Origin of the sequence: Posidoniimonas polymericola (genome assembly GCF_007859935.1) — a bacterium.
Classification (GTDB): Bacteria; Planctomycetota; Planctomycetia; order Pirellulales; family Lacipirellulaceae; genus Posidoniimonas; species Posidoniimonas polymericola.
This window is the reverse complement of record NZ_SJPO01000002.1, coordinates 576,716-634,386: the sequence shown is the minus strand read 5'-3', so window position 1 is coordinate 634,386 and position 57,671 is coordinate 576,716. Positions and strand designations below refer to the sequence as shown.

At 66.5% G+C, this 57,671-nt stretch carries 43 protein-coding genes (2 of these 43 running past the window's edge); 22 read left to right on the top strand and 21 right to left on the bottom strand.

All coding sequences use genetic code 11. The features are described from left to right. The 6 genes from Pla123a_RS06360 to Pla123a_RS06335 form a co-directional block, all read left to right on the top strand. On the top strand, positions 1–450 hold the 3' portion of the coding sequence (locus Pla123a_RS06360; RefSeq protein WP_146584996.1) for a hypothetical protein. The gene continues 405 nt to the left of window position 1, outside the view; 450 of the gene's 855 nt are visible here — the last part of the coding sequence; its start codon lies off the left edge, out of view; its stop codon occupies positions 448–450. Positions 451–543: 93 nt separating this feature from the next. Then, positions 544–2,460: a hypothetical protein gene (locus Pla123a_RS06355; RefSeq protein WP_146584994.1), complete on the top strand. Its 1,917-nt coding sequence runs from the start codon at positions 544–546 to the stop codon at positions 2,458–2,460. Positions 2,461–2,477: 17 nt separating this feature from the next. Further along, positions 2,478–3,503 carry a DUF1559 family PulG-like putative transporter gene (locus Pla123a_RS06350; protein ID WP_146584992.1) on the top strand — a complete coding sequence of 342 codons (1,026 nt, stop codon included), beginning with the start codon at positions 2,478–2,480 and terminating at the stop codon, positions 3,501–3,503. A 79-nt stretch (positions 3,504–3,582) separates the two neighbouring features. After that, complete coding sequence (locus tag Pla123a_RS06345; protein WP_197527734.1) at positions 3,583–4,137, top strand: sigma-70 family RNA polymerase sigma factor; 555 nt, start codon at positions 3,583–3,585, stop codon at positions 4,135–4,137. A 65-nt stretch (positions 4,138–4,202) separates the two neighbouring features. Further along, positions 4,203–6,608, top strand: coding sequence for a FecR family protein (locus Pla123a_RS06340; RefSeq protein WP_146584988.1), 2,406 nt, complete (start codon positions 4,203–4,205; stop codon positions 6,606–6,608). Then, positions 6,605–8,497, top strand: a complete 1,893-nt coding sequence (locus Pla123a_RS06335) for a glycoside hydrolase family 30 beta sandwich domain-containing protein (protein WP_197527733.1) — start codon at positions 6,605–6,607, stop codon at positions 8,495–8,497. Before Pla123a_RS06340 ends, Pla123a_RS06335 begins: the two co-directional genes overlap by 4 nt. 410 nt (positions 8,498–8,907) lie before the next feature. Here the strand turns inward: Pla123a_RS06335 and lhgO are convergent, their stop codons facing one another. From lhgO to Pla123a_RS06320, 3 genes are all read right to left on the bottom strand, one after another. Further along, positions 8,908–10,104: an L-2-hydroxyglutarate oxidase gene (gene lhgO / locus Pla123a_RS06330; RefSeq protein WP_146584986.1), complete on the bottom strand. Its 1,197-nt coding sequence runs from the start codon at positions 10,102–10,104 to the stop codon at positions 8,908–8,910. 48 nt (positions 10,105–10,152) lie between these two features. After that, positions 10,153–11,145: a transglutaminase-like domain-containing protein gene (locus tag Pla123a_RS06325; protein WP_231956342.1), complete on the bottom strand. Its 993-nt coding sequence runs from the start codon at positions 11,143–11,145 to the stop codon at positions 10,153–10,155. A 290-nt stretch (positions 11,146–11,435) separates the two neighbouring features. Beyond that, positions 11,436–11,909 (bottom strand): hypothetical protein, encoded by a 474-nt coding sequence (locus Pla123a_RS06320; protein WP_146584982.1) that lies wholly within the window; start codon positions 11,907–11,909, stop codon positions 11,436–11,438. A gap of 304 nt (positions 11,910–12,213) precedes the next feature. Between Pla123a_RS06320 and Pla123a_RS06315 the strand changes: the two genes are divergently transcribed. Beyond that, positions 12,214–13,281, top strand: a complete 1,068-nt coding sequence (locus tag Pla123a_RS06315) for a hypothetical protein (RefSeq protein WP_146584980.1) — start codon at positions 12,214–12,216, stop codon at positions 13,279–13,281. Here Pla123a_RS06315 and Pla123a_RS06310 read toward each other — a convergent pair. The 4 genes from Pla123a_RS06310 to Pla123a_RS06295 form a co-directional block, all read right to left on the bottom strand. After that, positions 13,251–13,628 (bottom strand): hypothetical protein, encoded by a 378-nt coding sequence (locus Pla123a_RS06310; protein ID WP_146584978.1) that lies wholly within the window; start codon positions 13,626–13,628, stop codon positions 13,251–13,253. The genes Pla123a_RS06315 and Pla123a_RS06310 overlap by 31 nt on opposite strands. An 11-nt stretch (positions 13,629–13,639) precedes the next feature. Continuing rightward, positions 13,640–14,059 carry a hypothetical protein gene (locus Pla123a_RS06305; RefSeq protein WP_146584976.1) on the bottom strand — a complete coding sequence of 140 codons (420 nt, stop codon included), beginning with the start codon at positions 14,057–14,059 and terminating at the stop codon, positions 13,640–13,642. Between the two features lie 457 nt (positions 14,060–14,516). Next, positions 14,517–15,413, bottom strand: a complete 897-nt coding sequence (locus Pla123a_RS06300) for a hypothetical protein (RefSeq protein WP_146584974.1) — start codon at positions 15,411–15,413, stop codon at positions 14,517–14,519. Positions 15,414–15,660: 247 nt separating this feature from the next. Then, the gene (locus Pla123a_RS06295; protein ID WP_146584972.1) at positions 15,661–16,707 is read right to left on the bottom strand and encodes an ROK family protein; all 1,047 of its coding nucleotides are present in this window, start codon (positions 16,705–16,707) and stop codon (positions 15,661–15,663) included. A 249-nt stretch (positions 16,708–16,956) separates the two neighbouring features. On the opposite strand from Pla123a_RS06295, the gene Pla123a_RS06290 reads away from it, so the two are divergent. From Pla123a_RS06290 to Pla123a_RS06280, 3 genes are all read left to right on the top strand, one after another. Beyond that, on the top strand, positions 16,957–17,286 hold the full coding sequence (locus Pla123a_RS06290; RefSeq protein ID WP_146584970.1) for an ArsR/SmtB family transcription factor: 330 nt from the start codon (positions 16,957–16,959) through the stop codon (positions 17,284–17,286). Between the two features lie 69 nt (positions 17,287–17,355). Further along, on the top strand, positions 17,356–17,883 hold the full coding sequence (locus Pla123a_RS06285; protein ID WP_146584968.1) for a rhodanese-like domain-containing protein: 528 nt from the start codon (positions 17,356–17,358) through the stop codon (positions 17,881–17,883). A 396-nt stretch (positions 17,884–18,279) separates the two neighbouring features. After that, positions 18,280–19,959, top strand: a complete 1,680-nt coding sequence (locus Pla123a_RS06280; RefSeq protein WP_146584966.1) for an FAD-dependent oxidoreductase — start codon at positions 18,280–18,282, stop codon at positions 19,957–19,959. Positions 19,960–20,273: 314 nt separating this feature from the next. Here Pla123a_RS06280 and Pla123a_RS06275 read toward each other — a convergent pair whose 3' ends face one another. Beyond that, positions 20,274–21,419 carry a hypothetical protein gene (locus Pla123a_RS06275; protein ID WP_146584964.1) on the bottom strand — a complete coding sequence of 382 codons (1,146 nt, stop codon included), beginning with the start codon at positions 21,417–21,419 and terminating at the stop codon, positions 20,274–20,276. A 223-nt stretch (positions 21,420–21,642) separates the two neighbouring features. Here Pla123a_RS06275 and Pla123a_RS06270 point away from each other — a divergent pair, with 223 nt between their 5' ends. Beyond that, positions 21,643–22,749, top strand: a complete 1,107-nt coding sequence (locus Pla123a_RS06270; protein WP_197527731.1) for a GNAT family N-acetyltransferase — start codon at positions 21,643–21,645, stop codon at positions 22,747–22,749. A gap of 2 nt (positions 22,750–22,751) precedes the next feature. Here the strand turns inward: Pla123a_RS06270 and Pla123a_RS06265 are convergent, their stop codons facing one another. Next, entirely contained in the window at positions 22,752–23,177 is a 426-nt protein-coding gene (locus Pla123a_RS06265; RefSeq protein ID WP_146584960.1) for a ferritin-like domain-containing protein, read from the bottom strand. Positions 23,178–23,309: 132 nt separating this feature from the next. Then, positions 23,310–24,440 carry an N-acetyltransferase gene (locus tag Pla123a_RS06260; RefSeq protein WP_146584958.1) on the bottom strand — a complete coding sequence of 377 codons (1,131 nt, stop codon included), beginning with the start codon at positions 24,438–24,440 and terminating at the stop codon, positions 23,310–23,312. A 123-nt stretch (positions 24,441–24,563) separates the two neighbouring features. Between Pla123a_RS06260 and Pla123a_RS06255 the strand changes: the two genes are divergently transcribed. The 4 genes from Pla123a_RS06255 to Pla123a_RS06240 all read left to right on the top strand — a co-directional run bounded on the left by Pla123a_RS06255 (position 24,564) and on the right by Pla123a_RS06240 (position 28,337). Further along, the gene (locus Pla123a_RS06255; protein ID WP_146584956.1) at positions 24,564–25,571 is read left to right on the top strand and encodes an NAD-dependent epimerase/dehydratase family protein; all 1,008 of its coding nucleotides are present in this window, start codon (positions 24,564–24,566) and stop codon (positions 25,569–25,571) included. Positions 25,572–25,744: 173 nt separating this feature from the next. After that, positions 25,745–26,353 (top strand): DUF4254 domain-containing protein, encoded by a 609-nt coding sequence (locus Pla123a_RS06250; RefSeq protein WP_146584954.1) that lies wholly within the window; start codon positions 25,745–25,747, stop codon positions 26,351–26,353. Between the two features lie 740 nt (positions 26,354–27,093). Continuing rightward, entirely contained in the window at positions 27,094–27,666 is a 573-nt protein-coding gene (locus Pla123a_RS06245) for a hypothetical protein (protein WP_146584952.1), read from the top strand. Beyond that, positions 27,639–28,337: a GNAT family N-acetyltransferase gene (locus tag Pla123a_RS06240; protein WP_146584950.1), complete on the top strand. Its 699-nt coding sequence runs from the start codon at positions 27,639–27,641 to the stop codon at positions 28,335–28,337. The genes Pla123a_RS06245 and Pla123a_RS06240 overlap by 28 nt, the downstream gene beginning before the upstream one ends. 105 nt (positions 28,338–28,442) lie before the next feature. Here Pla123a_RS06240 and Pla123a_RS06235 read toward each other — a convergent pair whose 3' ends face one another. Beyond that, positions 28,443–29,543 (bottom strand): hypothetical protein, encoded by a 1,101-nt coding sequence (locus tag Pla123a_RS06235; RefSeq protein ID WP_231956341.1) that lies wholly within the window; start codon positions 29,541–29,543, stop codon positions 28,443–28,445. A gap of 271 nt (positions 29,544–29,814) precedes the next feature. Continuing rightward, the gene (locus Pla123a_RS06225) at positions 29,815–32,220 is read right to left on the bottom strand and encodes a glycoside hydrolase family 3 N-terminal domain-containing protein (protein ID WP_197527730.1); all 2,406 of its coding nucleotides are present in this window, start codon (positions 32,218–32,220) and stop codon (positions 29,815–29,817) included. A gap of 671 nt (positions 32,221–32,891) precedes the next feature. Here Pla123a_RS06225 and Pla123a_RS06220 point away from each other — a divergent pair. Both Pla123a_RS06220 and Pla123a_RS06215 read left to right on the top strand, forming a co-directional pair. Next, positions 32,892–34,358, top strand: coding sequence for a hypothetical protein (locus tag Pla123a_RS06220; protein WP_146584948.1), 1,467 nt, complete (start codon positions 32,892–32,894; stop codon positions 34,356–34,358). A gap of 81 nt (positions 34,359–34,439) precedes the next feature. Next, the gene (locus Pla123a_RS06215) at positions 34,440–35,963 is read left to right on the top strand and encodes a glucoamylase family protein (protein WP_146584946.1); all 1,524 of its coding nucleotides are present in this window, start codon (positions 34,440–34,442) and stop codon (positions 35,961–35,963) included. Positions 35,964–35,988: 25 nt separating this feature from the next. Here Pla123a_RS06215 and Pla123a_RS06210 read toward each other — a convergent pair whose 3' ends face one another. The 3 genes from Pla123a_RS06210 to mfd all read right to left on the bottom strand — a co-directional run bounded on the left by Pla123a_RS06210 (position 35,989) and on the right by mfd (position 41,702). Next, a complete protein-coding gene (locus Pla123a_RS06210; protein WP_146584944.1) occupies positions 35,989–37,032 on the bottom strand; it encodes a LacI family DNA-binding transcriptional regulator in 1,044 nt (347 codons plus the stop codon). A 128-nt stretch (positions 37,033–37,160) separates the two neighbouring features. Next, positions 37,161–38,309 (bottom strand): peptidylprolyl isomerase, encoded by a 1,149-nt coding sequence (locus Pla123a_RS06205; protein WP_146584941.1) that lies wholly within the window; start codon positions 38,307–38,309, stop codon positions 37,161–37,163. A 105-nt stretch (positions 38,310–38,414) separates the two neighbouring features. Continuing rightward, positions 38,415–41,702: a transcription-repair coupling factor gene (mfd, locus tag Pla123a_RS06200; protein ID WP_146584939.1), complete on the bottom strand. Its 3,288-nt coding sequence runs from the start codon at positions 41,700–41,702 to the stop codon at positions 38,415–38,417. Between the two features lie 137 nt (positions 41,703–41,839). Between mfd and Pla123a_RS06195 the strand changes: the two genes are divergently transcribed. Then, on the top strand, positions 41,840–43,579 hold the full coding sequence (locus tag Pla123a_RS06195) for an alpha-L-fucosidase (protein ID WP_146584937.1): 1,740 nt from the start codon (positions 41,840–41,842) through the stop codon (positions 43,577–43,579). Between the two features lie 153 nt (positions 43,580–43,732). Further along, positions 43,733–45,400 (top strand): alkaline phosphatase, encoded by a 1,668-nt coding sequence (locus tag Pla123a_RS06190; RefSeq protein ID WP_146584935.1) that lies wholly within the window; start codon positions 43,733–43,735, stop codon positions 45,398–45,400. A 21-nt stretch (positions 45,401–45,421) separates the two neighbouring features. Here the strand turns inward: Pla123a_RS06190 and Pla123a_RS06185 are convergent, their stop codons facing one another. Next, positions 45,422–45,667 (bottom strand): hypothetical protein, encoded by a 246-nt coding sequence (locus tag Pla123a_RS06185; protein WP_146584933.1) that lies wholly within the window; start codon positions 45,665–45,667, stop codon positions 45,422–45,424. A gap of 286 nt (positions 45,668–45,953) precedes the next feature. On the opposite strand from Pla123a_RS06185, the gene Pla123a_RS06180 reads away from it, so the two are divergent. The 3 genes from Pla123a_RS06180 (at position 45,954) to Pla123a_RS06170 (ending at position 51,765) form a co-directional block, all read left to right on the top strand. Beyond that, positions 45,954–47,807, top strand: a complete 1,854-nt coding sequence (locus tag Pla123a_RS06180) for a cation:proton antiporter (RefSeq protein ID WP_146584931.1) — start codon at positions 45,954–45,956, stop codon at positions 47,805–47,807. An 84-nt stretch (positions 47,808–47,891) separates the two neighbouring features. Further along, the gene (locus tag Pla123a_RS06175) at positions 47,892–49,502 is read left to right on the top strand and encodes a rhamnogalacturonan acetylesterase (RefSeq protein ID WP_146584929.1); all 1,611 of its coding nucleotides are present in this window, start codon (positions 47,892–47,894) and stop codon (positions 49,500–49,502) included. A 148-nt stretch (positions 49,503–49,650) separates the two neighbouring features. After that, complete coding sequence (locus Pla123a_RS06170) at positions 49,651–51,765, top strand: glycoside hydrolase family 25 protein (RefSeq protein ID WP_146584927.1); 2,115 nt, start codon at positions 49,651–49,653, stop codon at positions 51,763–51,765. 45 nt (positions 51,766–51,810) lie between these two features. Here the strand turns inward: Pla123a_RS06170 and Pla123a_RS06165 are convergent, their stop codons facing one another. The 5 genes from Pla123a_RS06165 to fba form a co-directional block, all read right to left on the bottom strand. Then, complete coding sequence (locus Pla123a_RS06165) at positions 51,811–53,100, bottom strand: peptide-N-glycosidase F-related protein (protein WP_146584925.1); 1,290 nt, start codon at positions 53,098–53,100, stop codon at positions 51,811–51,813. A gap of 189 nt (positions 53,101–53,289) precedes the next feature. Next, positions 53,290–54,105, bottom strand: a complete 816-nt coding sequence (locus Pla123a_RS06160; RefSeq protein ID WP_146584923.1) for a DUF3891 family protein — start codon at positions 54,103–54,105, stop codon at positions 53,290–53,292. Beyond that, positions 54,102–55,022 (bottom strand): sulfurtransferase, encoded by a 921-nt coding sequence (locus Pla123a_RS06155; protein ID WP_197527729.1) that lies wholly within the window; start codon positions 55,020–55,022, stop codon positions 54,102–54,104. The genes Pla123a_RS06160 and Pla123a_RS06155 overlap by 4 nt, the downstream gene beginning before the upstream one ends. Positions 55,023–55,590: 568 nt before the next feature. Then, the gene (locus Pla123a_RS06150; RefSeq protein ID WP_146584919.1) at positions 55,591–56,889 is read right to left on the bottom strand and encodes an alpha-amylase family glycosyl hydrolase; all 1,299 of its coding nucleotides are present in this window, start codon (positions 56,887–56,889) and stop codon (positions 55,591–55,593) included. 323 nt (positions 56,890–57,212) lie between these two features. Beyond that, positions 57,213–57,671 carry the 3' end of a class II fructose-bisphosphate aldolase gene (gene fba / locus Pla123a_RS06145; protein WP_146584917.1) on the bottom strand. Its footprint extends 579 nt past the window's final position, so 459 of the gene's 1,038 nt are visible here — the last part of the coding sequence; the start codon falls outside the window, past its right edge; it ends in the stop codon at positions 57,213–57,215.

Here is a 57,671-nt window from a genome sequence, read left to right as displayed (position 1 = left end):
GGCGCGGGCGACTACGTGTTCCTCCGGCTGAGCTACGGCGCCGATGACTTCGCCACCGTGTACGACGCGTACAAGATCACGATGCGTGAGGCCGGGCAGCAGGGCGAGTGGCCAGTGCTCACACTTGGGACGGTCGCGATCCCGGGCGACACCGACGGCAACGGCTTAGTGGAGTACCCGCAGGACTTCGATCCGATCCTCGACAACTGGCGCGAGACCAACGACACATTCGGCACGACGCTCGCGAGAACGGACGGTGACCTCAATGTTGATGGGGTAGTCAACATCAGCGACTTCCGCGAGTGGAAGGACGCCTATTTGGGCTTGGGTGGCAGCCCTGAACTGGTGCTCCAAGCGTTCTTTTCGCTCGGAGTCCCGGAGCCGACGGCAGCGCTGCTGGGAGCGATGGGATTAGCAGGCATGATCGGCGCTGGCCGGCGACGTAACTGATCTTGGCATTAGGCTACGTCTTCTCATTCTTCGTGGCCGGGGTTCCCGGCTCCGGCGCCTCATCACCAAGGCAGTACTACTATGAAGGCCAGTTTGCGAACAGCCTCCCTCGTTGCGGCGCTCGTCGTGGCTCCGCTGGCGGGCGCGTCGATGGCGCAAGAAAACGTGTGGATCGGCTCGGAGGGCGGCTTCGGCGGCGATGGCGTTTCATTCTCTGATGGCAACAACTGGAGTTTCCTAGTTGCGCCCGACGGGACCTTCAGCCGAGCGGTAATCGGCGCGGACCCTGGCTTTGAGGTCGGATCCAATCCAGTGGTCGATGTCGATGGCGACCGGTCCGGGTTGCCCACGCCACAGCTGGTGCTAGGCCGCGGCGGCGCCTATAGCGGCACACTCAACATCGGCACAGGAGATAATCTTGTTGTGGGGCCGGGCACCGAATCCTCGGTGGGCGACGTCCCCGCCAACCTCGTGGTTGGGCTCGATGGTGGCCTGGGAACACTGAACGCTTCGGGTGGTGTGCTGTCAATCGGCAACGAGCTCGCCACGCCGACCAACGCCAATGCGGCTAGTTCGATCAACCTGTCTGGTTCAGCATCTGTAACAGCGGCGGTGGCGTTCCTGGACCGCAACCTCACGATTTCCGGTGACGGCGTATCGCTGTCGATCTTGGGCAATGTCATCCTCGGCCAGGCGGGCACCCACACATGGAGTTTCGGAGCCGCCGGCCCCTCGCCAATATCCGTCGGCGGTCAGCTCGACTTAGGCGGGACGCTCAAGATTGACACGCAGGGCATTACGCCGTCGGTTGGCGACTCCTACTTGCTCGCCGACTCGGGTTCATTGATAAACGGGTTTGCCAGCATTGATACGTCTGATGTACCCGAGCTGGGCGTCGGGGTCACACTGCGACCGGTCTCGGCTCCGGGAGGCGCGAACGGGATCCAGACCAGCCTAGTTGTGGAGCAGCAGCCGGTTCTCGTTGTGAACCGCCGGTCGGGCGAGGTGTCGATACAAAACCCGGGCGCGTCAGCCGCAATTCCCATCGACTCCTACGACGTGCTGTCCGCAGCTGGCGCATTGGATCAAGCGAATTGGACGAGCATCGCGAGCACGATCGGCGGCAGCGAATGGCGGGAAGCCAACCCAGCGGCGACCGGGCTATCAGAACTCAACCCACTCTCGTCGCAAGCATTCTCGCCGGGCACAACTATCTCGCTTGGCGCCATCTTTCAGCCAGCCAATAAGGCATTCGGTGAGGACACCGACGATATCGCGTTCGAATTCACGCCCGCTGGCGAGGGAACGGTCAGCGGAATCGTGGTCTACGAAGGGGTCGCGACCGACACCCTAACGCTGAACGTCGACCGCACGACCGGCGCCGCGCAGATTATAAATGGCTTCAGGGAAGCGGTCGCGATCGACACCTACACGATTACGTCCGAGTCTCTGTCGCTCGCGCCTATGGGTCAGGGCTGGTCGCCGATTGGCGGCGTTTGGCGCGTCGCAGATGACGAGGCTGGCGCCGTTTCGGAACTAAACCCGCTTGGCGCTCTTAGTCTAGCCAGCGGGGGCGCCCAGAGCCTCGGCAACCTGTACGACTTTGATGCGGCCGGCGCCCGTGAGGACTTGGTGTTCGAGTTCTCGCTGCCAAGCGAAGACTTTACCCGCTTCGGAAAAGTCGTCTTCGACGACGAGTTGACGGTGCTCCCCCAGGGGCTTCCTGGCGACTTTAATAACGATGGCTCGGTTGACGCCGCGGACTACTCAGTCTGGCGGGACAACCTGGGTCAGAGCGATGAAGCTCTAAACGGTAATGGCTCAGGAGGCGGCACAGTCGTGCAGGCGGACTACGCGCTTTGGCGGTCCCAGTATGGGGCCACCACCGGTGCTGCCGCTGGCCCAGCAGCCGTCGGCGTTCCAGAGCCTGCGGCGCCCTGTATAGCGTTGCTGCTCTCGACTCTCGCTGGTCTACGGCGACGGGGTTCGCAGCGGCGGTGCCGCGTCTGAAAGGAAAGAGTTATCCGATGCAGAACCGATGCAAGAATAGTCGCACGGCATTTACGCTGGTAGAGCTCTTGGTGGTGATCGCCATCATCGGCGTGCTCATCGCTTTGCTGCTGCCCGCTGTTCAGGCCGCTCGTGAGGCGGCCCGCCGGACGCAGTGCAAGAACAACCTGAAGCAGCTGTCGCTGGGGTGCCTGAACCACGAGAGCACGCACGGCTTCCTGCCCACCTCCGGCTTCGGCTGGAGGTGGCAGCCGGACCCCGACAAGGGCTACGGCAAGGACCAGCGCGGCGGCTGGCCCTACGGCCTGCTGGCCTACGTCGAGGAGCAGGGCCTCCGCGACGTCGCCTCGGGCATCAGCGGCGCCGCCGACAAAGAGTCCCAGATGCTGCGTCTGGTGCAGACGCCCATCGAGATGTTCGTCTGCCCTTCGCGACGCGAGGCACAGCTGTATCCGATTCTGCGGAACAACTTTCTGGCGTTCAACCTCCGCAACTGCCGCGTGGGGGACTGCTTCGTCGCCCGGTCCGACTACGCGGGCAACGCCGGCAACATCAACCCCACCGGTCAGGGCGGACCGGAGAATCCCGCCGCGGTGAACTCCTTCGCCGGCTGGATCACCAAGACTCAGAACGGCGCTATGTACCAACGCAGCACCGTGCGGCTCGCCAAGATCACCGACGGCACCAGCAAGACCGCCCTCATTGGCGAGAAGTACATGGACCCCGCCCAGTACCTCGACGGGTCCGACCCGGCGGACGACCAGAACATCTTCGTCGGCCACGACCAGGACAACCTCCGCTATACCGGCTGGAAGCCGACCAGCAGCAACGCCTCAGTGGCGTGGACGCCCTCCCAGGACGGCAGCGGGTTCAACACTGAGAACGGCAACGACATCCCGCCCTTCGGCGCGCCCCACGCCGGCACCATGAACATGGCTTTCTGTGATGGATCGATCCGCAGCGTGGAGTACGGCGTCGATGAAGAGGTCTTCTACAAATTCGGCGGACGTGATGACGACACCGATCTGTACCCCGGACCCTAGGAGCCTGGTGCGGCAGGGTTCGATCGTCTTATTCTGCGGGAACGACGACACCCAAGCCCCGCGTCCCTGGAACTCGACAATGGAATCGCCGAAAGACGGCTCACAGGAGCCGCCACTAAAGCAGGATAGAACGGCGGAGTTTGTGGCTCTCTATTCGGAGAACTACCAGCGGCTGCAATACTTCCTGCTCGCTCTCCTGCCAACTTCGAACGACGCATCGGACGTGCTGCAGGAAACCAGCCTCGTCCTGTGGGACAAGTTCGAAACATTCCAAAGCGGCACTAACTTCTTCGCGTGGGCCTGCAAAATCGCCAGGCTGCAAAGCCTGAAGCACCATGAACGGAATAGGCGCGGCGTAAGCCTCTTTGACGACGAGACGCTCGAGAAGCTCGCGCATGATGCAGAGGAGTACGCTAGCGGACCCGAACCCCGGATGGAGGTCCTGGAGTCTTGCCTGAAGGACCTGCCGGAGTCTGACCGGACGCTGATCCGACGTCGCTACGAAACGGGCGCCTCGGTCAACAAGATCGCCGAGGAGATCGGAGTCACGGCGAACCGCCTGTCCAAATCGCTGGGGCGGATACGCCGTGCGCTAATGGCTTGCCTGGAGCGTAAGCTTGCCAACGACTTCTAGAGAGGCCGTATGGCGACCAACCGTTCCACGGCCCTAGCAAAACCACACTCGACGAAAACGTTGCGATGTCACACCCCGCCGACAATCCAACTCCAGACAGCCTTTCCGCGGTCGAAGCACGCGAAGTACTGACGCTGTGCACACGGCTGCAAGATGGCCTGCTGACTGAAGACGAGGCGGCGCAGTTAGACGTCTGGTTAAGTCGAAGCCGTGCCGCCAGACGGCTTTATCTGCGTTGCGTCGCCCTGCACCACGGGCTCCTCACCAGCTCAGGGAAACTTCAGTTTAGCGAGGCCGCGCTGCTACGGGACCGCGTGAATGGGGACGCAACGCAACACAACGACTGCCAGGGCGCCGCTTCGCTGCTGGCGACGCTGGGCAACGATGAGCAGGACATCCGGTCGGCCCGCTGGCGCGTACCCGGACTTTGGCAGCTGGCCGCGTCGCTGCTGCTGGCCGCCTCGCTCGCATTCTTCTGGGCGAATTGGCCGTCGGTCGAGAGAGTAGCGTCGCCGTCCCAGGATGCGACGACCGATGACTTACGCGGTGTGACTTTGAGCCACGTCTCCCCGGGGGCGGAATGGCGGATCACAGACGGATCCCCGCCAAGAGGCGCTAGAATCGAAGCCGGCCGCTCCATCAAACTCGCCGATGGTGAGGTCGAATTGACCTACTGCTGCGGCACCAAGCTGATGCTTGTCGGCCCGGCCGAGTTCCTCGTCGAACCAGCAGGGGGCAAGCTGGTTCGCGGGGGACTGGTTGCATCCGTCACCGAGGCGGGCCACGGCTTCACGATCGAGACGCCCAATGGCAGGGTTGTCGACCTCGGCACCGAATTTGGCGTCGCGGTCGACGACTTTGGGGTGTCCGAGGTGAACGTGTTTAAAGGGAAGGTCGAAGCCTTCCCCGACGGAGGTCCACGGCGGGGGGAAAAGATCGAACTCAACAAGGGAGACGGCCTGCAGTGGAGTGAGGACAACTTTGTCCAGTCGAGCGCCGACCTGCACCGATTTATCAGCGCCGTGCTGGGTCGCGACCTGGACGCCAGCAGCGTGCCCGATGGCCGCTCGCTTGTCGACCGGTTCCGCGATACCCAACTCGACACCCAGAAGTGGCGCACTTTGGGAGCTGCGGAGCCCACCACGGCCGGTCTTCGGCTTGGTGGCGGTGCTGATTGTGCCGGCCGTTCCTACCTCGTTTCCAACAACGAGTTCGACCCTGCTCTCGGTGCGATCACCGTCACGTGCGATGTCGAGTTCGACGAGTTGGCGTCGGTCGGGGCGTCGTCTTTTGCCCTGCTGACCCGCAGCGCCAACGCTCGGGGCGTCGCGGCGTCGCCGTGGGACGATGTGCTCGCATCGTGTGCGCGCTGCAGTGTTGAGTCCGATCCGGACACTAGGGCGGGCATGCTGCGCACCGGCGTCAAGCTGGAAAGTAACCGCGAGCTGAACAGCATCTCATGGAGCGGTTTCTCCCCCCCCATTCCCGGCGTTCCCTATCGACTAGTTGTTCGGGATGACGGAGTGAATGTCTCATTCACTGTCTCGTTGCGTGACAACCCGTCCGAGGGCAAGACGGTAACTGTCCGCTCGCTTTTCCGCGGCAAGCGGAACCACATCGCTTTGGAAGGGCCTGCGGTGGGCGCCGTGCTGGTGGATCGGGTCGAGATCACTCAAGATCCGACGCTCGTCCCGATCGCCACCTACGGCGACCTCAGTTCCCTTGTGGCCAGCGACACAAAGAAACACGGCCACGAGATCCTGCTGCTCGACCGCCTCGTTCCTCAGGACGCTGAGTTAGTCCTTCACGACAGCTTTGACGGCGAGCAGATCGACCGGACCAAATGGGCCACGCTGGAAGAAGTGCTGCTAGACAACGGTGGCCTACAGCTTGGGCGAGCCAATAATGCTGGTCACATCGACACCTGGAAGCGACGGCCGTACCTGCTGACCCGCCTCCCGCTGAACCCGCAAGAAGGCACCCTGACAATCCTTGGTCGCGTCCGATTTGCAGAGAACTTCTTGTCGGGTTATGGCGCCTCATTCGCTGTGATGACGCGGGCGGATCGCCAGCGGGGGCAGGGCCCCGGCTGGGAGAACTCGGTGCTGCAGCGTGGCGTCCGGGTCAACTTCTGGCCCGCGGCGGTGGACCTGAAGCACACGCTCGAAGTCCACGAGAAGCCGGCCGCCAACTCGATATCGCTGCTGGCAACGCAAGGGGTCGAGGTGGATCCGGGCGCGCGGTCGTACCTGTTCCGTGTGGTGGACGATGGGCATGCCGTGTCGCTCACAGTTATCGATCCCCAGCGGGCCGAGGAGCCGATGACCGTGGCCGCGCCCGCGGCGTACTCCGCGGAGCGAGGGGCGGTTGCGTTTGAGAGCTGCTGGGGGTCGCCGATCCTCGTCGATGACGTCCGCATCTACCAAGCACGGCCCCGGCCGCCGACGCCTCCAACACCGAGCGACCGATGACCGGCATTTGTTCCCGCAGGAATACCCGCCCAGCGGCGTGGTTGCTGGGGGCCTTTGCTCCTCTCGTATGGTTGTCCCTTGCCTCTGCAGAAAGTCGCACGGGGGATGCTCGAGACGACGCGGAAGTCACGATCGTTCTCAGCGGCTACACCGCGGAGCTTGCCGGTCCGCCAATCCGCCACGAGCGCGAAAGGCTGACACACTGGCACAGTGCGGAGAGCGTCGCGGCCTGGACCGTCTGGGTGGACCGGCCTTGCAAGCTGGAGGTGCAGGTCGAGATGGCGGCGCAGGCGCCCTTCGCGGGCAGCCCGTACGTGGTCTCGGTGGGGGACGCGTCGTTCAACGGCGCCATGCAGGACACGGGCGCCTGGGACAGATTCAGTGTGATCTCCTTAGGCAGTGCGGAGGTGCCCGCCGGCGAGCACGTCGTGCGGTTGCAGCCGTCCGAGCTTGCGAATGGCGTGTTCGGCAACATTCGATCGGTGCGCTTAACCGGCAAAGGACTGCGGCCGGGACACAACGTCAAGCCCGACACCTCGGGACCGATTAAGGTAATCACCACAGCGCAGCTGCGCGGCAGCCGTTTAAGAGAATGCGACAGCCTGAGTCCGCTGACAGAGGCCGCGCCAAACTCGACTACTATCGCCGTCAACACGTCAGAGTCCTTTCAGACGATCGAGGGCTTTGGGGGCGCCTTTACGGAATCGGCCGGCATCGTCTTCGCCCAGCTCTCCCCCGCCAGGCAGGAGGAGCTGCTGCGGGCCTACTTCGATGGCGAGACGGGACACGGCTACACACTCTGCCGAACCCACATCAATAGCTGTGACTTTTCTGTGGGCAACTACTCCTACGATGAGGTGGAGGGTGACGTCGATCTTGAGCACTTCAGCATCGACCATGATCGTGAGCGCCTCATACCGCTGATCAAGGCCGCCCAGCGTGCGTCTCGGGGCCGAGGTTTTAAGCTGCTGGCGTCGCCCTGGAGCCCGCCTGCGTGGATGAAAACCAACGGGGAAATGACAGGCGGAGGGAAGCTCAAGCCCGAGTATCGCGACGCCTGGGCGAGGTACTACTGCCGTTACATCGAAGAGTACGCTAGGGAAGGCATTGAAATCTGGGGCCTCACCGTTCAGAACGAGCCGGCGGCGGTGCAGCGTTGGGAGTCTTGCATCTACACCGCAGAAGAAGAACGTGACTTTGTCCGCGACTTCTTGGGGCCGGCGCTCCACAGCGCGGACCTCGCCAACATCCGCCTGATCGTGTGGGACCACAATCGCGATCTGCTCTTCGACCGCGCCAAAACCGTGTACGACGACCCGGAGGCGGCGCAATACGTGTGGGGGGCCGGGTTTCACTGGTACGTTTCTGATGAACACCACCACGCCCAGATGCTGACGGACTTCTACCCGGACAAGAAGCTGCTATTTACCGAGGGTTGCTTCGAGGGCACGGAGGACGTAGGAGATTGGACGGCGGGCGAGCGCTACGCACGGTCGGTCATCAATGATCTCAACAGCGGCGCCAGCGGGTGGATCGACTGGAACCTCCTGCTGAACATGGGCGGCGGCCCCAACCACGTGGGCAACTACTGCAGCGCCCCCATCATGGCCGACGTCGAGAGCGACCGTCTGCTCTACAACAGTTCGTACTACTACCTGGGTCACTTCAGCCGATTCATCCGCCCCGGCGCCCGACGTGTCCTGTCAGCAAACACCGGCAGAGAGCTCCTCTCAACCGCATTTCGCAACGAAGACGGCTCGGTGGTGGTCGTAGTTCTTAACGAACAGGAGTTCCCCGTTCGCTACACCCTGGCTATGGACGGCCTGCTTACCCAAACTCTGAGCCCTGAACGTTCAATCACTACGTTGGTGATCCCTGCAGGCGGCTGAGGAGGTCTCGATATGCGTCTACTGATGGGCGGCTGATCGGCGACGCTGTCAGACCTTGCGCGCTGAACCGGACTGCAGCTTGCAGTTTCCGCTTGGCATCTCGCTATCGCGTACCGCCTTTATCGACAGCGGTTGCATCGCCCGCGGCGCCGGAGAGGGACGGCAAACTCGCTGAGGTTGTCACAACCGCGATCAGATTCAAGACCATTGAACCTGCACACGCTTCATGGAATTCGGCAGATTCGGTCGAGAGATGAGCTGCTGAGGTGTCGTCCATCTCCGTAGGCGGCGACGGTGGCCGGCGTGCTCCAAACTAGGGGCTAACTCCCGTTGGCTGGTAGTACGGCTCCGCTGCACGGCGTTGGCCTACCGAGCCTGTCCCTGCTTTCGACGCATGGCTCCTACGCGTCCTAGAACCGCTCCGCCAGGCGGTCAACAATCAGCCCGCCGATGTTGAGCGAGGCGGTCGCCGCCGGGCTGGGCGCGTTCAGCACGTTGACCGCCGCGCCGTGCTCCTCGATCAGGAAGTCGTCGACCAGCGAGCCGTCGCGCAGCACGGCCTGGGCACGCACGCCGGCCGGAGCCGGCTCGAGGTGCTCGGCGCGGATCTCGGGGCAGAGCCGCTGCAGCGCCTTGACGAAGGCCTGCTTGGAGAAGCTCCGCCACATCTCGCCCGCGCCGGTCTTCCAGTACTTGAGGGCCAGTTTCACGAAGCCGGGGTAGGTCAGGCTGCCCGCCAGCTCACCGAGGTTCACGTCGGTCTTGAAGTAGCCCTCTTTGGCGAACGCCAGCACCGCGTTGGGTCCGCACTCTACGGCGCCGTCGATCATCCGCGTGAAGTGCACGCCCAGGAACGGGAACGAGGGGTCGGGCACCGGGTAGATCAGGTCCCGCACCAGGTGCTTGGCGTCGTCCTTGAGCTTGAAGTACTCGCCGCGGAACGGGATGATCCGCGCGCCGGGCTGCGCGCCCGACAGCTCCGCGACGCGGTCGCTGTACAGGCCGCAGCAGTTTACTAGGCAGCCCGCGGAGAATTCTTCCTGAACGGTCTTCGCGACAATCTGATCGCCGCCCTGATCGATCCCGACCACCTCGGCCGAGAGCCGAACGTCGCCGCCGGCCGCGCGGATCTTGTCGGCCAAACGGCGGCTCACCTCGCCGTAGTCAACGATGCCGGTCGAGGGGACCTTCAGCGCGCGGACGCCGCTCACGTGGGGCTCGATCTCGAGCAGCTCGTCGCGTTCGATCACGCTGCACGCGACGCCGTTCTGCTCCCCGCGCTGGCGGATGGCGTCCAGCGCAGGGAGCTCGGTCGGGTCGACCGCGACGATTACCTTGCCACAGACATCAAACGGGATCCCCTCGTCACGGCAGAACTGCTCCATGGCGAGCTTGCCGTCGCGGCAGTTGATCGCCTTGAGCGAGCCCGGCTTGTAGTAGATGCCCGAGTGCAGCACGCCCGAGTTGCGGCCGGTCTGGTGCAGCGCGACCGCGTCCTCCTTCTCGAGCAGCGTGACCCGCTTGCCGGGGAACCGCTGGGTGAAGCGGTAGGCGGTCGCCAGCCCCACGATGCCGCCGCCGATAACTAACAGGTCGCTGTTCTGCATGGGGGACTCGGGCCCGGCCTCCGGCAAACCAGTGTCGGGGCGGGGCGGTTAGAGCTGCTCTCGGATGTACTTGGCCTTGGGCTGCCCCGATCCGGGCATGGGGGTCCCGATCATGAAGTCCGTGGCGTACCGAAGCTTGTCGCGGCGGCGTTCGGGCACCGTGAAGCTGTCGCCCTTCTGCAGGATGACCCGCGCCAGCGGCATCTCGCCGAAGGCTCGGCTGCCCGCACTCTCGGCGGGGAACCAGCGTCCCTCGCCTGCTTCATCTTCCAGATAAAACTCGGCGTAGCAATGGTTGTTGACCCAGACGACCCGCGCCGGCACGCCGGCCGAACGGCACAACGCAATGAAGACCGCGCTGCGGCCGTGGCAGTCCGCGTTGCCGTCCCGCAGGGTCTGCAGGGCCGACTTGTCGTCCCCCTCGATGTACTCGATGGTTTCCAGCATCTTGTCGTACAGCAGCTCGACCCGCTGCCAGTCCGACAGGTCCTCGTCGGCCTCGGCGAGCGCCTCGCGATGCAGCTTGCGGACCGTGCCGTGGCGAGACTCGATGTACGGGCTGGCCGTGAGGTACCGCCGCAGCCGGCGGTCGGGCTTCTCCGGGATCTTGTACGCGGCGGCCTGGTCGTCCTCGGGAGGCAGCACCGGCCGGGTCGTGACGTCGTAGGTCACGACCGCGCGGGCCGTGGCGCCGGCGGCCAAGAACGGGATGTTGATCACCATCTGCCGGGCGCCGTCGCCGTTGAGCATGCGGTACTCGACTGAATCGACCTCGCTGCTGAATTCTTCCTCGGCGATCCGCACCTCCTGCTCGGCGCACTCAAGCGGGACGGCCACCATCGCGCGGATGTTCTTCACCGCGCCGCGTGAGGCAGTAATCTCGGCTCCGACCTTGAACCTGCCGACCGCCGGTTCGCCGAACACGACGCCCTCGGTCTCCGGCTCGGCTTCCTTCAGCTGCGCGAGCGCGGCGCGGGGCAGGGCGGCTGTCAGCAACGCCGCGAGCAGCGCGGCGGCGGCGGTGAGATAAGTCGAACGCAATCGCGGCGAGCAGGACATACGCAGAGGGAACTCCAGAGGGGGTTCGTCGGGGCGGGTCCCTCTATTGTACTCCGCACCGCCGACGCGGTGCACACGCCGCACTACAACCGTCAAAACAAGAGCGACCCCGTCTGGCCCGCTTCAGGATGGGAAGACCAGACGGGGTCGCATTAGGTCCGCGGCCGACCACATCATGCGGTCGCCACGGGGGCCAAACTAATCGCCGCCTAGGAGGGGAGGGCGGTGCGGCGGCGAAGGAGTCCGGCCCGGACTATCGGTTGTTTCGGTGGCTAGGCTCCTCGGTCGCCGGAGCCGACCGGCGCCGGGTCGTTAAACCCCCCGCCCGCAGGGACGGGCGCCGAGCTGGAGTCGTAGTCGCTGCCGCCACTGCAGCCGCACGAACCGGACCAGCCGGAATCGTACATACCGTTCATTGGGTAGCCGGCGCCGTAGTAGCCGCCCCCGCACGGGTCGCAGGGGATGCAGCACGGGTCGCACGGCACGCAGTTGGTCATCATGGGCTGCGGGGCCATCATCATCATCGGCGCGGGCGCCATCACCGGCTGCTGGACGGGCTGCTGGTAGGGCGTCTGGGCCGGCGCCGCGTACATGCCGGGCGAGGCGATCGCGGCCGGGGCCACCGCGGCGGCGGGCCCACAGTAGGAGCCGCGGCACAGCCGGTCTCGCAGTCGGCGTACACAGCCGCAGCCGACAGTGCTGGACACCAGCATCAGCGCTGCGAGCAATAACGTGAATCGTTTCATGGCAGGTCCTCCCTGGGGGGAAGGCGCAGCGCGTGAGGGTCGCACTGGTAAGGCGGGGCGGAACCTCAACATCAACAAGGTCCGCGGCGTGGAGCCACGCAACTCTAGCCCACCCTGCGTGATGTGCAAACTCAACCGTTGATTTTTTTCAACATTGCTCCGGCGCGGGCGTTTATCGCGTGCTACGTTTCTACGAAGCGATTGATGTGTCGGCTGTGGCTTGCCCCCGACGTCCCGCCCCCTGCTTCCCCGCCCCTTGATGATGCCGCTGGCCGAGCCCCCACGCCGACGAACCGTCAACGACGTGCGCCCCCTCCCCGTTGCCTGGGGATGGTCGCTCGCCGCGCTGGCGTTGCTGCTTGCGCCCCAGGCGTGCGCCGCGACCAACTGCCCGGGCGAGGGTTGCGTCCGTGTGCGGCCCCAGGACCAGGTCGTGCTGATCAGCTCGCGGCCAATCGGCTGCAGCACCGACCACGCCCGAATCGAAGCAGGGCTGCACGCCGAGCAGCTCGCCGACCTCGACGCCGACGGACGCCGCGAGTGGAAAACCACACCGTGGCGCTCGGTGGTCGCCGCGGCCGACGCGACCATGCCGACCATCGTCTTCACCCACGGCAACAAGATCTCCTGGGGCGAGACCCGCGCCCGCGGCCTGTACGTCTACGGCCGACTCGTCCGCTCTGCCTGCGACGACCGCCCCATCCGCTTCCTCATCTGGTCGTGGTGCGCCGATGAGATCAAGGGCCCGCTGCGTGACTTCCGCGAGAAGGCCGCCCGCACCGGCCCGGTCGGCAAGCAGCTGGGCTACGTGCTCAGCACGCTGCCCGCCGAGTCCCGGTTCGGGCTGCTCGGCTACAGCTACGGCGCCCGCGTCAGCAGCGGCGCGCTGCAGGAGCTCGGCTCCGGCGAGCTCTCTGGCCCCCCCCGCTCGGCCCGTGCGTTCTACCTGGCGGCCGCGTTTGACGCCGACTGGCTCGGCCGCGGACGCCGCCACGGCGACGCGATGGACGCCACCGACAAGCTGATCATGACCATCAACAACCGCGACCCGGCGATGAAGTACTTCGAACTGCTCGGCCGCAACTACGACCCCCAGGCGATGGGCTACGCCGGCCCAACCTGCCTCGACCGCGAACGCGCCCAACGGGTCCGGCTGATCAACGTCACCAGCTCGGTCGGGCGGAGCCACGACCTGTGCGACTACGTCTCGGCCCCCGGCGTGATGCGCAAGGCGTGGTCGCTGCTGACCTACGCCGACCAGGACGCCGCCGAGGTAGAGGTCGCCGACTCCGGCGCCAACGAACAGCGCCAACGAACGGCGATAGCGGCGTCGGGCGGGCGCTACTCGAGATTCGCCGGCGGCGGACGGTAGGGAGTCGACTGCGGCAATTCGTCCCGCGGGTGAAACACCGCCAACGCGGCCACGGCCGCGATTACCAGGATCACCGCCAGCCACCAGCCGTTGCTCACACGGTACTGCAGCGGGTGCTGCCTGGCGGCGATCCGGCTCGCGGCGGCCGCCATCGTCCGATGGTCCATGGCCGACTGGCGGCGCTGCGGGGGACGCCGGCTAGCCGGCTTGATGACCCGCTGAAGAGGGATTTCGAAGTGGCCGCCACAGCGGGCGCACTGGGCCCGCCGCACCTCGGTCGCGGGCCGTACATGGTAGACCCGCCCACAACCGCCGCACTCGACGGCTTGTTCAGAATCGGCGTCCATTTTGAGGGCCCTCACGCGAATCGCAGGTCAAGAGCGGCGGCGGGAGCCGCGTCCCGGCGTGGTGATAAAGAGGCAAATCGCTGCTCTCCGCGGGGTTTCGACAGCCGCGCCACCCTGCTACGCGGCATCGCCTCGCTCGGCGCCGCCTGCTGATCCTCCACCCGCAGCGAGCGCATGCCGAGCACACCCCCACCCGCGGCCACTAGCGGCAAAACCGCCAGGGCGTCGGCGGCCCGCCCTTCTTCCGACGGACGCCGGACAGGGCGCCCGCCCCCCGGACGCGCCGCGGCGGTGGCCGGGATGACAAACACCGTGCCACACCGGCGGCACTGCGCCCGCAGGTCCGCCTGCGGCGGCATCACCTGGTACACCTGGCCGCAGTTGCTGCAATCAACGGCGATACGGTTGTCGCGGCTCATGGCGGCGTTCACACCTCAGAGTCTCGCTTGCCGATGCGGCGCTCACGGCCGCTGCTCGGTCCAATTGTAACAAGTGCGCTATCCCGCGGCGCGACGCCGGACCGCCGAATGGGTACAATTTCTCGGCGGGCTGTTCCGGAACGGGAGTTTATTGGCGACTGCCAATGCCCGCGTCCGGCCGCCGCCGCCAGCTCAGCTGGCTTACCGCCATTAGGGAGAACGACTGTGGGCGACAAAGGGAGTAAGGACAAGGGCAAACGCGAAGCCCAGAAGAAGGCCGTGCTGACCCCCAAGGAGAAGCGGGCCGCCAAGCAGGCCAAGAAGAACAAGTAGCGGCGAGCGTTCAGCGCAAGAAACAAGCCCAGCCGGCGCATGCCGTCTGGGCTTGTTGCGTAGCTGGGACGCCGACAGCGGATCCTGATCCAGAGACAAAAGATTGAGCCTGCCACTGGAATGAGCGGCGGATCGACTAGCCGTCCACCGGACTGGAATGGTAGCCTAGCTCGTTCGCTCGCGCTCTGAATCGATCGATATTGCCAACGCCCCATTGATTGCTTACCGCGACCACCGCGTCGTCTAAAGCGACAAGATCCTTCGCGTCCACGAAGTGCCGCTTCCTACCTCCACGTACATAGATCTGATTGGCTTCCTCAGCAGTCACAAAGACGCCGCTCGATCCCTGACAATCCTTCGGAAACGCTTTCTCAAGGTCGGCGAACGTGGCCTCCGGGTTGCGCTGGACGTAGTGCTTTACTACGGCAAGAACCAAACGCCCCTTCCCCCAGTGATTGCCATCAAATCCATAGAGCGTGGTGTCTTTGCTGTTCGGATGTTTGAAGTAGCTGTCGGTCGTCACCAACACGCTGCCGTCAGAACCGCGGAATCGCTGCACTGCGAGCGCCGCGATTGGAATCCCTTCACTTGTTACGTAGCCTTGTGCTATTCGCTGCGCAAGGTCGGATTGCACAGACGCTCCGATCAGCACTCCGATCCATTTCGTAGCGGCGCCGGGTTCGGCTGCTAGGATCTCCGGATTGCGTTGAAGCACCTGCTCTCGTTGCAACAAGTAGTCCTCCAACTGCTCAAGATGTTCCGTCCCCAGCTCTCCTAGCTTGAGTTCAATTACGGCCACGTATTCTTGAGAGTAGGTGGCGAGGATGTCTATCCGCCCATCCGTGTCTTTTCCTTTTCGTCCCTCCTTGAGAGGCATCTCGGCATCAACGATCTCAACGTTCGTGAATATTTCATCATCGAGTGCTAGAACACTTTCGTTCTCGATAAGGTAGGCCTCCATCGAGAGCTCCCGCTTGAATGGGAACGGCTCGAGCCGCACATCGTTTGCTGTGAGGTGACGAAGTATTCGCATCGCTTGCTCTCCAAAGACTAGACAGGACCACGCGCACCAATGCCTGGACGCTATAATTTCCCACCCGCGGTCCTCAACGCAAGCTATTCAGCTTGCCCGCAAATCGACCTCAAACGCAAGCGAATGCGACCCAGAAAAACACCAGATGATCACGTGGCGATAAGGTCGCATGGTTGGCGCCGATGAGAGTGCCTATTGCCGTTTGTTTGACGATCCGCGGGCGATTGACCTCCTAGCCCTGCCCGAACTACCCCGCCTGGCGGTCGTCCCGCCGCGCGAGGCCCGCGGCGCCGGTGAAGCCGGCGTCGCCGCCCAAGAGGGCGAAGTCGATGTGCAGCTTGTCGCGGAGCGTCGGGATCAGGCGGCAGCGGGTCTGCGCGCGGACTTCTTCGATGAACTTGTCGCCCAGCGGCGTGCCGGCGCCGCCGAAGTTCAGGCCGCCGCCGATCACCACGCTGTTCGGGTCGACCATGTGGGCGCAGGTCACGACGCCGATCGCCAGCAGCTTGGCGGTGTTCATCACGATGCTGAGCGCCGCGGCGTCGCCGGCGTCGGCCTCGATGGCGACGACCTTCGGCGTCAGGTCGCCGGCGGCCGCCTTGGCCCGCAGCGAGGTCTCGACACTCTTGTCCTCCAGCAGCCGCTCGGCCTGACCGACCACGCCGTAGGCGCCGCAGTAGCCCTCCAGCGAGCCGCGGATCCCCAGGCTGTTGATCGGCGCATCATCCGACGCGTCGATGATGATGTGGCCGATCTCGGCGCCGCAGCTGTGCTGCCCCTCGACCAGCTGCTCGTTGAGCACGATGCCGCCGCCGACGCCGGTCCCCAGCGTCAGCATCACCATGCTGGCGTACTCGGCGCCGGCGCCGCGCCAGTACTCGCCCCACGCCGCCGCGTTGGCGTCGTTGGCGTAGGTAACCGGCACGCCGGTCGCCTTGGAGAACAAGTCGCGGATCGGTGTGTTGTGCCAAGCCGGCAGGTTGCCCGGGCAGATCAGCATGCCGGACTGCAGGTCCATCGGGCCCGGCGTGGCGAGCCCGACGCGGCGGATCTCCGAGATGCGGGCCTCGGACGCCATCTCGCTGATCGCCTTGGCCGACCGCTCGGCAGCCGCGGCGGGGCCGCCCTCCTGCTGGGTCGGGATCGAGCGGTACGCGATCCGATTGCCGAGGTCGTCGAGGATGCCGAGCTTGATGTTGGTGCCGCCAATATCGATCCCCGCGTAGTAGCGGGTGCGGGTGGCGGTGCTGGGCGGGATGTTGGAGAGGTCGCTGTCGGAGGCCATCGTGCTCATGCGGGCGGGCGGTTTGCAAACAGAGGCCCGCAATATACCCGAGTCGGCCCATAACTAAACTGGTGAGAGCCGCCTTTTTCCAGCCGGTTTGGGCCCCGGGGAGTTCTGCCGCTGGCGTGCCTGAGCCATGGCAGGGCCCCCTAGCGGGCCGGCGATCCGCTCCGCCCGCGGAATCTTCGCAGAAACGTTGGATTGACATATCGCCACATTGCGATATATTTAAGTAGCAGCACCAACCGAACCCGACCCATGACCAACTCCAACACCCGCAGCCGCACCAAGAAGGTCCGCCTGACCGACCTCGAAGCCCTCGGCAACGCCGCCGAGTGCCTGCGGACGCTGGCGCACCCGCACCGCCTGCGGATCGTGCAGATGCTGCTGCAGAGGGATTTTACGGTCGGCGAGCTGGCCGAGGCGTGCGACATACAGAGCCACATGGCGAGCGAGCACTTGCGGCTGATGCAGCGGTGCGGCCTGCTCTCCAGCCGCAAGGAGGGCCGACGCGTCTTCTACCAAGTCGCCGAGGACCACCTGGCCAGTATTATGCAGTGCATCGAGACCCGCTTCGGCGTGCAATAGATCGCGGCGGCTGTCTTATTTACCCACAATTGTCGTTACGTTGCGACATTTCGACCCAAGGAGCAGACCATGCCCGAAACCATCCAGCCCGGTGAACTGAAGTCCAAGCTCGCCAGCGGCGAGTCGGTCAAGCTGATCGACGTCCGCACGCCGGCCGAGTTCCAGGAGGTGCACGTCGACGGCGCCCAGAACGTGCCGCTCGACCGCATCGACCCCGCCAACCACGCGGACGACCAGACGATCTACTTCGTGTGCCGCAGCGGCAGCCGCGGACAGACCGCCTGCAAGAAGTTCGAGGCCGCCGGCATGACCAACGTGGTGAACGTGGCGGGCGGCACCGAGGCCTGCGTGCAGGCCGGCCTGCCGGTGAATCGCGGCCAGAAGGTGATGTCGCTCGAGCGTCAGGTCCGGATCGCGGCCGGCGCCCTCGTCGTCGCCGGCACGGCGCTCGGCTTTTTCGTCCACCCGTACTGGCTGGCGCTGCCGGCGTTTGTCGGGTCGGGCCTGGTGTTTGCCGGCGTCACCGACACCTGCGGCATGGGGATGATGCTGGCGAAGATGCCGTGGAACCAGGGATGTGGTTCCTGCAGCACTTAGCCGGGCAACGGGCCTGGTCCCGCTCCCTAGCACGCCCCCCAAACCGATCAACTTCGTCGTAGAAAAGAGCCACCTTCAGCGGGATACTAGGGGGTGGCCGTCGTTGCCCGCGGGCAGCGGCGGCCGCCTCCTACTCGCCGCGACTTCTGTCCCTGCGACGCGCACAAGCGGACAAAAGTCGCCCCCCTGAGAGAACACTGCATTGAGAACAGACTGCTATCGCAGGCTCGAAACGTCACCGAGGGCGAGTGAACGGCCCGACTCTTGTCCCTATAAATCGATGGGCTAATTAGGGACAAAAGTACGGCGACACTTCCACCCGCCCTGGTCGACCAACCTGCCGCAAACAGCAACACAACCGTTCGACTCATCCACTGCCACTGAGGGAGGAACCCCATGTCTGCATCGAGCACCGACCCGGTCAAAAAAATTGTCATCGTGGGGGGGGTCGCTGGCGGCGCCAGTGCTGCGGCGCGGGCGCGGCGGCTCAGCGAGGCCTCCGAGATTGTGGTGCTGGAGCGCGGCAATGACCCCTCATTCGCCAACTGTGGCATGCCCTACTACGTCGGCGGCCAGATCGCTACCCGCGACAAGCTGCTGGTCAGCCCGATCGAGCGGCTGCAGCAGCGGTACCGCCTAGACGTGCGGGTGCGGCAGTCGGTCGAGAAGATCGACCGTGAGAAGAAGCAGGTCGAGGTCCGCGACCTGACCACGGGCAAGGTCTACACCGAGTCGTACGACAAGCTGATCCTGGCGCCGGGCGCCGCGCCGCTCCGCCCGCCGCTGCCCGGCATCGACCTGCCCGGCATCTACACGCTCCGCAACCTGGACGACGCCGACCGGCTGCTGGCCGCCGCTCACGGCGCCAAGCAGGCGGTGATCATCGGGGGCGGCTTCATCGGCCTGGAGATGGCCGAGAACCTGGTGCACCGCGGCATCAAGACCACCGTCGTCGAACGCAACACGCAGATCCTCACCCCGTGGGACGCCGAGATGGCCGCGCCCGTGGCCGAGCACCTCAAGTCGAAGGGCGTCGAGCTCATCCTGGGCGACTCGGCCGAATCGTTTGCGGAGTCGGGCGGCGGGCTGGTGGTGCGCCTCGGCTCCGGCGCGGACCTGCCGGCCGACATGGTGGTGCTGAGCATTGGCGTGAAGCCCGAGAACCAGCTGGCTGTCGACGCCGGCCTCGAAGTTGGCCCCCGCGGCGGCATCAAGGTCGCGCCGACCATGCAGACCACGGACCCCGACATCTACGCCGTCGGCGACGCGGTCGAGACCACCGACGCGATCACCGGCGAGCCGACCCAAATCCCGCTGGCCGGCCCGGCCAACCGCCAGGGCCGCATCGCCGCCGACCACATCTTTGGCCGCGACTCGACCTACCGCGGCACCCAGGGCACGGCGGTGGTCGGCGTGTTCGACATGACCGCCGCGATGACCGGCCTGAGCGAGAAGGCGTGCGAGCGGTTGGCGATCCCCTGCGAGAAGGTCTACATCCACCCGGCCCACCACGCCGGCTACTACCCCGGCGCCCAGGGCATGACGCTCAAGCTGCTGTTCTCGCCGCGGGACGGCCGCGTGCTCGGCGCCCAGGCAATCGGCGGCGACGGCGTCGACAAGCGGATCGACGTCATCGCCATGGCGATCCAGGGCAAGATGACCGTCTACGACCTGGAGGAGGCCGAGCTCTGCTACGCGCCGCAGTACGGGTCGGCCAAGGACCCGGTCAACATGGCGGGCTTTGCCGCCGCCGGCGTGCTGCGGGGCGACCAGCCGGTCCTCCACTGCCACGCGGCCGACAACTGCCTAGTGCTTGACGTCCGCACGCCGGGCGAACACGCGGCCGGCGCGATCGATGGCGCGGTCAACATCCCGCTCGAGGAGCTGCGTGAGCGGCACGGCGAGCTGCCCAAAGACCAGAAGATCCTGGCCTACTGCAAGGTCGGCCAACGCGGCTACATGGCGACCCGCCTGCTCAACCAGCTCGGCTACGAGACCGCCAACCTCAGCGGCGGCATGACGACCCACGAGCACCGCCAGCAGGCAGTCGGTAGCCTGCCCGTGTCGGCGCCGTAGCCACGCCACCGGTCACCAGAAGAAAACCAGCCCACCCCGCCAGGGGTGGGACTGTTGGAGTGTGCGGTCCCACCCCTGGCGGGGTGGGCTGGGAGAGCGGCTGCGCGGATTGAATTGTTCAGCCGCTGCGAAGGAGCCGGCTGCTGCTAGCGAACCTCGTCTGACAAAACCCTTCCGGGGACTTCCCTGTTAGGCAGATCCAACCTGTTATAGAAGCGTCTACCGCTGCCTAGGACGAACTGCGGCCGGGGTTTTGTCCCCTCCGCTCGATTATTCGGACAAAACAACAGGGGGGACAAAACCAAGACCGGGGGCTACTCGTCGGCTTCGGCCTCGCGGAGCTCGGTCGACGAGAGGTCCACGCGGAATTTGTTCTCGGGCACACCCGTGCAGAGGTCGGTCAACGCCTGCGGCAGTCCGAGGTCGTCCAGCGCAATGAACTCGCCGTCGAACGCCCGGCCGAACACCAGGAAGCGGCAGCCGGCGTCGGCGATGTGGTCGATCGCCTCGTCGCGGAGGGCCTCGCTCTCGTCGTAGTAGTCCTCGTCCGCGATACGGATGAGGGTGTCGATGCCAACGACAAACGTACAGCCAGGCAGCAGGGTGGCCTTCTCGACGAAGGTCGGCGCAAGGGTGATGAGGTAGGGCCGCTCGCCGAACCGCTCGACGCGGCGGGCGACCTCGACAAAGTCGAGCGGCGGCTTGTCGACGTTTTCCATGGAGAGTTCGAACACGACCGGTTGGCCGAGCAACTCCTCGGCCGCGGCGGCCATCGCCAGGTGGCCGTCGTGCAGCGGGTTGAATGCGCCGGGGAACACAATCGGCGGGGCGGGCGTGGCGGCCTCGCCGTCGCGGCCCATGCCGTGCCGCCAGGCGACATCGGTCCCGAGCCGCGGCCACTCCGGCGGGGCCTGCTGCACGACGCGGCAGACCTCCTCGCCGGGCCTCAGCAGCGGCGTAGTGAGGGCGTGGGGGATGCCGGCGGCCTCGGCCATCGCGTCGAGGACCAGCGCGGCGGCGACCAACTCCTCGTCCGGGCGCGAGCGGGCGCCCTTGTCGAGCTGGAGTGAGTAGCAGGCGGTGCGGTCGGCGGCCTGCACCGCGACGTGCACACGGTGGGGACCCCGCTTCGCGCGGTCCGAGGCGAGGCTCGCCGTGCAGCCAACACCGTGCACACGCTGATCGGGGTCCACCAGGCCGGACGCCAGGTCGAAGGCCTCGACCGCCATCCGCCGGGCGGTTTGCTCGGTGCAGGCGGCGGGCTCGTCCCAGTCGCGGAGGTAGTCCTGCAGGGCCTCGACCGAGTACGGAACGCTAGCCGACAACAGCGTCCGCGAGGCGCCGGGCACGGCGAGCAGGCGGCTGATGGCCGCGCTGCCGCCGCCGGTAACCGCCAACACGAACTGGTCGTCCGCGGCGTGGAGCTGCTCGATGAGCTTGGTAGTGAGGTCGGTTTCCATCAGACAGCCGAAGCCCGATCACGAGGTGACTTTGCGAAACATGGTGCAGAAGAGCGACACCCCATTGTGGGCACTGAGGCCGCCTTGCAACAGCCACCGCGGCAAAACAGCCGCGCAACCGCTGCAGACGGTCGAGGATGCCCGCAACCGGCCGGATTGGCACACCGGCTGCAAAGCATCGGGTATCGCACCCCACGGCAGGCACTCAACCCGACGGCGTTCCATGGCAGAAGTGATCGAGATCAACGACCTCCAATCCCTCGGCGCCTACCGCATGGCCTGGAACGCCCTCTTCGCCGAGACGCCCAGGGCCACCTTCTTCCAGACCTACGATTGGCTCTGCATCTACTGGCAGCACTTCGGCGAGGACAAGAAGCTACGCGTGCTGGTGGTGCGGGCCGGCGGGCAGGTCATCGGGATTGTCCCGCTCTGCGTGCAGCGTCAGCGGCACACGGTCGGAACGGTTCGGACCCTCTGCTACCCGCTCGACAACTGGGGGAGCGTCTTCGGGCCGATCGGCGCCAACCCGGCGGCCACGCTGGCGATGGCGATGAAGCACATCGCCCAGACCCCGCGGGACTGGGACCGGATCGAGCTGCAGTGGGTGGCCCACGAGTCGACCGACCGCGGCCGCTCGCAGCGGGCCATGCAGCTGGCCGGCCTGCGGCCCGCCCTCGAGCCTGGCGACGCGTCGTCGCTGATCGACCTGCCCGGCGACTACGAAGATTACCTCGAGTCGCGCTCGACCAAGTTCCGCCACGAGCTCCGCCGGCACGTGAGCCGCGTCGCCGAGCTCCCGGCGGCCCGTCACCTGCGTCACCGCCCGGCGCCCGCCGCTGGCGGCGATGGGTCGCCCAACTGGGACCTGTTTGAGCGTTGCCAAGAGATTGCCCGCCACAGCTGGCAGGCCAACTCGACCGACGGCAACACGCTCTGCCACACGGCCTACGAGGACTACTTCCGTGACACGCACGCCGCCGCGGCCCGACTCGGGATGCTCGACATGAACCTGCTGTTCGTCGGCGACTTGGCGGTCGCGTTCAACTACAACTACGTTTGCCGCGGGCGGGTGCTTGGGCTGCGGATGGGGTACAACCCCGAGAGCGCTCCCAAGGGCGCTGGGATGGCGTTGCTCGGCATGCTGATCCGCGACAGCTGCGACCGTGGCGACGCCCAGATCGACCTCGGCCCCGGCAGCCAAGCCTTTAAGCGGCGGCTGCGGACCGCCGTGCGGACTACCCACACACTGACCTACAGCTCGCCGGCGTCTTGGCGGTCGCAGGCGATCCGCCTGGGCCACTGGATCCGCCGCGAGCGTCGGTCGGCATAGCCCTACAGGGGCCAGTCGCGGAGGATCCGCTCGGTCTCTTCGGAGTGGCCGCTCTCGTCGCGGACCATGTCCTCGAGCTGCACGGCAAGGCCCTTGTCGCCGAACTCGTCGGCCTCTTTGGCCCGCGTCGTGTAGCCGGCGACGGCCTTGTTCTCGGCTTCCAGAACTGCCTCGAGCATGGCCCGGTTGCTGCCTGCTGCCGGGACTTTGACCGGTGTCGTGCAGGGCTCGCCGCCGAGCGCGACGATTTTGTTCGCCAAGAACTGGGCGTGGCCCTGCTCGTCGGTCACCTCGGCTAGGAAGAAGCTCGCCAGCTGCGGCCGGTACGGGCCAGTCGCCTTGGCAGCGTAGGTGATGTACTGAATGATCGCTCCAAGCTCATTCGACAAGTCGTCATTCAGGTTCTTGATCAGGGTTTCCTTGTCCACTTTGTTCTCCTCGCCCTCTAGTTCGTCCGGTGATGAATTACGTCTTTCCATCTGCATTCTAGCGCTCATTGAAAGGCTGACTACCTTCGCCCCACGCATACCGGGCATGCACACCACGCATTGCGGGTCGTGTCACAGGGCGCGGTCGTACACGCGGTAGGTCTTGTACTTCGGCGCCCCGCCCTTCTCCAGCGTCTTGCGTGAGAGGTCGTTGGTCTCGAGGACCCAGGAGAACTCGCACTCTTCCAAGCCGTACTCCAGCCCCGGGTAGACCATTCCGAGCGCCAGCACGAGCCCGACGCCCCAGCCCTGGTACTTCGGCAGCACGTTGGTGCTCACGACGCGGATCCGCTTGATCGCGCGTTTGTTGTACAGCAGCCGCATGAAGCCGAACGGGAACAGCTTGCCGTCGATCTTCTTGATCCGCGGGTTGTAGTCCAGCAGTCCGAACATCACGCCGATCGGCTCGCCCTCGACTTCCGCCACGATCGCCAGCTCCGGCACGATCAGGTGCTTGAGGTCCTTGGCCATGTGCAGCAGCTCGGCGCGGGACATCGGCACGTAGCCCCAGGTGTTGGTCAGGGCCTCGTTATAGATGCGGAGGAAGGTCTCGACCTCCTGGTTGAACCGCTTGGGGTCCATCTGCCGGACGGTGATGCCGAACCGCTCGCGGACGGTCTCGTCCATCCGCATCAGCTTCTTCTGATCCTTAAGACCGTGGAGGATGCTGATGTCGCCGCCGAACGCAAACAGGTCCTGCGACTTCGCGAACCCCCACGCGTCCCACAGCCGGCCGTAGTACGGCAGGTTGTGGGTCATCATGAAGTAGGGGGGCGTCTCGTAGCCGTCGATCAGCAGGCCCCACTCGTAGTTGATCGAGGGGTCGGCGGGGCCGCGGACCGAGTTCATCCCCTTGCCGCGGAGCCACTCGGCGCCGGCGTCGAACAGCGCGTTGCTGACGTCGGCGTCGTCGATGCTCTCGAAGAAGCCGAAGAACCCGAGCTTGTCCTCGTGGAAGTTGTTGTGCGCATGATTGACGATCGCCAGCAAACGGCCCACCGGCTCGCCGCCGCGCACCGCCAGGAAGGCCTGGGCCTCGGCGCTGTCGTAGAACGGGTGCTTGCCGAAGCCGCACAACAGCTTCTGGTTCTGCCGCAGCGGGGGCATCCAGTTGGGGTCGGACTTGTTGATGGCCCACGGCAGGTTGAGGAACTGTTTCTGCTGCTTCGACGAGCTGACAGGGACGACTTCGATCTGGGTCATGCGGCCGGCGGGTGGGGATGCAAAAGGCGACTTGTGTTCGCGGGCGACCTTGCGAACGGGGCCCGGTGATGCGAGTTTAACGACTTCGCCCATCCACCCCCAGCACCCCAACGGAATTTGACGATGCCAACCGCCCTGGTCACCGGCGCCAGCGGGTTTATTGGTCCCCGTCTGGTCATGCGTCTGCAGTCCGCCGGCCACGACGTGGCCTGCCTGGTGCGGGCCGCCTCGAAGACCCAGCGGCTCGAGCAGCTGGGCGCCCGGCTGGTCCGCGGCGACGTCACCGACCCCGGCAGCCTGGCGGCCGCGATCGACGGCGTCGAGCACGTTTACCACCTGGCGGGCCGCACCCACGCCAAGAACCTCGACAGCTTCCTCAGCGTCAACGAGGCCGGCACGGCCAACCTGCTTGAGGCCTGCGCCCGCCGCGACGCCCCGCCGGTCGTGCTGGCGGTCAGCTCGCTCGCCGCGGCCGGGCCCTCGGCGCCCGCCGCGCCGCACCGCGAATCCGACGCGCCGCGGCCGATCTCGTTGTACGGCCGCAGCAAGCTCGCAGGCGAACAGGCGGCCCGCCGGTTCGCGGCCGACGTCCCGCTGACGATCCTCCGCCCGCCGGTCGTGTTTGGCCCGGGCGACCACGACGGGCTCAACCTGTTCCTCGGCCTCAAGTACTCCCGGCTGCACCCGGTGCCGCAACGCAAGGGCCTGCCGCTGTCGCTCGTCCACGCCGACGACCTGGCCGACGCGATGGCGTTGGCGGTCGAGCGTGGCGAACGTGTCCCCGCCGGCGCCGACGACCCCGGCCACGGCGTCTACTACGCGGCCGACCCCGCCGTCAGCTCGTGGGCCGACGCCGGGCGGATGGCGGCCGACGCGATGGGCGTCCGCATAGTGGTGGTCAAACTCCGCAAGTACCCCTTCCTGATCCCCGCGCTCGCCGGCGAGTTGATCGGCCGCGTCACCGGCAAGCCGACCCTGTTCGGCCTCGACAAGCTCCGCGAGGCGTCTGCCACCGGCTGGGTCTGCAGCGTCGCGAAGGCAGAGGAGCAGCTCGGCTTCCGCTGCGCTAAACCCCTCGCCGAACGCTACCACGAGACCGCCGAATGGTACCGCGAAGAGGGCTGGATCTAAGCAGGCAGTCGCAAGCCGCTTACGCCGAGGCGGATTGTGTCGCTCCCCGGCACGATTCTCGCCTTGCACCACGGCGGCGGATTCAGATACACTCCCCGCCCTTAACACACAGGCGGCGCCCGGCTTACCTCGGCGCCAGCATTGACGCCCGGCAAACTGGGAAAGGATTCCCCATGCTGTTCGATCCCCGCACGTTCGTCTCCCAAGTCGCCGACCTCCACGCCCAGGCGGTCGCCCGCTGGCACAGCCAGCCGCTCGACAACCCCTACACCGGCGTGATGGCGGTGGTCTGCCAGCAGCACCAGTTCAACTTCCAGCTCTGGCACCAAGAGGACATCGCCCGCAACCCCGACGTGACCGACGCTCGCATCGCCGAAGTCAAACGCGCCATTGATGGCTTCAACCAGCAGCGGAACGACTGGATTGAGCGGATCGACGAGACCTTCATCCAGATGATCACCGCCGGCGGCGTCACCGCCAACGCGGACGCACGGCTCAACACTGAAACCCCCGGCAGCGCGGTCGACCGACTCTCGATCATGACGCTGCGGATCTACCACCTCCGCGAGGAGCTCGACCGCGACGATATCGACGACCTGCACGTCGCGAAGGTGCAGGAGAAGCTCCGCCGCTGCGGCGTGCAGCACGCGGACCTGTCGCGTTCGCTCAGCGAGCTGCTGCTCGAGGTCTTCTCCGGCGAGAAGCTGCTGAAGGTCTACCGCCAGATGAAGATGTACAACGACCCCACGCTCAACCCGCAGCTCTACCGCAAGGCAGGCTGAGCCCCGCCCGTTGGCCGCCCTCACTTGGGCGCTGCGGCTACGGCGACAACCGATCTCCCCCCTGGCCCCGCACTCGTGCGGGGTTCTTTTTTGGTGGGGTCTTCCTCGAACTCCGTGGCTCCCATCAACTGGGTCGCCGCCCCTAGCCGGCGGGCGACGGCTCGGCGGAAGCCAGCCACAGGGGTTTTGTCCGCCACCAAACTCCGCGTCTCCTAACCAGGCCCTGCCAGAGAGCGTTTTACCCTGCTAGAGCAGTCTAAAACGCGTTGCCCGTCGCGAACCACCCCGCCGGGTTTAGTCCGATTTATCGCGCGGAGGGGACAAAACCCCCGCGCGAACCGCCCCCTGCTTTCCCCCCTGCATGTCTGCCCCAGCAACCTCCGGCGGAAGCCGCAGCGCGGCCCCGCGCGCGTAGTACGCCCAGCACGCACCGCTCCCACGACTCTATTGGACCGCGCTCGCAGGCCGCCCGCCACAAAGAAACGGGAAGAACGGGCAATTGGCTCTCGTATCAGCCGCGGGGCGTTAGCCCCCGGTTCGGCCCCGCTAGGACGGCCCGCCGCTGCACACGCTTTGAACCGGACGCTAACGCGTGCCGGCTGATGGGCGGTTTGGCAAGGCGGAGCGGCGATGGGGACGCTATCGGCCGCGGGGCGTTAACCCCAAAACCCACCGGCTTCCGCCGCCAGCTAGGGTGGTACAATGAGGGCTTTCCGCCCCCCACATCTACCCAGACTCCTGTGCGCACGATCACCAAGACCTACTCCGACCCGCTCGACTTGGTGTGGCTGCACGCCGCGCGGAAGCTGGGCATGCAGGTGGTCCGCAGCGCCGAGGTCAACGCGTCGTGGGACGGCGCCGGGGTGCTGACGATCGGCACGCCCGAAACCCTCGACCCCGACGACTCGCTTGCGCAGATGATCCTCCACGAAACGTGCCACGCCCTGTGCGAGGGCCCCGACGGCTGGCGCCAGCCCGACTGGGGTCTCGGCGGCGTCCACCCGGCCGACAAGGTCCACGAGCACGCCGCGCTCCGCCTGCAAGCAGCCCTCGCCGACCAGGTCGGCATGCGGGCGTTCTTCGCGTCAACCACCGTGTTCCGGGCCTACTACGACCGCCTGCCGGCCGACCCGCTAGCCCCCGCCGACGACCCCGCCATCGTCGCCGCCCGGGACGCGTGGGACCGAGCCAAGCACGGCCCGTGGGCCGAGCCGCTCAACGAGGCGCTGCAGCGTTCTGCTGAGATTGCGCGGGCTCTCGAAGGCCTGACCACCGAGGACTCGCTGTGGCACAGCAGTGGACCCCAGGTTTGAACGGCTGTGAGATCCGCCGCCTGAGCGATGCCGAGGCGCCCGACGCCGATGCGTTGACTTTGCGGAATCCTGATCCCTTCGGCGTCTACCTGCAGGCTCGGCAGCCGAACTTCTTTGAGCTGTGCGACGCGATTACTGCAAGCGTCTGCGGCCGTGATGACGTATTGGCCTGCCTCGGGGCGTTTGTCAACGGCCAACTGACCGGTGTGGCGTCACTGGGCAGGGTCAACAGGGATATTGCTATCGGCGCCATCCCAGACTGGGACGCTCTACTGGAACAACACAGCGAACACGACCTGAACGTGTGCGTGACGTTGTGGAACGACTGGACCCAGGCGGTAATCGGCGCGCCGCACGGATCGCTTTGCGTGCAGACACTCTGCGTCGACGCCGCCTACCGGCGACGCGGGATCGCAACAGCGTTGGTCGGCGCCCTCATCGACCTTCTGCCAACCCACGGTCAATCGCAGCTCTACATGGAGACCATGCGCACCCGCAGCGCAGTCCGCTTTGGACGTCGGCTTGGGTTCGGTGTGCGGAGGAGAACCTTGTCCCTTTCGAACCGACTAAGGTTCGGCCACTGGGGAACGTTGCTGATGGTCTACAGCAGCGGCGGGCGTCAACGAACTACGGCCGCGCAGCAAAAAACCCAAGGGGCGGGCTCACCGTGAGCTCCGCCCCTTGGGCGTTCGTTTCGTTCCGAAGCAAGGCGTTGGTCTCTGGCCCGCCGCCCCCTACGCGGCGCGGCCGTGAGACCGTGTCTCCGGTGTGGGCCCCTAGTACCGGAGGATGAGGTCGGCGGTCAGCCGGTTCTCTAGCACGTCACGACGCTGGGTCAGCGGGTTCTCCCACGCCAGGCCGAGTTCGTAGTAGCGGTTCGGCTTGTACTTCACACCGAAGGCGCCGGTCACGATGTCGTTGCCCGCGATCCCGGTGGAGCCGAAGTTGAACAGGTCGCCGCCCGACACGCCCGCAACGCCGCCGGCGCCGCTCTCGAGCCAGTGGTACCAGTTGAACTCGGCCAGGGCGTAGAAGCCGTTGCCGAAGTGGTAGTCGACGTGGTTGGACCAGTACATGCTGGTGCTCTCGGCGTCGTCGTCAGCGGGCAGGCGGAGGCCCAACGCGCTGATCAGATGCCAGTCGCAGCAGATCTCGGTGCCGCCGGTGAGGAACAGGTGGAACTCGCCGTCGCCGTTGCCCTGCAGGGTGCGGGTCGAGCCGACCGGCATCTCGTACACGGCGCCGGCGCTCAGCAGCGTCTGGGTGCAGGTGTCGCGGACCAGGTTGTACTTCAGGCCCAGGGCGACGTCGGCCCAGCCGTCGGCGATCAGCGGGTTGTCCGATACGGCGTAGCCGTCCTTGGTCGCGATGAGCGACAGGCGGTCGGTCAGCGCGGCGCGGATCTGCACGGCGTACAGCTGCACATCGCCGCCTCCGGCGGTCGAGGGGACCTTGTGCTGGATGAAGATGCCACGCAGCTCGGTCAGCGTCCGCGGGTCCTCGAAGAAGACCGGGTTGGTCATCGGGCTGATCCAGTCGTCGAAGCAGTGGTCGCTATCCTCGAAGCAACCGAGCAGCGTGGTGACCAGAATGCACGGCTCGGCGCAGCCGCCGCAGGTGCTGCCGCAGCAGACGTCGCCGCAGCCGTAGGAATCGTCGCAGCCACAGCTGGGCTCGCCGCAGGCGGAGTCGCCGCAGCTGTCGCAGCCGACCAAGCGGTAGTCAACCGGCGTGACCGCCTGATCCTCAACGAGAGACTCGTTGAGCACCTCATCGGTCATGAAGGACCGCAGGCCGAACGACTCCGCCGCGTGGCCCACCCCCGGGATTGCGAACGCGGCGATAAGCACCGCGCTCGGCGTAAGTTTCATTCTCATGTCAGGCTCCGCCCAAATTAGTTGAGTCGTCCGTGAAGTGAATGCACGGCGTTTGTGCATCGCGATATCACCGGTATTCGGAACCGAAGTCTATTTAGGTTGAAGATGAGCGGGTCGTCTTAACTTAATCCGGATCTCCAGCAGGGTTTAACAGGAAACGCCGTTCGGCGTTCGGCAGACCCCCAGAATTGCTGCCCGGGCGGGCAGGGGGCCGCGCGCCCAACCGCCCGTTGAGTAGATTCCGCACGCCCGCACGCCGCGGGACGTCCGGTTATGGGGCGTAGGTGAACACGCCGGCCGGCTCGGCGACGTCGCTGTGCGGGCTGACCCAGATACGGAAATCACCCGGCTCGATTTTCCGCTCGGCATTATTGTCATAGTACTCCAGGTCGCCACGGTCGAGCGCGAACTCGACGACCGAGGTTTGCCCTGGTTGCAGCTCGACGCGGCGGAACGCCTTCAGCTCGCGGACCGGGCGGACCAGGTCGGCCGCGACGTCTTGCACGTACAGCTGCACGGTCTCGACGCCGGCGCGGTCGCCGGTATTGGTCACCGGGACGCGGACCGCCAGGGTCTGGTCGCCGCTCAGCCGAGGAGTCGAAAGCTCTGCCTGGCCGTAATCGAAGCTCGTGTAGCTGAGGCCGTAGCCGAACGGGAATAGCGGGAACGGGTCGACGTCTAGGTAGTGCGACTTGTACTTGGCCTCCTCGTCGAAGTCGACGCCCGCCGAGGCAAGCGGCGAGGGGACCTTGCGGGGGCTCGGCCGCCCCGTGCTGGGGTGGTTGTAGTACAGCGGGAGCTGGCCGACCTGCTTCGGCATCGAGACCGGCAGCCTGCCAGACGGGTTGTGGCGGCCAAGGAGCACGTCGGCGATGGCGGGTCCGGCCATGGTGCCGGGGTGCCAGGCGTACAGCACGCTGCCGCACTGCTCGACCTGCTTGCCGATGGTCAGCGGGCGGCCGGCGACCACGACCATCACCACGGGGACGCCGGCCTCGCTGACGGCCCCGATGAGCTCGGCCTGCGCGCCGGGGAGGCTGATCTCGGCACGGCTGCGGGCCTCGCCGCTCAGCCAGGCGTCCTCGCCAACAAACAGCACCGCAACGTCGGCAGCCTTGGCGGCCTTCACCGCGGCGGCGATGCCGCCCTCCTGCTCGGGGAGGATCGAACTCTCTAGGGCCCGCACGTAGCTGACGCGTTCTTCGCCGAGCGCTTCGCGGAGCGCCTGCAGCGGGGTGACGCTCTCGCCGGCTTGCCCGTCGAGCATCCAGCAGCCAAGCTGCTCGTGCTGCTCATCCGCCAGCGGACCGATCACCGCGACGCGGCCGATTGTGTCGGACGCGAGCGGAAGCGTGGCGTCGTTGTTTTTGAGCAGAACCAAGCTCTCCCGCGCCAGCCGCTGCGCAACGCTGCGTGACTCGTCCGTCAGGGCGACCTCGGTCGAACCAATCTTGGCCCGTTCACTGAGCTTGAGGTTTAGCTTGAGCATCAGGATCCGGGCGACCGCCTCGTCAATCAGCGAAACGGGCACCTGGCCCGAGCGGACCTGCGCGGGCAGGGTGTCGTGGTAGGAGAGGCTTACCATCTCCATGTCGACGCCGGCCAGCACCGCCTGGCGGGCCGCCTGGGCCGGGTTAGCGGAGTATCCGTGCGCGATCATCTCGGTGACGGACTCGTAGTCGCTCACCACGACGCCATCGAAGCCCCACCGCTCGCGGAGGACGTCGCGGAGCAGCTCCTGGTGGCCGCTGGCGGGGACGCCGTTGATGTCGCTGAACGCGGTCATCAGGGTCATCAGCCCGGCGTCGGTCGACGCCTTGAAGGGCTTCAGGAAGGTGTTGTGCAGCTCGCTGGTCGAGACCATCGCGCGGTTGTAGTCGCGGCCCCCCTCCGACAGCCCGTAGCCGACAAAGTGCTTCGCACAGGCGGCGATGCCGGGGTTGGCGAGCTCGGCGTTGGGGGTCTGGAAGCCGCGCACCATGGCGGCGGCCAGCTCGCTCGCCAGCACCGGGTCCTCGCCCAGCGACTCGGCGATCCGGCCCCAGCGGGCGTCGCGGCAGATGTCGACCATCGGGGCGAAGGTCCAGTGCACGCCCTGCTGGCTCGCCTCGGCGGCGGCGATTGCAGCGGCCCGCTCGACGAGTTCGGCGTCCCAGCTGGCGGCCTGGCCGAGCGGGATCGGGAAGACGGTGCGGAAGCCGTGCACAACGTCGCGGCAGACGATCAGCGGGATGCCGAGTCGCGACTCGTCGATCGCCAGCCGCTGGGCCTCGCGGTCCAGGCCGTTCGGGCCGGTGTAGAAAATGGAGCCGACGCGTCCCTCGCTGACCGCGGCGGCGATCCCCGCGGGGAGCTCTTCGCCGTAGACGGTCACCTGGCACATCTGGCCGATCTTCTCTTCGAGCGTCATTGCGTCGACCAGCTGGCGGACGCGGGCCTTGAGGTCGGCTTGCTGGTCGGCTCCGTCAACGTCAGCCACGGGGCCGCTGATCGCGTCGAAGCGTACCGCGGCCGGGGCGGTCGGGTCCGCTGCGTTGGATTGGGGGCGTCCCGACGAGGTCTTCAGCGCGGTCTTGGGTGTAGGGTTCTGAGCCTGAACGTCGGCCGCGTTCAAGACGCACGCGGCCAACGCCACGCATCCGCAGAGGGTCAGCACTCGGTTGGTCGAACAAGTCACCTCGGGTACCTCTACGTCGGTCGCCAGTGGAAATTCAATCCGCACGCAATGCCGCTCGCTCCGCCCCAACAACAGCACCAGGTTGTCGTCGTCCGTCGCGTGCCGCGAGTTGCTTCCGAAATCCAGCGCTCAGATCAGCCTGCCCCGACCGAAGAACCGCTGCCAGTGAATCAGCTTGTTCAAGTCGAAGCCTAGATTGCAGGACATGGTGTCCCACCATCGTCGCAACCAACATCGGCGCCCGAAAGGCGGTTCAGATAAGCACGGGCGCATTCCGGGAAAAGATTGCCCCCTGAAACCGCCACGACAGATTCGGTTAAGCACTCGCAGCCGCGGGGAGTTGCCGATGCAACGGCCCTCGCCAGCTGCTCGTATCTTAGGAACCGGGACAGGCTATTGCAAGCGCTTGCATCAACATCCCGTGCGGTTTACCCCGCATCCATCCGGTTGATATTCCCGCGTATTCCTCTGATAATTAACCACACGTGAGCAACTTTTCTGGCCCGCCGTCCGGGCTGCTTTACTCGTCCCCTGATTGCTGGCAGCTGCAAGCGTTTGCAGCTTTGTCTGACTGCGTATCCGTCTGGCCGGCCAGAACTCCAAATCTTCATTCCCCGAGGCGAGCTGTGCTAGCCGCTACCCGCTTGCAATCTGCTGCGATCAGACGAACGGTGGCGTACGCCTCCGTGGCGCTGACGCTGCTTGTCGCCGGCCGTGGGTCTAGCGGACAAACCGTTGAGCAGATGCGGGCCGATCAGATCGGGCGCCTTCAGACGTACGTGCTCGACGCGGTGCTGCCATCGGGACTGGTGCGGGACTCGCTGGTGCTGTCTCCGTCGGTAGGCCACTTCCACCCGGCAACCCCCGACGCCGCCGGGTTCGCATTGATGGCGCTCTCGGCGTTCGACCACCTCGACACGATGAACGACGCGGCCGACGTGGTTGAGTCGATCTTGTCAGCCTACAACGGCTCGACCCCGGGCGTGACGCCCGACCGCTCGGCGGACGGTCACTATGTGCACTTCATGAACACCGCGACCGGCGCCAAGCAGGGGGGCGGCTGGGACGAATCGTACAGCCCGATCGGTTCGGCGCTGCTTGTCTCTGGGGCGCAGTTCGCCAAGAAGCATTTCGCGGGGAATCCGGCGATTGCGACGCTGGCGGATCAGATCACCGACAGCATCGACTTCAACGCGGCGATCCACCCCAGCCTCAACGGGGGCATCTACCTCGACATGACGAAGCAGGGGGGCGGCGCCGGCGGGGCGGTGAACCCTTGGAATGAATACATGCTGGTCGAGAGCCTCGCGCTGCGGCAGGAAAACAACGACCGAGCCGTGGCGGTCAAACACCTGTGGTACAACCCCGCCAACGTTCCGAAGAAGTCGTTCGCCGGGTCGGTAACGCTGACCGACAACCCGGCTGCCTACGCGCCGGCGTTCTGGGTGCAGCAGAGCCAATTCTTCAACGGCGACTTCCGCGGGGACCCGAAGTTCCAGCGGCTGCTCGCCAACCACCAGCAGGCCGACTCGGACTATGCAGCGACCACTCTGACCGAGCCGTACCGCTACGGCCTGACGGCGGGCGTTGTGCCGAACGGGTACCACGCCGACCGCATGGACGACCACCCGTCAACCGTGCTCACCCCCGCGGCCGTGAGCGCCTGGGGCGACATGCAGACCCTGCTCGAATGGTACCAGGAGCAGGACCCTAACTCTGATGCTCGCTACCGCTATGGGCTGACCAGAGAGTCTCTCGACGACCCGTCCTGGAAGCCTTATGATGCGGGTCTTGTCGACCATCTCTTCTTGCTGTTCGGAATCGTCGAGAACATCGACGCGGGCTTCTTCGCAGAGCGACTGTTCGATGCGTTGCAGCCCGGCGACTACAACCTCGACGGGGTTGTCGACGGGGCCGACTACACGGTCTGGAGAGACAACCAGGGTTCGACAACCAACCTGCTAGCAGACGGCAACCTGAACGGCGTCGTCGACAGCGGCGACCTGCTTGTCTGGCGGCAGAACTTTGGCGAGGGCGTGCAGGTCGGGTCTGCTCGGTCGACCACGGCGCCCGAGCCGGGGCTGCTGTGGAGCTGGCTCGCGCTGGTGTGCTGCTGGCGGTCGGGCAGGCGGCCGTAGGGGGCAATCCCACCGAGCGTCCGCCGATCGCGGGCAACCTTTTCTACCCACAGCTGAATTCTACTCATCAGGGAAAGACCTATGACCTGGCCGTCTTCTCTCCCGCGGCGCCGCCGGTATCAGCGGCCGGGGTTGGCGACAACGCTGACCGTGTTGGCGGTCGCCGCGTTGGGCCTGCTGCCGCAGCGGTCCGCCGTCGCCCAGGCGCCAGCGGTCGATGTGCTCCGCTCCGCCACAACCGAGGCCGCGCGGCGCTACGAGTTCTCTGCGGACGACCATCGCCTGCTCGAGCGCGTGCAGCGGGGCTGCTTCAACCTGCTGTGGAACGAAGTCGGCGAGCCCGCCAAACTGGCCCGCGACTTCACCGGCAGCGACAAGGCGAGCCTGGCCGGCATCGGCTTCCAGCTGTCGGCGTTGCCGATCGGCGTGAACCGCGGCTGGATCACGCGAGCGCAGGGCGAGCAGCGGGCGCTGACCGTCCTCCGGTCGCTGGCCAACCGCGACGACAACCGCCGGCAGGGCGTGTTCCTGCACTTCGTGAACCCCGATAGCGGCGGCCCCGCAATCGGACGCCACCGGCCCGAGACCAGCACCATCGACCACTCGCTGTTCCTCGCCGGGGCCGCGCCGGCGGCCGTCTTCTTCGGCGGCGAGGTCGCCGACATTGTCGCTCGCCTCGCCGACGAGACCAACTGGCGGGCCTACCTGATCGAGGACGGTCGGCGCCTTTCGATGGCGTTCAAGCCCGATCCTCCGTACGACGTCAACGGGCCGGGTCAGCTGATGACGCACCACTGGTGGAACGCCAGTGACGAGGAGCGGCTGGCCTACGTGCTGGCGGTCGGCGGCTCGAATCAGCTCTACCGGCTGCCACCGGAGAGCTACTACCAGCTCAACCGCGAGACCCGCTCTTACGGGGACGGCGATCCGTTTGTCGTTTCTTGGAGCGGTTCGCTCTTCACCTACTTCTTCACGCATTGCTGGATCGACTACGGCGCCTACGACGCGGACAACCCGGCGGAGTTTGGGTTCGACAAGCCCCGGGTCGACTGGCTAGAGAACAGCCGCCGCGCGGCGCTCGCCCACCGCGACCACTGCGTCGCGTACGCCGACCAGTACGGGACCTTCTCCAACGAGCGGTGGGGGCAGAGCCCCTGCTACGCCTACAAGGCGGATGGCGGGCGGACCTATATTGTGCCGTCGCAGCGGCCTTGTTTGAGCGACGAGGAGCGGATGTTTGATGGGACGATCGCGCCGTACGCCGCGGGCTCGGCGATCGTGCTCACGCCGCAGGAATCGGTCGCGGCGCTGCGGGCGTTTGTCGAACTCGGCGTCGGCCGGCCCGAGCTCGGGCTGTGGGACGATCCCGAGCAGGGGGGCATCGGCCTGGCCGACAGCTTCAACCTCGACTACGGGAAGGCGTTTGAGGGGGGCGTTGCAATCGACGCGGGCCCGATGCTGCTGGCGATCGAGAACGCCCGGTCGGGCCTGATCTGGGACCTGTTCCGCCGGCACCCAATGGGCGAACGGGCGGCGGCGGCGTTGCAGTGGAAGCCCGTTCCGCGGGTGGCCCTGGGGCGCGAGCGAGCGAGTCAGTCACGCTAATGGGCCCGCAGGAAGGAGGGGCCCGCTAGGAGATCTCTCGTAGGATCGGCTGGTGCAACGCCGGCGAGGCGCCGCACGACTCGCGGACAATCAACTCCGACTGAAGCGTGATCTTCGTCGCCGGCCGCTTGGGGTCCTCGATCCGCTGGAGCAGCAACTCGACCGCCGCGGCCCCCATGATCGCCATCGGGACGTGCACGGTTGTCAGCCGCGGGCGGGTCAGCTGGGCGATGCGGGTGTCGTCGAACCCAACGACCGGCAGCTGAGCCGGCACGCTCAGCCCGGCGTCGATGGCGGCGTCGATGATGCCGGCGGCCATCTCGTCGTTGGCGGCGAACACGCTCGCGTTCTGCTTGGCCCACTTGCCGACCATCTCGACGCCCAGGTCGAAGGCGGTCTGGTAGTCGTAGTCGAGGTGGAAGATGTCGCCCGCGCTCACCTCGCCGCCAGCCTGCTCGACCGCCGAGCGGTAGGCGTGGAGGCGGTCGATGGTGTCGAGGTTGGTCTCGTTGCCGCCCACGAAGATGATCGGCTTGCCGGGTCGGATCTTGATGAGGTGCGCCATCATCGCCGCGGCGCCCTCGTTCTGGTTGATCACCACGCAGTCGTGCCGGACGCCCTGCACGTCGCCGTCGAGGACGACCAGCGGGACGTCAATCGTCGAGATCGCGTCGGCGATGCCGGCGTTGGTTTCGGACACCATGGCGATCAGCCCGTCGACGATCCCCTGATTCGAGACCGCCGAGACGATGTCGTGGCTGTCGTCGGACTCGATCGCCGCGGAGACCATCAGGTGGTAGCCGAGCTGGCGTGTCTTCTCGTTGGCGCCGCGGATGATCTCGGAATAGAACTCGCCGTGCAGGTCGGGCAGCACCAGGCCAATGATGTTGCTCTTGCGGAGCATCAGCCCGCGGGCGAACACGTTGGGCCGGTAGCCGAGCTCGCGGATCGCCTTCTCCACCCGTTCACGCGTGTTGGGGTTCACCACGTTCCGGCGGTTGAGCACGCGCGATACGGTGCTGATCGAAACCTTGGCGAGCTTCGCGACGTCTTCGATCGAGGCCGGCATACGGAGGTCGCCTAGCGGGAGAGGGGGCCGCGTGGAATGGGCCCGGCGGGTCGCCCGGCGGGGCGACCTGACGCCGGCTCGAGGGCGCTATTCTAGCCCGCGTGCCGCGTGGTTGGAACCGCACAGGGTCAGCGGGCCTGCCCCGAATTCGGACGCTCCGCGACCTTCTTCTTCAGATCGCCGGTGAACACGGTCCAGACGTGCGAGTCGTCGCGGAGCTTCCTCATTTTTTTGCCCACCGCGGCCGCAAAGCGTTGGTCGATGATCTTGTCGCGGATCTCCGACTGGACCTCGGCGTTGAACGGCGTGCGTCCCGCCTGCTTGCGTTCAAGGACCCGCACGATGTGGAACCCGAGGCCGCTCTCCAGGATGGGGCTCAGCTGACCCGGCGGCAGCGTGAACAGCGCCTCGTCGACGCGTTCGGCGGTTAGCGCGCCCTTGGTGGTCCAATCGTGCACCCCGCCCTGGGCGGCGGTGATGCCGTTCGAACCGTTCTTGGCGAGTTCGCCAAACACCGGCTTGGTCGCGTCGCCCGCCGCACGGACGCGTTGGAACGCCTGGTTGCCGAGCTCGGCCATCCGCCGGTACGCGTCGGCCTTGGTGGGGTAGTTGAGGAAGCTGACCATCAGCTCCTCCCACCGCGTCTGGTCCGGGAAGTCGTACTTGGCGGCGTTCTCGTGGTAGTAGTCCAGCAGCTGCTGGTGGGTCACCTCGCGGCTAAACTTCAGCCCCTCCTGGGCCCAGCTGCGGGCGATCATCACGCGGAAGTAGTCTTCGCGGCGTTCGCGTAGCGAGGTGCCGAGCTGCACCAACCGGTCGGCAAGCTGCTGCTCGTCTTCGACGCCAACCTCTTTGAGCAGCCGCGGCAGCTCCTGCTCTTCGAACGGCTTGACCAGGCTCTCGTGGATCTTGGCAAGGTCGGCCTGCGGCGCGCTGCGGCGGAAGTCGGAGTACAGCAGCAGGAGGTCGAGCTTCTGCATCAGCAGCTGCTCCATAATCTGACGGGTCGCCTCCTCGCGGTGCTCGGTGGGGACCTTCATCTCCTCAATCTGGAGGTTGGTCTGCCAGAGCAGCTCGCAGGCCAGCACCAGCTCGCCGTTGATCTTGGCGATCACCTGGCACTCGTCCACCGGCTGCAAACCGGTCTCGGCCGGGGCGGTCGGGGCGGCCTGCTGGTAGCGGTTCGCGTAGGGCTGGGCGTTGGTCGCCCGCGCGGCGAGGCCGCCCGCCAGCAGCCCCAGGCAGAAGATCGTCGCTGTCGTGTGGCGTGCCGGCAATTGCCTACCCTAGCTTGTTCGTTGAGGAAACGAGTCGTAATCAGCGGTCGGCGCCCCGCGGGCGCAGGCTGGGGCCGGCAGGGCGGCCCGCAGCGCGGCGGGAGTTTAGGCGGCGTCGCGGGCTGGCCGCAAGAGCGTTTTCACCTCGCCCAACAAGTCGTCGACCCCGGTCCGTCCCGGGTTCAGCGGCAGGTACGCGCTCTGGGCGTCCGCGATCCGCAGCCGACCGCCGCTGCGTTCGACCAACTCCCGGACCTTGCCACGCTCGGTGTAGGCGAAAACCAGGAAGTTGTCCTCGCGGCGGACCGTCTGCACGCCCCACTGGTGCGCGCAGACCCGCAGGCGTGCTAGCTCGAGCATCCGCGACGCGGGGTCGGGAACGGGGCCGAAGCGGTCGGCCAGCTCGCCCGCGAAGTCCTCAACCTCCGCCAGCGTGCTAGCACGCGCAAGCCGGCGGTAGAGGTCGATCTTCGAACGCATGTCGGGCACGTAAGCGCCGGGCAGGTAGGCGTGCACCGGGAGGTCGATCGTGACGTCGACGCTCTCCTTGGGGGGCAGCTTGCGGAGGTGCCGCACCGCCTTCTCGAGCATCTGGCAGTACATCTCGTAGCCGACCGTGGCGATGTGCCCGCTCTGCTGCGTGCCCAGCAGGTTGCCGGCGCCGCGAATCTCGAGGTCGCGCATCGACAGCGCGAAGCCGGCGCCGAGCTGGCTGAATTCCTCCACCGCCCGCAGCCGCCGCGCGGCCTGGGTCGGCAGCTGGCGGTCCTCCTGGATCAGCAGGTAGCAGTAGCCCCGCCGGTTGGCGCGTCCGACGCGGCCCCGCAGCTGGTGCAGGTCTGCCAGGCCGTAGCGGTCGGCGTCGTCGACGAACATCGTGTTGGCGTTGGGGATGTCCAGCCCGCTCTCGATGATGGTGGTCGCCAGCAGGATGTCGTACTCGTGCGCGACAAACTTGACCATCACGTCCTCCAGCTCGCCCTCCGGCATCTGGCCGTGGCCGATGCCGATGCGGGCCTCGGGGACAATCTCGTTGAGCTTGTCGGCGACCGCCTTGATGTCGTGCACGCGGTTGTGGACGAAGTAGGCCTGGCCGCCGCGGTTGAGCTCGCGGAGCATCGCGTGGCGGACCATCTCCTCGTTGAAGCGGGTGACACGGGTCTCGACCGCGAGGCGGTTGGAGGGGGGCGTCTCGAGGTTCGAGATGCTCCGCGCGCCCAAGAGCGCCATGTGCAGCGTCCGCGGGATCGGGGTCGCGGTCATGGTGAGCACGTCGACCGCCGAACGCAGCGCCTTGAGCCGCTCCTTTACGGCGACCCCGAAGCGTTGCTCCTCGTCGATGATCAGCAGCCCCAGGTTGGCGAACGCGACGTCGCCCGACGCCAGCCGGTGCGTGCCAATCACGATGTCGACCGACCCTTCGCGGGCCCGCTCGATGATCTGCCGCTGCTCCTTGGCGGTGCAGAAGCGGCTGAGGCAGGCGATCTCGAACGGGAACTCGGCCATCCGTTCGCTGAACGTGCGGCGGTGCTGCTCGGCCAGCACGGTGGTTGGCGCCAGCAGGGCGACCTGGTAGCCGGCGTCGACCGCCTTGAACGCGGCGCGGATCGCCAGCTCGGTCTTGCCGAAGCCGACGTCGCCGCACAGCAGGCGGTCCATCGGCCGCGGCCGCGTCAGGTCGGCCTTGATCTCCGCGATCGAGCGGAGCTGGTCGGGCGTCTCGTCGTAGGGGAACGCCGCGTCGAACTCAACCTGCCACGGCGTGTCTTCCGGCAGCGCGATACCGGGCCGCGCGTCGCGGCGGGCCTGCATCTCGAGCATCTCGGCCGCCAGGTCCGTGACCGCCTTCTCCGCCGCCTGCTTCTGCCGCACCCACGCCTTGCCGCCGATCCGGGCAAGCGGCACCTTGAGCGCCTTGCCGCCGACGTACTTCTGCACCAGCTCGATCTTGGTGCTCGGCACGTAGATGCGGGTGCCGCCGTGGTACTCCAGGTCGAGGTGCTCTTCCTTGCGACCTTCCTTCTCGAGCAGCTTGATGCCACGGTAGCGGCCGATGCCGTGCGTAACGTGCACGATCAGGTCACCCTCGCGGAGCTCGAGGAAGGTGTCGATCGCCCGGCCGGCGACCTGGCGGATCGCGCCGCGGGCCGTCTCGTGCCGGTTGAACAGCTCGGAGCTCGAGAGCACGACCGCCCGCTCCGCGACGACCCGGAAGCCCTCGGCCAGATCGCCGACCAGCAGCCGCAGCCGGTCCTCCTCGTAGAGTGGCGTCTCGGCCAGTAGCTCGGTGAGTCGCTGGGTCTCGGCCTCGGTTGGGCAGACGATGAACACGGTCTGCCCCTCGGAGATCGAGGCCAGCTCGTCGCGGACGCGTTGGATGTCGCCGCTGAGCCGCTCGACCGACTCGAAGCCGAGGTGGCTGGTTTCTTCGAGCGAGCCGGCCGGCACGCCCGCCGCGGTGACCGAGGGGTGTTTGTAGACCTCCGCCAGGCTGGTGCGGACGCTGTGCAGCGAACGGGTGTCGTCGGACCGCTCGAGGTAGAACTTGCCCTCCTCGGCCAGGTCGGTCGGCTCGATAAGCAGGAACCAACTCTCCGGCGGCGCGTAGAGCGTCATGTGCGCGCGGTCCGCGGCCGACGGCTCCAGCAGCGTCAGGTCGACAGCGTCGACCGCGCCGGCGCTCCGCTGGTTCGCGACATCAAACCGGCGGATCGACTCGATCTCGTCGCCGAAGTACTCGATGCGGACCGGCTGCGGCTCGTCGGGCGGGAAGACGTCGATGATGCCGCCGCGGACGGCGAACTCGCCCGGCAGCTCGACCGCGCTGGTGCGGTGGCAGCCCCGCGAAGTGAGCCAGTCGACCAGCTCCTCCTCGCCGCTGTCGTCACCAACCTCGACCCGGCGGGTCGCGCCGGCGATCGCCTCGGGCGCGGGCGTGGGCTGCATCAGGCCGTGGATGCTGGTCACGATGACCCGCGGCGGGCCGTCGGCGGCGTGAGGCTCGACGCCGCCGGGGCCGAGCGTGCGCGCGAGCGACTTGAGCACCCGCAGCCGCTGGCCGTAGACCTCGTCGTGCAGGACGCGTTCTTTCTGGTCGCGTTGCCAGGCCGGGAACGCCGCGGCCGTGAGGTCGGTAAACAGCGCCAGGTCGGTCAGCAGGCGGTCGACATCGGCCTGGTGGGGGGCGACCACAAACAGCGGCCCGGGGCACCGCGACGCGACCGCGGCGGCGACCAGTGCGCGCGCCGACCCCCAGACTCCGCCGAGCGTGCCGCTGCGCCCCGCCTCGAGGCTCTCGACCACCCGGGAGAAGTCATCCCGCGCACAGACTTTTGCGGCCAGCCGACGCAACTCCGTCAGCGCGTCGGCCGCGACCGCCGGGGGAGTATCCATTGAGAGGGATTCTAGTTGGCTCCCACCAGGTAGAGAATCCCGCATCGAGGTTCAACTGGGCGAAGTTTTTGCTTTCGGGGCCGGTGAGGCGTTACGATGGCCCCACACACCCCGTGCCTTTCCCACCCGAGGCCCTCATGCTACGCCGCGTCTGCTGCTCGATTCTCCTGCTCGCCGGATCGCTGCTCTGCTTGTCGCCGGCGCCCGCCGAAGGCGTCTCACCGGCCGCAGACGGGGCCCGCCCTGGCGATTCTCGTATGGATTGGTGGCGCGACGCCAAGTTCGGGATGTTCATTCACTGGGGCGTGTACGCCGTGCCCGCCGGCGAGTACCACGGCGAGCAGGTCCCGTGGATCGGCGAGTGGATCATGCGTCAGGCCAAGATCCCGGTCGGGGAGTACCGCGGCTACGCCAAGCAGTTCATTCCCAACAAGTACGACCCCCAGCAGTGGGCCAAGCTCGCCAAGCAGGCCGGCATGCGGTACGTGGTGATCACCGCCAAGCACCACGACGGGTTTGCGCTGTACGACTCCCAGGTCACCGACTGGGACATCGCCGACGCGTCGCCGTACGGCAAGGGGCTGCTGCAGCCGCTGGCCACCGCCGTCCGTGCCGAGGGCTTGAAGTTCGGCCTCTACTACTCCCAAGCGCAGGACTGGACGCACCCCGGCGGGGCCAAGGCCGGCTTCGAGGAAGGGAGCGGCTGGGACGAGGCCCACCAAGGCGACTACGACCAGTACCTCCACAAAATCGCGATCCCACAGACCAAAGAGATCCTGACCCGCTTCCAGCCCGACGTGCTGTGGTGGGACACGCCGGTCTGGATGACCAAGCAGCGCGCCGAGCCGCTGCACGCCCTGCTTGGAGCCACGCCAAACATCATTACCAACAACCGACTCGGCGGCGGCTTCCAGGGCGACACCGAAACGCCCGAGCAGCACATCCCGGCAACCGGCTTCCAGGGCCGCGACTGGGAGACCTGCATGACCATGAACGACACCTGGGGCTACAAGTCGTTCGATCACAACTGGAAGAGCACCGCGACGCTGCTGCACAACCTGGTCGACATCGTCTCGAAGGGGGGCAACTACCTGCTCAACGTCGGCCCAACCGCCGAGGGTGAGATCCCGGCCGAGTCGATCGAGCGGCTCAAGGAGATCGGCGAGTGGATGCAGGTCAACGGCGACTCTATCTACGGGACCACCGCCAGCCCGTGCCGCCGTCCCGAGTGGGGCCGCCTCACCCGCAAGGGCGACCGCCTGTTCTTGCACGTGTTCAACTGGCCCGCGGATGGGATGCTGAGGGTCCCGCTGCAGGTCACGACAACGTCGTGCCGATTGCTGGCCGACCCCGGAGTCTCGTTCTCGGTGACGCGCAACGAGGAAGGACTCGCAGTCGAGTTGACCGGCAAAGCGCCCGACGCCATTTGCTCAGTGGTCGAGCTCGGCATCGAGGGCGAGCCCGAAGAGGTCTTCCAGTGGGTTAAGCCGGGCGCCGGCGGTGTGCTCGTGCTGTCGCCCTCCGACGCTACGCCGACCGGCCATGTGCAGGTCGAGTCGATCAGTGGAGAGCCCAGTTTCGGCTACTGGACCGAACCGGGCGACACCGTCGTTTGGCGGGTCGCGACGCCCACCGGCGGTCGTTTCCGCGTGTCTACCCACGCGGCCGGCCCCCAGCCGACGCAGGTCCGCCTCTCGGCCGGCGAAGGGCGCCTGACTGCTAAGGTCCCCGCGACCAGCGGCTACCAAGACTTCCAGCCGCTAGCGCTGGGCGAAATTGAGCTGCCCGCAGGCCAGGTTGAGCTCGAAATCCGGCCAATCGCCGAGGATTGGAGTCCCATCAACCTCCGCACGCTCACGCTCACCCCCGTCGAGTAGACGTGGCCCAAGCTGGGTCGAGTTCACCGGACGGGCGGCCGCCTGATTGCACGGGGCCAGCCGGTTGCTTGCACGCCCCCCCAGTGAGTACGCATAATGGTACTCCTGGCCCGCCAAGACATCCCTCCCTCAGAGTCCCTCCCCGTTATCGCCATGCTGCGTATCATCCCCCTCCTCGGGCTCGCCATCGGGCTGCTCAATGTTCCGGCTTACGCGTCGGCCGACTGGGTTCAAGACCTGCAGTCCAACGCGGTCAAATCCAAGCAGTGTCCCGCTGTCCACTGGGGCCCCGACCCAGGGCGCTACAGCAGCTGGACCTCTCACTCCAATCGGCTGATTCCCGTCTACACGTTCGGCACCAAGGGCGCTGGTCTGGGTATCGACCTGGATAGCTACACCGGCGAGAAGAGCCCTTACCGCGACGCCACGCGGCTGAGCCGGCTTTACCGCACCGACACGCGGCTATCAGTCTGCGAGAACGCCGACTACATGGACCAGACCAATATCTACGACCTGCAGCGGGCCGCGGTCGAAGCCGGCAAGAAGCACGTTATTGTCGTCGTGTTTGACGGCATGGACTGGCAAACGACCTACGCCGCCGCCATCCACAACCTGCAGGAAGTCGCCTACCGGGAGGGGCGGGGTCGCGGCACGCACTTCCAGGAGTACCAAGCCAACGACACCACTCAGTTCGGGTGGATGGTCACCAGCCCCGCCCGCGACGGCGTGCAGGTGGACGTCAATCGGCAGGTCGTGAAGAACCCCAACTCCGGGCTCGCCGGCGGCTACAACCCGCTGTTGGCTGGGGCGTACCCTTGGTCGGTCTGCCGTGAGCCGGAGTACCTGATCGCCAAATCGGCGGACACGGCCGCCCGGCACGCCTACACCGATTCGGCGGGTTCCGCCACCAGCATGTTCTGCGGGGTAAAGAGCTACAACGCCGCGATCGGCGTCAGCGTCGACGGTTACCCGGAACCCTCGGTGGCCCACCTCGCGCAGGCCGACGGCTACCGGGTCGGGGTCGTGACCAGCGTGCCGATCAGCCACGCCACCCCCGCGGCCGCCTACGCCAACAACGTCAACCGCGGCGACTATCAGGACCTCTCTCGCGACCTGCTCGGCAGACCCTCGGCGATGCACCCCGAGCACCCAGTGCCCGGTGTCGACGTGCTGATCGGCGGTGGGCACGGCGTCGAGGTGCTAGCCGACTCGGCCCAGGGCGACAACTTTGTGCCCGGCAACAAGTACCTGGCGCTCGCCGACCTGAAGGCCGTGGACGTCGAGAACGGTGGACAGTACGTGGTGTCGCAGCGGCGCGAGGGCGTGCTCGGCAACAGCGCCCTGGCCGAGGCCGCCCACCAGGCCGCCCACGACGGCAAGCGTCTGCTCGGCTTCTACGGGGTGACCAGCGAGAACTCCAAGGACGACGGCCACCTGCCGTTCGCTTCAGCCAACGGCGGCTACGACCCGGCGCCGGGCGTCGACGGCAACCGCCCGAACTACTCGCAGGCCGATATCTCAGAGAACCCGACTCTGGCCGAGATGGCCTCGGCTGCGCTCACCGTGCTCGGCGCAGGCGACCACCCGTTCTGGCTGATGGTCGAGTCGGGCGACGTCGACTGGGCGAACCACAACAACAACCTCGACGCGTCGATCGGCGCCGTCAACAGCGGCGACGACGCCGTCCGGGTGATCACCGATTGGGTCGAGAAGAACAGCAACTGGGAAGAGACCGTGCTCATCGTCACCGCCGACCACGGGCACTACCTCGTGATCGACGACCCGGAGCTGCTGATCGAACCAGCCGCGGCCGACAAGTAGCCGGTCTGGCTCCGCTCTTGCCTACGGGCAGCAGGGCTGGGCCTTGCTCTCGTACGCCTCGCGGTCGGCCTTCAGAGCGGCGGCCTCGCGGGCCAGCTTGAACTCGGGCCCGGGGGCGTAGTACTGGACGTCGTCCGTCAGGTAGTACGGGCTGGGGAGCGTCTGCCCCGCGATGTCGACCTGGCACCCGGTCGAGGCGACGGCGGCCAGCACCATGGCGCCAGCGGCCCAGGCCTGAAAACGGTTGCTGCGGAAAGCCTTGTTCATCGCGGAAGTCTCCGTCCAACGCTCGCCAGACGCCCTCGGGACGCTCCGGCTGGATTGAAAGCATGCAGTAGCCGCGGCCCGTCAGAACCGCTGCATTCGTTATCGTCCCGGCAACCGGCAAACTTTGACCCGTTCGAGATATTTCTCTGAGGTTCCTCAGCTAGCCGGCGCTAGCCCGACCGGGCGACAGGGAGATCCACAACCCGCGCACCTGTGCCCAACGCGTTGTCTGGCTTACACTTACCCTGCCTCTCGACCCTGACCACGCACCCTGCGTCCGCCCCGTATGACTCTCGACCCGCTGTACATCTCCGGCGTGCTAGCACTCGGCATTGCCGCCCAATGGCTCGCGTGGCGACTCAAGCTGCCCGCGATCGTGCTGCTGCTGGTGTTCGGTTTCGCGTTGGGGGCTTCGGGCGTGCGTCCGCCGAGCGACGACATCATCTTCCCGTTTGTCTCACTGGCGGTGGGGGTGATCCTATTTGAGGGCGGCCTGAGCCTGCAGTTCCGCGAGCTGAAAGAGACCGGCCATGTGGTGACCCGGCTGGTTACGGTCGGACTGCTGGTGACCTGGCTCGCCACCGCGGTCGCCGCCCACTGGCTAATCGGCTTCGGGTGGAAAATGTCGGGGCTGTTGGGGGCGTTGCTCACGGTAAGCGGCCCCACCGTGATCCTGCCGCTAATACGCCAAGTCCGGCCCGAGAAGCGTATCGGCTCGGTGATCAAGTGGGAGGGGATCGTCAACGACCCGATCGGCGCCGTGCTCGCGGCGCTCGCGTTCGAGTACATCGCCCACGGCGACACCGTGGCCGAGTCGGCCCAGGGCCTGGTGATGACGGCGGTGGTCGGAATCGTGCTGGGCGTCCTCGCGGCGACCATTGTGATCCAGCTCCACAGCCGCTTCCTGGTGCCCGACTACCTGCAGAACGCGGCCATCCTCAGCCTGGTAGTGTTGGTGTTTGCGGTTAGCAACGAAATCCAACACGAGTCGGGCCTGGTGACCGTCACGGTGATGGGCCTGCTGCTGGCCAACCAGCCCTGGGTGAGAATCCACCACGTGCTGGAGTTCAAAGAAAACCTGCGGGTGCTGCTATTATCGGTGCTGTTCATTGTGCTGTCGTCACGGGTTGAAATCAGCGCCGCTCAGCTCGCGGAGTTCGGCCTTGGCGGCGCAGCGTTCATCGTGGCGATCATCGTGCTTATCCGCCCCGCCGCGGTGCTGCTCGCCACCGCCGGCACCGACCTAACCCGCAACGAGCGACTGCTGCTCGGCTGGATTCACCCTCGCGGGATCGTAGCGGCGGCGGTCGCCTCGCTGCTCGCAACCGAGCTTGCGAAGAAAGAGGAATTCGCCGGCGATGCCGAGATGCTGGTGCTCGCCACCTTCTTGGTGATTGTCGGCACCGTGGTAGTTTACGGGCTGACCCTCGGGCCGGTCGCACGCCGGCTCGGCCTGTCGCGTGAAGACCCGCAGGGCGTGCTGTTCGCCGGGGCCGCGCCGATGGTTCGGGAGATCGCCTCTGCTTTGAAGAGCGAAGGATTCCAGACGCTGTTGGTCGACACCAACATGGAGAACATCGCCGCCGCCCGCATGGCCGGCTTGCCGGTGTACTACGGCAGCATCGGCAGCGAGCGGGTGCACAACGAGGCCGACCTCGGCGGCATCGGCAGGATGCTGGCGATGACGCCGAACGACGAGATCAACTCGATCGCCGCGATGGAGTTCGCCGAGCGGCTCGGCAGCGCCAACGCCTATCAGCTCGCCCAGCACGAGTCGCGGGAACGCCACCAGCGAGTCCCCCACCACCGCCGCGGCCGGACCCTCTTCCGCGAGGGCATCACCTACGACGTGCTCGCCGACCGCTTCGAGAAGGGGCATATCATCAAGAAAAGCACCCTCACCGAGGACTACACGATCGAGGACTTCCGCGCGAAGTACCCCAACGCGCTGATCCTGTTCACCGTGCCGGAGAAGGGCCGCCTGCGGGTGGCGGTCGTGGGCCACAAGCTCGACCCACGCCCCGGCAAGAAGCTCGTGGCGCTGGTCGAGGAGGTCGAGGGCTCGGGCGTGGACCTCCGTGACACGGCGGAGAAGTCGGCAGCCCTCAGCGTCAAGCCCGACGACCAGAGCGTCGTCTAGACGGACTGCCGGCTCAAACTTGGGCCGCTACAATTCGCTCGTCTCTTCGCAGCAATCTCAATCTCATCTTCCGACGGAGCTCCCATGCAACGAGCCGTCTGGCGCGCCGTAATCTCGTTGATCCTCGTCCTGATCTCTCGCACCCCGGCCTCGGCGGAGCGGGACTTGCCCACCATCTACGTCGCCGGCGACTCGACCGCCGCCAACGGCGCCGAGGGCGCCCGCGGCTGGGGGCGACACCTCTCCAAGTTCTTTGACGCCGAGCAGGTCAGGGTAGAAAACCGCGCCCGCGGCGGACGCAGCAGCCGGACGTTCGTCACCGAAGGACTGTGGGGACAGATCCGCGCCGACCTGCAGCCCGGCGATGTGGTGTTGATCCAGTTCGGCCACAACGACGGCGGACGCGTCAACGACCCCAAACGGGCCCGCGGCTCGCTGCCGGGTCTCGACGACGAAACGCAGGAAATCGACAACCAGCAAACCGGTCTGCACGAGGTGGTCCACACCTTTGGCTGGTACCTCCGCAGGATGATCGCCGAGACCCGCGCGGCGGGCGCGACGCCGGTGCTGCTGTCGCTGACCGTACGCAATGTCTGGCGTGACGGTCGCGTCGAGCGGGGGTCGGGCAGGTACGGCGGATGGACCCGGCAGGTCGCCGAGGCCGAGAACGCAGCGTTCATCGATCTCACCGCCCTTGGCGCCGACCACTACGATCGGATCGGCGAGGACGAGGTCGCCGAGCTGTTCCCCCGCGACCACACGCACACTGGCGACGATGGCGCCACACTCAACGCGCGACTGGTGGTCGAAGGCTTCAAGGGTCTGCGGGAGGAAAGGTGGCGCCCTTGGCTGTCGATTGAAGGTCGCCGCGTCCCGCGGGCGGCGCCAAAGTACGTGCGGTTCCCACGCGTCGGCCGGGGCCAGACGCCCGAGGAAACCGCGCGGTTCCTGAACACGCCGCAGCGTACCGACGACTCCCTGCCAACGCTGTGGCTGATCGGCGACTCGACCGTACGGACCGGCCGCGGCCGTGGCGAAGGGGGCCAGTTCGGCTGGGGGGATCCCCTCGAGGCGTACTTCGCCCCCGCCAAGATCAACCTTGTGAACCGCGCGATGGGGGGCACTGGCGCCCGGACTTTCCGCAGCGGCGGCTTCTGGCAGCCGGTCCTCGACCAGCTGCGACCGGGCGATGTGGTGCTGATGCAGTTCGGGCACAACGATAACGGCGACCGCGGCGCCCTCCGGGGAGTTGGCGAAGAGACCGAAGAGCGGACCGATGAGGATGGAGCCACGGAAACCGTCGAGTCGTTTGGTTCTTACCTGCGTCGCTTTGTCGACGAGATCCGTGGCAAGCAGGCGACGCCGATTCTGTGTTCCTTGATCCCGCGGAAGGCGTGGGACGGCGATTCCATCCGCCGCTCCGACAACGGCCACGCCGCCTGGGCGCGGCAGGTCGCCGAGGGCCGCGGGGTCGCGTTCATCGACCTCTACGAGCGAATCGCCCAGCGGTACGACGCCAAGGGACCCGAGGAGGTCGATAAAATGTTCGCCGACCGCGGCACGCACACCTCCTACGCCGGGGCGGTGCTCAATGCCCGCTGCGTCGCCGAGGGTTTGCGGGACCTGCCGGAGAACCCGCTGGACGACTTCATGCTGGATGCCCCGCTCGGCGACGCATCGAGCGCCAGGCAATAGGTATTTCGACGGTTTTCGCGTCTTCTGCGCAAATGCGGGCCTTGCCTGCGCGACGGTTTCGTTGCCGCGTCCCCGGCCAGCGAATAGGCTCAAGGGAGTACGCGTCCCTCCCCCTCATGGCGCCCCCTGACGGGCCGCTGCTTTCTCTATGCCACGCCTCCCGATGTTCCGCGATGCCCCGCTCCGCCTCTTCGTGCCGGGGTTGCTGATTGTCTGCCAGGTCCTCGTGGCCGCCGGTGAAGCGACCGCCCAAAGCCGCGCGCTCGGTCTCGACGTCAGCGCCTGGCAGGGCAATATCTCGACCAGCTCGTGGAATACGCTGCACAACGTCAACGACCGCGACTTCGTTTTCATCCGCTCGACGCGTGGCGGCACCACCGGCTACTACAACCAGAACGACCCCAACAACAACCTGGGAGGCAACACGCTCTCCCAGCGATACGACGACCCCTACTTCGCGCAGAACATCACCCGTGCGACCAACGCCGGCATGCTGGCGGGCTCCTATCACTTCGCGCGTCCTGACATCGTCGCCAATACGGGCGCCGACGAGGCGGACCACATGCTCCAGATGGCCGGAGCTTGGATGCGTCCCGGGTACCTGCTGCCGGTGCTCGACCTGGAAGCAGGAGTCAGCGACCGATCGAACAATGACATGGCTCAGTTCGCCGTCGACTTTTCCAACCGGATCCACGAAGTCACGGGCCTGAGACCGATGATCTACACTTCGGGGAACTACGCCAATTACTTGCAAGGGGCGTCGTCGGCATTGCAGGACGAAGTGGTAGAAACACTGCCGTACCTCTGGTCGGCGCGTTGGCCAAACCAAAGCAACCCCGACGCTATCCCGATCCAGACCGGCCACCCCAAGGACTCGTACTCGCCGATCTACGGGCCGTGGGACGACAGCCCTAATCCGACGCACCCATGGAGCTTCTGGCAGTACGCCAGCACGGGGCGTCTGAGCGGCTACAACAACGGCAACAGCAATCTCGACCTGAATGTCGCCCAGGGCGGCGTCGAGTTCCTCAAAGACCACCTCGCGCCCGCGCTGTGGACCGGCGGCGACTCCGGCGAGTGGACCGACCTGGCGAACTGGAACAGCGGCCAAACTCCAACGGCGCCGGTGTCGGTTCGGGGGCAGGCCGCCCGTGTCGGAACGCTGACCCTGCCCGAGGTGCGGCTGCCTGGCGCCGACGACACCGTGCTGCTCGACGTCGCCGACGCAGCGGTGACCGTCACCCTGTCGAGCGGCGCCCACTCGGTGCGACGACTGATCGCTCGCGAACCGCTCAACCTGGCTGACGGTTCGCTCACCATCGGCGTGGTCCCGTCGAACGACTCGCCGGCCGCGAGCCTGGTTGTCGGCGCGCCGGTTGCGGTCGCCGGCGGCGAGCTTTCGGCGCACACGATTGAAGTTGAATCGCAACAACAGCTCTCCGTCGTGGGCGACCTCACGTTCGCCTCGCTGCAACTGGCGAGCTCCACCTCGGCGCCCCCGGCCTCGCTGGCCATTGAGGGCGACATCGTGCTCTCGCCGCTCGCCGACGGGGAGGCGGTGATTGAATCTTTCGGCGGGCTCTCGCACCCGGGCGTCATCGACCCGGGCGGCTCGGCCTACCACTGGCAGGTCACCGACGGGGCCGCCGAGACCGACGTCCGGATCCGCGCGGCGATCGCCACCGGCTCGTTCATCAAGACCGGCGACGGCACGCTTTCGCTCGAGGGTACGACCGGATACTCCGGCGACCTCGACGTCCGCTCTGGCGGGCTCCGCCTGGACGGGCTGCTGCTTGGCAATCAGGCCGAGGTCAGCCTGGCGACCGGCTCGCTGCTCACCCTGAACCAACCCGCGTCGGCGGACGCCATCGGGCGGCTCACAATCGACGGCGTGCCGATGGGCGTCGGCGAGTACGGCGCAATCGGGTCGGGCGCGCTGTTCGAGTCTGCCCTGCTGGCCGGCCCCGGCCGCCTGCTCGTGACCGAGGTTGCGCTGGCCGGCGACTACAACGCCGACGGCGTCGTCGATGCGGCCGACTACGCGGCGTGGCGCCAGGCGGCGACCACCGGCGCGGTGCTCCCCAACGAAACCACGACCCCCGGTCAGGTCACGTCCGAGGACTACGACGCCTGGCGAGCCAACTTCGGCGCGACGCTCACGTCCGCAGGCGCCGCCTCAGCGATCCCCTCGCCAGCCGGTTCGGCGTTGGTCGCCGCTTTGGGCTGTGCCGCGTCAGGAACACGCCGGCGGCGGCCCCGCTGAACGCGGCCGATCCGCCCAGTCTCGATCTTCCTAGTCTCGATCCGCCTAGTCTCGCAGTCGACGCACCGCAGCAAGCAAGCCAACCAGCGTCAACAGGCCGCAGCTTCCTGGCTCGGGGACCGCGGCAGCCGAGGTCCCGTTGAGCCTCTCGCCGTAGGCCGCCCGCCAGGCGAGGTAGTCCCACTGGTCAACGACTCCATCGGCGGTGGCGTCGGCCATTGTCGAGCCGGTCGGGTACGTGACCTCGTCGCGCCAGACGGTGTAGTCGGCGGCGTCGACCACGCCGTCCTCATTGAAGTCGCCGGGCAACTCCGGCGTCGGGTAGTAGGAACCCGACACCCACGCCGACACCCGCCAGAAGCTATTGATGTCGACGTCCTCGATCATCAGCCTCAGCTGGTGGCGGCCCCCGCCAGCGACCCATTGCGAGATGTCGATTTCGTACGGCGTCACCTCGTCGCCGGGCACCCAGCCGGAGCGGGGGAAGTCCGACGACCAGGTGTCGATCGGGTAGCGGTCGTCGGTGTCGCCGTCGCCGTTGCCGTTGCCGTCCCAGCGACCCGAGGTTGGGTTGACGCTGCGGAAGCGGTAGCCGTCGGTCCGCCAGGGGATGCCGGTCCAGACCTCCTCGCCGTCGACATACAGGTGGTGGCGCCGCTGATTGAACTCGTCGCTCGCGCTGGTCTGGGTGTGGTGGTGCCCGGAGGCGAAGTACGTCAGCTTGGCGTTCTCGATCTTGCTCGGCGCCGCCAGGTTGTAAGTCCGCGAGACGTCGCCCGACTCGTTCCAGCCGAGGCCCGCGTCCCGCGGGATCGCGACCGTGGCCCAGTCGGGGTTCGGCTCGGCCTGGGCGTCCTGATCGACCTGGACCGAGGCGTTCAGCCGCCACGCGTCGGCGACCCAGGTGTCGATGTGCGCCTCGACGGTCAGCGTGCGACCGCTGAGCAGCGCCGAGAGGTCCGAGATGTCTTGGCTGTGCGAGGTCGTGCCGTTGAAGCCGGTCACGAACTTGCCGAGCTGCACCTGCTTGCCGCCCGGCAGGTTCAGGTGGATGCTGCCCGCCCGGTCCCACGGGTCCTGGTCGCCGAGGATGTCCCAATTGAAGGTGAGCTTGTCGTTCGCGCCGAACTCCGGGAACGTCACGGTCTGCTGGATCTCGCGGTTCTGGCCATTGCCGAATCCAATCCGGCTGTTCGAGAAGATGCCGACCGACTGCGCACGAACGCTGCCGGGGCAAAGACCAAGGAGCAGAGCCCCGACCACGATCCAAGAGCCGCGGCCTGGCCGGCTCGCGGCACGGACCGCCCGCAGGCGGCCCCAAAATTGCCTATCCACGTCTACTTCCGATTTGATGCAGCCCGCGGAATCGTGCCAGGATGGTCCGCAGGGCCTCCGCCTGTTCTGTTCCAAGAAGGTCGCCCCGGGGCACTCGACCCGCGACCGATTGCTCTGAGTCTAGCTGCGGGCCCCCGGACCTGCAACAAATGCCCCACCCGCTGCAAGCGTCTCCAGCCGCAGTCAGCACTACTCGGGGCAGAGTAGCCAACCGTTCGGAACCGCACGCGACGCCTCGCGGACCTCCTGGTACGAGGCGTACTTGCGGGCGGGGGCCAGCAGCGTTGCGGCCTCAAGCAGCAAGGTTTCGCCCCAGAACGGCCACGGCTCGACCACGACCCGCCGCGGCTCGTCGGCGGACGACCGGTGCGAGTCTGTGCGGAAGCAGACCGGGGAAATCGGGCCCCCTGCCCGCCCCAGTTCTAGCGACTCGTGCGGCTCGGCGTCGGTGTACGGGGCCCGGCAGCAGAGCCACAGGCTCAACCAGTCGAACGCCTGCAGCAGCACCAGGCAGTCGTTGGCGAGCCGCTCGGTGTGCGACCGATCGGCGGCGAGCCACTCGGCGAGCCACGCGTCGCACCGCGGGTGCTGCACCGCGAGCCACGGCGCCCACTCGCTGTAGTCGTGGTCCTGCTTGTCCTGCAGCACGATGAAGTGGCTCGCGACCATCCAGCCGGCCAGCGGGCCGATGGAGCGACAGGCGTCGATCGAGTGGGTCCAGATCTGCTGCGCGTCGGCCGGCGGCATCTCGGTGAAGCCGTAGGGCCGTCCCAACTTCGGGTCGACGTGCGGGTCGGGCGCCCACTGGTTCCAGCCCTCGTCGTGGTGGAGGATCGCCGCCAGCACCTCGTCGCGGACCGGCTGCGGCGCGCCCGGCAGCAGGCCCCGCCACGCGGACGCCAGCTGCCAGCTGATCCGGGCGTGCTCGACCTGCGAGATCATCAGCCACGACTCGGGCTGCTCGTCCGACCCTTTGGCTTGTAGCGGCAGGCTGCGGCGGATCACTTGCCCGGCCTCGCGATTGGCGCGTCTGGCAGTTGGCTCCACTCGCCCCAGCTGCCGAAGTAGTTCTCGACCCGCTCGCCCCCCATCAGCTCGGTCGCGAACGCGACAACCGACGCCCGGCCGCCCGACTGGCAGTAGGTAATCGTGCGCCCGCTACGCTCGAAGTTGGCCCGCGCCAAGAGCTCTCCAAGTTCCTCCGCCGAGCGGATCTTGCCGGTCGCCGGGTCGACGCACTCCTGCCAGTCGGTGTGGCAGGCGGTCGGGATGTAGCCAGCAGCATTCTCGCCATCGGTCCGGGTGTCGATCAGGACTGCCTCGTTGTCGCCGGCGGCAATGAACGCCAGCACCTCGGCTGCGGTCGCCAGGCGGTCGGGGTGCGGCTCGGCCTTGATCGGCACACGGGTCCGCATCGTGGTCGGCGGGCCAAACTCACCGCCCGCGGCGGTCCACGCCTTCACGCCGCCGTTGAGGATCCGCACGTCCTTGACGCCCCAGTACTTGAGGATCCACCACGCCCGGGCGGCGTTTGGCGTGACCGCGTCGTCAAACACAATCACGGTTGAGTCCTCGCCAAGCAGCACGTCGCCCAGCCGCTTGCTCCACGCCTCGGCGTCCTGCCCGTCGCCGAACGCGGCCTTCCAAGCGCCAATGTCGACGTGCCGCGCGGTGACAATCGTGCCTGCCTTGAATGCCTTCTCGGAACGCACATCGAGGAGCGTCTCCGGCGGGTTGGTCCGGGCGTCGGCCTCGGTCTGGTTGCGGAACAGCCGCGGCTCGTCGCCGAGCCGCTGCATAAGCTCGTCGGCCTCGATCAGCAGCTCCGGCCGCGGGTACCGTTGGGACTCCTCAACGGCCGCGGCTCCAGGCGCGAGGGAAAGCAGCGTCACGAACGTCAGCGTGATTCTTGGTAGTAGCATCGCAAACCTAGTGGGGTGAGGCGTTCTCACCGTGAGTTTACCCTCCGCGCGAGCATCGCACCCCGCGGGACTTTTGTCCCTGCTGAGTTTTGTCCCACGTGGCGTCATCGATTCCTAAGGACAAAAGTCGGGCCCCACATTTCGCCCACGATCTCGTAAGGCGTTTGAGTACAAAGACTTGCAGCCACGCGGCCGCCAGCTCCCGGCCGACTTTTGTCTGATTCTGCTCGCTGCAGCGGACAAAATCCCGGCCAATCTTCCGGACCTTATCAACGGACACGCCCAGCCCGCAACGGTCCCTAGGATGCCCCCATTAGCTCACACAAGATGGACCATTTCCACTCGAAAGAGGGGCGAATCGGAAGTTGTCGCCACGGCCAGAGGCGACCTCCGCGGCGGCGAGGGGAGTGGCCAATCGCCGACTCCGGTGTGGCAAATATGCGCCACCTCGTCCGGCGATGCTCCACCATGAAATTGAGAAAGGCGCCCGCACACTCGTCAGACTTAACCCTGGCGTGGTCGCGCCACGAGTTGGTGACGGCTCGAGAAACCAGCATGATTGCGACCCCTAGTCGGAGGCCCATACGCCCCAACCGCGCGGCGGCAGGTGCGTGTCCACGTTACCGGCTACGTGCAGCAGGTCGGGGGGCAACTGCACGGTGGTCGGGGCGTCGTCGGTGCTTAGCGCGACAAACGCACGGGCGTCGCCGCTAAGAACTTCGTACGTCATCTGGCGGTTCTGCAGCTCCACGACGTTGACCTCCCCGGTCGCCAGCCACGGCCGCTGCCGACGCGCTGCAATCAGCTGCTGATGCTGTTGGTAGCTCGCTAGCTGCTCGCCCGACAGCTCGTTGGGCTTCTGCGGGGGCGGCCGTCGGACTTCGGCGTCGCCGCCTTCGCGGTCGTACTTGCGTCCACGGGCAGACTGCTCGTCGCCCGCGTACACCGCAGGCACTCCCGGCAGTGTCATCAAGAGGGCCAGCGCGTGGCCGCAGTGGCGACTGTCCTCGAGTTGCGTGGCGATGTGCGTCGTGTCGTGATTGCTCAAGAATGTCCACGGCCGGAACCGTTCGCAGAACCCAGTGTGCCTCTGGATCGCGTGAGCCAGTTCGAAGAAATTGCCGTCGTTCAGCGAACTCCAAACCGCCTTCCACAACTCGTACTGAGTCACGGAAGACAGCCTTGCCCGCTTGGCGGTACGGACGTAGTCGCCGTGGATGACCTCGCCCAGAAGGAACAGATCGGACCGCAGGCCACGGACCCGGTTGGCGAACGCCGAGACGAACGGCGTCGGCAAGGCGTACGCGGCGTCCAGGCGGTACGCGTCGACGCCACGCTCGATCCAGTAGCTCGCAAAGTTGACCGCCCAATCGAGCACCAGCGGGTTGGCGTGGTTGAGTTTCACGAGCTGACCGTGCCCCTCGAAGTTCGCGTAGGCGAAGCCGTCGTGACCAGGTTGGCTGAAGTCGATCTCGAACCAGTCGCAGTACGCCGACTGCTCGCCGCGGGCCAGGACGTCCTGGAAGTACGGGTGGCGTCGGCCGACGTGGTGAAGCACGGCGTCGAGGGCCACCACGAGCGACCGCCGATGGCACTCCTCGATCAGGGCGACGAGGTCTGCCTCGTCGCCCAACCGGCGATCGATGCGCAGCGGGTCGACCGTGTCGTAGCCGTGGGTCTCGGACTCGAAAACCGGACCCAACAGCACGCCGGTGACGCCCAGGTCGACCAGGTAGTCGAGCCACCCCACGAGTGCTGGCAGGCGATGCGTCACCCCCCCAGGCTCGCCACCCGGATCGGGGTTCACCTCCTCTGCTTCCAAGAAGCCGAGCGGGAAGAGGTGGTACCACACGTCGGAAGCATCCATTGGGCAGCCTAGTGCTGGGGAGCGAGAGACTCGATCAGTCCCTGAGGTGGGTTTTTGCAAACAAACCCAAACCCGAATGCAGGCGTCGAAGGATTCGAGCGGGACAACGCGCGCTCGACTAAACGCGGTGGCACCCGATTAAGCGGTCTAGCGTCATTGAAGTCCCCTAGTAGCGGACCCAATCAAAATAAGTTCCAGGCAGAAGAGAACGACACCGACCAATCGATGGTCGCTAGCGATCAACAAACGCCAACCAAAAAAAACCGGCGGCCCGATCGGGCCGCCGGCTCGTTTTTCATGCTCGCTGGCAAACGCCAACCAGCTTAGGCGTAGTAGCTCTTGAAGTCTTCCACGCCCTTGATCTTGATCTTGTCGGCGTAGCCGGCCTGGCCGAAGGCTTCCATGCGGGCCTTGCAGACCTCTTTCATGGCTTCGCGGGCGGGCTTCATCCAGTCGCGGACGTCGAACTTTTCCGGGTGCTGCGACAGCAGCTTGCGGACGGCGCCGGTCATGGCCATGCGGTTGTCGGTGTCGACGTTGATCTTGCGGACGCCGTGCTTGATGCCCTTCTGGATCTCCTCGACCGGCACGCCGTAGGTCTGCTTCATCTCGCCGCCGAACTCGTTGATGATGTCCTGCAGCTCTTGCGGGACGCTCGACGAGCCGTGCATCACGAGGTGGCAGTTGGGGAGCTTGTTGTGGATCTCCTCGATCCGGCTCATCGCCAGAACTTCGCCGGTGGGCTTCTTGGTGAACTTGTAGGCGCCGTGGCTGGTGCCGAT

Excerpts from the sequence above, each read along its gene's own strand:
- Pla123a_RS06350 (WP_146584992.1), top strand. The coding sequence starts at position 2,478 with ATGCAGAACCGATGCAAGAATAGTCGCACGGCATTTACGCTGGTAGAG.
- Pla123a_RS06345 (WP_197527734.1), top strand. The coding sequence starts at position 3,583 with ATGGAATCGCCGAAAGACGGCTCACAGGAGCCGCCACTAAAGCAGGAT.
- Pla123a_RS06340 (WP_146584988.1), top strand. The coding sequence starts at position 4,203 with ATGTCACACCCCGCCGACAATCCAACTCCAGACAGCCTTTCCGCGGTC.
- Pla123a_RS06335 (WP_197527733.1), top strand. The coding sequence starts at position 6,605 with ATGACCGGCATTTGTTCCCGCAGGAATACCCGCCCAGCGGCGTGGTTG.
- lhgO (WP_146584986.1), bottom strand. The coding sequence starts at position 10,104 with ATGCAGAACAGCGACCTGTTAGTTATCGGCGGCGGCATCGTGGGGCTG.
- Pla123a_RS06320 (WP_146584982.1), bottom strand. The coding sequence starts at position 11,909 with ATGAAACGATTCACGTTATTGCTCGCAGCGCTGATGCTGGTGTCCAGC.
- Pla123a_RS06310 (WP_146584978.1), bottom strand. The coding sequence starts at position 13,628 with ATGGACGCCGATTCTGAACAAGCCGTCGAGTGCGGCGGTTGTGGGCGG.
- Pla123a_RS06300 (WP_146584974.1), bottom strand. The coding sequence starts at position 15,413 with ATGCGAATACTTCGTCACCTCACAGCAAACGATGTGCGGCTCGAGCCG.
- Pla123a_RS06295 (WP_146584972.1), bottom strand. The coding sequence starts at position 16,707 with ATGAGCACGATGGCCTCCGACAGCGACCTCTCCAACATCCCGCCCAGC.
- Pla123a_RS06290 (WP_146584970.1), top strand. The coding sequence starts at position 16,957 with ATGACCAACTCCAACACCCGCAGCCGCACCAAGAAGGTCCGCCTGACC.
- Pla123a_RS06285 (WP_146584968.1), top strand. The coding sequence starts at position 17,356 with ATGCCCGAAACCATCCAGCCCGGTGAACTGAAGTCCAAGCTCGCCAGC.
- Pla123a_RS06280 (WP_146584966.1), top strand. The coding sequence starts at position 18,280 with ATGTCTGCATCGAGCACCGACCCGGTCAAAAAAATTGTCATCGTGGGG.
- Pla123a_RS06275 (WP_146584964.1), bottom strand. The coding sequence starts at position 21,419 with ATGGAAACCGACCTCACTACCAAGCTCATCGAGCAGCTCCACGCCGCG.
- Pla123a_RS06270 (WP_197527731.1), top strand. The coding sequence starts at position 21,643 with ATGGCAGAAGTGATCGAGATCAACGACCTCCAATCCCTCGGCGCCTAC.
- Pla123a_RS06260 (WP_146584958.1), bottom strand. The coding sequence starts at position 24,440 with ATGACCCAGATCGAAGTCGTCCCTGTCAGCTCGTCGAAGCAGCAGAAA.
- Pla123a_RS06255 (WP_146584956.1), top strand. The coding sequence starts at position 24,564 with ATGCCAACCGCCCTGGTCACCGGCGCCAGCGGGTTTATTGGTCCCCGT.
- Pla123a_RS06250 (WP_146584954.1), top strand. The coding sequence starts at position 25,745 with ATGCTGTTCGATCCCCGCACGTTCGTCTCCCAAGTCGCCGACCTCCAC.
- Pla123a_RS06235 (WP_231956341.1), bottom strand. The coding sequence starts at position 29,543 with ATGAGAATGAAACTTACGCCGAGCGCGGTGCTTATCGCCGCGTTCGCA.
- Pla123a_RS06215 (WP_146584946.1), top strand. The coding sequence starts at position 34,440 with ATGACCTGGCCGTCTTCTCTCCCGCGGCGCCGCCGGTATCAGCGGCCG.
- Pla123a_RS06210 (WP_146584944.1), bottom strand. The coding sequence starts at position 37,032 with ATGCCGGCCTCGATCGAAGACGTCGCGAAGCTCGCCAAGGTTTCGATC.
- mfd (WP_146584939.1), bottom strand. The coding sequence starts at position 41,702 with ATGGATACTCCCCCGGCGGTCGCGGCCGACGCGCTGACGGAGTTGCGT.
- Pla123a_RS06195 (WP_146584937.1), top strand. The coding sequence starts at position 41,840 with ATGCTACGCCGCGTCTGCTGCTCGATTCTCCTGCTCGCCGGATCGCTG.
- Pla123a_RS06190 (WP_146584935.1), top strand. The coding sequence starts at position 43,733 with ATGCTGCGTATCATCCCCCTCCTCGGGCTCGCCATCGGGCTGCTCAAT.
- Pla123a_RS06185 (WP_146584933.1), bottom strand. The coding sequence starts at position 45,667 with ATGAACAAGGCTTTCCGCAGCAACCGTTTTCAGGCCTGGGCCGCTGGC.
- Pla123a_RS06180 (WP_146584931.1), top strand. The coding sequence starts at position 45,954 with ATGACTCTCGACCCGCTGTACATCTCCGGCGTGCTAGCACTCGGCATT.
- Pla123a_RS06175 (WP_146584929.1), top strand. The coding sequence starts at position 47,892 with ATGCAACGAGCCGTCTGGCGCGCCGTAATCTCGTTGATCCTCGTCCTG.
- Pla123a_RS06170 (WP_146584927.1), top strand. The coding sequence starts at position 49,651 with ATGCCACGCCTCCCGATGTTCCGCGATGCCCCGCTCCGCCTCTTCGTG.
- Pla123a_RS06155 (WP_197527729.1), bottom strand. The coding sequence starts at position 55,022 with ATGCTACTACCAAGAATCACGCTGACGTTCGTGACGCTGCTTTCCCTC.
- Pla123a_RS06150 (WP_146584919.1), bottom strand. The coding sequence starts at position 56,889 with ATGGATGCTTCCGACGTGTGGTACCACCTCTTCCCGCTCGGCTTCTTG.